Genomic DNA, 57,541 nt, shown 5'->3' on the forward strand with positions numbered 1-57,541 from the left:
CGCCAAGCTGGGATTGGCAAATATTATGGTGCTGACCTGCCTTTATTTTCTGCAGGCGAGGGACGCCTTGATGATGGTATTGCTGAAGACGCTGCTTACCGCCTTTATTTTCGGTACGTTCTCAAGCTTTTTGTTCAGTATTATGGGCGCGCTGTTCAGTTTTGCGGCGATGTGGTTCCTGCTCCTGGTAGGTCGTAAGAGGCTCAGCATGATCGGCATAAGCATCGTAGGGGGGATTGCCCATAATATCGGGCAGCTTACCGCGGCAGCGCTGTATTTCCTGACAACAAAAATATTTTATTACTTACCGATGCTCCTCATTACAGGGGTATTGACAGGGATTGCGGTGGGCATTGCGGTTCGATATCTGATACCAGCCCTTTCCCGGCTATCTTTGTTTGAATCGTTTTTGAAGGACTAAAAAGGAGGTGAGGAGATGGCTGCGGCAGAATTCGCCTATGAATTGAAGCAGGTATCCTTTGCTTATGTGCCGGATAATCCGGTTCTGGATGAAGTGACGCTCCGTATTGCTTCAGGAAGCTGGGTCTCAATCGTCGGCCCCAACGGCTGCGGCAAATCCACGCTTGCCAAGCTGCTCGGCGGACTGCTTGCTGTGAATAGCGGTACGATTACTGTGGAGGGCCGTGAATTGACGCGAGAGTCGGTTTGGGATATTCGCCCTCGGATCGGCATGGTGTTCCAAAACCCGGATAACCAATTTATCGGGGCTACGGTGGAAGAGGACATCGCTTTTGGGCTGGAGGGACGCTGCCTTGCCCGCGGAGAAATGAGGGAACGGGTGCAGCGCTATGCCGAGAAGCTGGAAATCAGCGACCTGTTATCCAAGCATCCATCGGAGCTGTCCGGAGGACAGAAGCAGCGCGTAGCCCTCGCCTCCATCCTGGCAATGGAGCCGGGTATCGTTATTTTCGATGAAGCATCCTCCATGTTGGATGAGAAAGCACGTGGAGAACTGCTCCAAATATGGCAGGATATGCGGAAGAGCGGGGATTACACGCTCATTTCGATCACGCATGATGCGGAAGAGATTATGGCCTCGGACCGGGCAATTATGCTTCGGGGCGGGGCCATTGCAGCCGATAGAGCTCCTTCGGAGCTGTTCGAAGATGAGGAGCTGCTGCAGGCGTGTCGCTTGATTGCGCCTTATCGGGTGAGGCTTCAGCAGGAACTAAGAAAGCGGGGGATGGATGGAGAAGCTATTCTCCATGGCCGGCATCTAAGGAGGCGGTGACATTATGGCTATTACATTCGAAGAAGTAAGCTATGCTTACGATGACCGCACCTTATGGAGGAGCGGAGCGCTGGAGGGCGTCAATATGGATATTCGGCCCGGTACATTTACAGGCATTGCGGGTACGACAGGCTCTGGCAAATCGACGCTTCTTCAGCATTTCAATGGCATCCTGAGGCCGACGGCAGGTCGCGTGCGGATTTTGGACGTGGTCGTGAATTCCCAGGAAAAAGCACCAAAAATGAGCGAGCTGCGCAGGCGTGTAGGTCTGGTCTTTCAATTTCCCGAACAGCAGTTGTTCGAAGACACGGTGGAGAAGGATATTTGCTTTGGCCCGCTTAACTTCGGGATGTCCCTAGCGGAAGCGCGGGAGCGGGCAAAGTGGGCGCTATCCCTGTTGGGGCTGGAAGAGTCGCTTCTTCAAAGGAACCCTTTTCATTTAAGTGGAGGTCAAATGCGCAAGGTGGCCATAGCTTCGGTGTTGGCTATGGATCCAGAGGTGATTGCCTTGGATGAGCCGACGGCAACCCTCGATCCACAGAGCCGGGCGGAGCTTGCCGCACTGTTATCGAAGCTGCACCGCGAGCAGGGTAAAACGGTCATCGTCGTGACGCACCGGCTGGAAGAACTGCTGCCCTATGTCGATGGGTGGATTGTCATGAAGAGAGGCCGGAAGCTATTCCAGGGTACGACCGATGCGCTTGTCCGCGAAGCTGCCTTCCTGGAGCAGGAGGGGCTGGCCCTTCCGGAATGCATCACACTCTGGAATCAGCTTGCCGCCGAGTATGGACTGGAGGCGGAGAAGCCGTGTTTGACGCCGAATTCTTTAGCTGAGCGGCTAGCGCAGATATACGCAGCTGCAGATACATTAAGAGACGGAGAGGAGAGATCGCCATGCGGGGAAAGCTTGTGATCGGTCGGAGCATCGATACCGGATCCTGGATTCATGGCCTCGATCCGCGGGCAAAGCTGACGGCTATGGTGCTGTATCTCATCGCGATCGTTGCGGTGGGCTCATGGCCTGCGCTTGGTGCCGCCGCGCTCTTTTCGCTCGCTTATATGACGGCAACGAAGATTCCGCTCAAGTATTACGTCAAGGCGGCGAAGCCTCTCTGGGTATTGATGGTGTTTATCTTTGCCATACAGTGTTTCACTGTGACCGAGGGAAGTGTGCTTTGGCAAATCGGCTCGTGGACGTTGTATTCCGGAGGCGTGAGTCTTGGACTCATCTCAGCTTCGCGGATGGCATTGCTCGTTTCGTTTACCGCGATTCTTACGTTTACAACGACGCCTGGGCTGTTGAACCAAGGGATGGCCGGCGTGCTGAAGCCGTTGGAGGCAATTGGAATATCGGCGCAGCGCCTGACATTGATGATGAGCATTGCGCTGCGGTTCATTCCGACGATTCTCGACGAGTCACAGAAGATTGTGAAGGCCCAGGCTGCCCGGGGCGCTGATTTGCGGGAGCTGCCGTGGAAAGAGAAGGGGAAGATGCTGGTATCCTTGCTCGTTCCCGTTACGGTAGGAGCTTTTCGCCGGGCCGAAGAATTGGTTCTGTCGATGGAATCGAGAGGTTACCGGATCGGGGCGCCTCGCTCGGAGTATCATTTGCTCGTATGGAAGAGTCGCGATACCTGGTTCATTTTATCATTTGCTCTTCTGGCGGTTGCCGTGCTGATGTACAGATTTTTCATATAGGGATATTGATGCGGCACCGTTTAGGAATCCTATATAAGGAAGCGAAGCCGGGTGAGACTACTGAGCATCATGTGAAAACACCGAATAGAGACAATTCAAAGAGATAGCTCATAGAAACACCAGATGGAGAAACGAAAGAAATGTAAGAAAAATCGTGAAATTATTCACATTAGACAACTTAGTTGCGGGTAGGGAAGGGGAGTAATACTGTGGCACGTTATTTTAATGGGAAAGAAGTCGAACTGCTTGCGCCGACAGGAACGTTTGAAATATTCAAGGAAGTTATCCACGCTAATTGTGATGCTGTTTATTTTGGAGGGCCTAGCCTCAATATGCGCATGATGCGTAAAGGTTATAATTTCAGCCGGCTAGAGATCATCGAGGCAATCAAGCAGGCGCATAAGCTTCATAAAAAAGTGTACGTAACGGTAAACAACTTGCTTAATGAAGGGGAAATCGAAGAGGCGCGCGATTATTTGCGCTTTCTTGAGCAGGCGGGGCCGGATGCTATTATTGTTCAGGACTTCGCTGTTCTGGCTCTGATTCAAGAGATGAATCTAAAGCTTCCCGTGCATTCCTCAGTCATGATGAATGTGCATAATCGCGAGATGATTACGGCGCTAGGTGAGATGGGAGTCACCCGGGTCGTAACGTCTAGGGAAATGGATTTGATGACGACGCGGTACTTGCGTGAAACGACGGGCATGGAGCTGGAATATTTTATTCATGGTGATATGTGTTCCGTGCATGGCGCAAATTGCTATTTCAGCTCGCTCGTATTCGGGATGAGCAGCAACCGGGGCAAATGTCTCAAGCCGTGCCGTTGGGATTACCGGGTGAAGAAGGACGGTTACATGTATCCTTCCGAATTCCCGCTTGCCGTTAAGGATATGTTTATGTATGAGCATATTCCTGAGCTGATCCATGGCGGAGTGACTTCTTTTAAAATCGAAGGGCGCATGCGTGACACAGAATTTGTCCTTATGCTTGTTAATGCCTATGGAGATGCGATCGATCGCTATATTGACGACCCGATCGGCTTCGAACGGAGCCGGGATACCAGGCTGTTGTATGACAACCGGAAGCGTGATTTCTCTACAGGCTATGCCTTTGGCCGCCCAGGATTGTCTTACATTAATAAACGCTATGAGGGAACAGGGAAATTTTACAGCACGGGCAAGGTATTCAGCACTCCGACGGAAGAACGGAAATTAGGGGAGAAACGTCTGGGCGAGATTGAGAGCTATTTGCTCAAAGCTGCGGAACGGATCGGAACAGGGCAGCAAGAGGGCGAAGGAAATCATCGAAACTATCGAGACGGTCTAAACGTCCAAAAACGGATGGGGCTGTCCGTGCATGTGAACAATGCGGCCCAGGCGCGAGCAGCGCTTGAGGGCGGGGCGGATCATATTTATTTGTCAGGCGATGTGTTCGAGCCGGATCGGCCGTTCACGAAGCAGGAGATTGAACAGCTGGCAGAGATCAAAGGAGAGGCCAAGCTGTATTTGGGCTTGCCGAGGATGATGACGGAGCTGCACTTCGAGATGTATGACGGACTATTGTCCGGAGAACGTTTGCCGATCGATGGGCTTCTCGTAACCAATCTTGGCGCGGTTCATAAATTTGCCTCTAAGGGATATCCGCTCGTGGGCGACATCAATTTGAACATCTTCAATCATTTGTCTGCAGAAATGTACTCGAAGCTTGGTGTTGAACGATTTACAGCTTCCCTAGAGCTGCCGCTGCACGACTTTAGCAAGCTGTTGGAGAACGCGGCTGTTCCACTGGAGGCGGTCGTACATGGCTCACCGGCTCTTATGTATATGGAGCATGATTTGTACGAGAACACTGAGGTGTTCGAACCGATCGCCGAGGAAAATAATCATTACGTGGATAACCGTATTTTGGTGCTGATGACCGATAAAGGGGAGAACCCGGTCTACCGTGATGTCCATGGCCGCTGCCATTTGATGCTGGCAAAAGAACTGTGCCTGCTGCCCGTCATCAAGGAGCTTCAGGACGCCGGACTGTCCGTTTGTCGGATTGAAGGGGCGACCTATCAGCCGGAGCAATTAAAATCCATTGTAAGCGTCTATAGAGCCGCTATAGAGCAGCCTGAAACTGCAGGGGATCTATTTGCCGGAATGACCCCAGTCTATGCAGGGTATACGCTTGGGGCGCTGCAATTCGATGGCGGATCAGTAGGGCGTCCTGCCGCTGCCGAAGAAGAGGATTGTGAAGCCAAGCCAGGACAAGAGCAGGTGCTGCAAAGAGCAGGACAATTAACGAGCCAATGAATGAGCAAGAAAATGAACGAATGAAAGAGTGAAAGAATGAAAGAACGAATGAATGAATGAACGAATGAATGAATGAATGAATGAGGTGATAAACGGACGGATGGCAACATAAACGATTGGGCGGAAGACACGTGAATAAAGGAATCTTGCCCCGAAGGTGCTGGAATAACTGGATTTCATGCCGTTACTCATGAGAATTTTAAGCTCTTGAGGGAATTAGCTGGATTCCATGTATATAAATCTGGATATATCTGTTCGCTGTTGCGAGGGGCATAGTTTTAGTTACAAGAAATCCAGTTAAAAGGCTGAGTAGCTGCAAACGTATATTTTTAAATACCTAAAATACAGTTAGACAATCTAAAAATCGCATGAATGTCAAAAAAGAGGCGCCAAAGTCAAACTAAGCACTGAATACTAAACGCTGAACCCAACTACCAACTACCAACTACCAACTACCAAGTGCCAAGTGCCAAGTGCTAAGTGCTAAGTGCTAAGTGTTAAGTGTTAAGTGCTAAACACTAAATAGCAAACACACGAAACACGAAATACGAAACACCAAACAGCAAACGCTAAACGACAAAAATAAAGACTTTAAATCGGGCTTTGTGCCACTGTGGAGTCTAGGTGCTGATTCTAAGTAATATCGACAAGGCCTATGTGCCACATACAGTACAAAGCGCAAGTCTATCGTATTAAGAGCTATTAAGAGCTAATGTGTATCGCCTAGAAAAGGAGCGGGAACGATGGAGCAATACAGCGGATCAGATCACATACTTCAGAAGCGGCAGCGGTATTTTTACCCGTGCACGAGTCATTTCTACCGAACTCCGCCGCAAATCGTCAAAGGAGAGATGCAGTACCTGTATGACCACGATAACAGACGCTACACGGACTTTTTCGCAGGAGTATCCGTCGTTGCTTGTGGTCACTGCAACCCGGAAATCGTCAGACGCACGGAGGAACAGCTGAGAACGCTGCAGCATACCTGTACTGTTTATTTAACTCAGCCGAACGTAGATTTGGCGCAGCGGATGGCAGAGGTGCTTCCAGGTGAGCTGAAGCGCACCTTCTTCGTCAATAGCGGTTCCGAGGCCAACGAAGGAGCTTTGCTGCTGGCTCGTCTGCATACGGGAAAAAAAGGCTTTATCGCGCTGGAGCAAGGACTGCATGGCCGCACGTATTTGACGATGAGCGTGACGGGGCTGCGCATGTGGCGGACGGATCCGCAGTTGGAGGCGGATCGCGACGTGACGTTCATTCCCCGGCCTTATGAACGGGGGATGAACGCGGAAGAGGCGGCACAGCGCTCCCTCGCTGCCCTGAAGAAGGTGCTTGAGGAGAAGAGCGGCGACATTGCCGCCATGATTGCTGAGCCGATTCAGGGCAACGCCGGCATTATCGTGCCAGCTGCGGGGTACTTTGCCGAAGTGAAGGCGCTGCTGGAGCGGCACGGTGTACTCTTTATCGCGGATGAAATCCAGACCGGCTTCGGCCGGACGGGGGAAATGTTCGCGATAGATCATTACGGCGTGCAGCCGGACATCGTCACGATGGCCAAGGCGCTGGGCAATGGCGTGCCGGTTGCCGCGTTTGCCACGACGGACGAGATTGCCGCCAGCTTCAACCGGCCTTCAGCATCCACGTTCGGCGGCAATCCGGTGTCCGCTGTCACCGCTATGGCGGTGCTTGACTACATCGAATCGCATCAATTGGTGCAGCGCTCTAAGCAGCTTGGAGATGTTCTGCAACAAGGCTTGCGCGTTCTTGCCGCCCGCTTTCCGGAAGCTATTACCGAGGTACGCGGGGCCGGCCTGATGATCGGTGTCGAGTTGTTCGGGGAGGATACACCGCGGGGTGCGGCATTAGTGGATGATGTGCTTGAACTTATGAAGGACAAAGGATACATTATCGGCAAGAACGGCGTGGATCGCAACGTGCTGGCCTTCCAGCCGCCGCTCGTCATCACGGAGGAAGATATCGTCGGCATGCTGGCGGCGCTGGAGAAAACGCTGAGCTCCCTAACGTGAAGTATCGCCGCAGCCAGTCATCTCGAACGTTTTAACCGGCATGAAGCTGTTCTCAATATACCTTCAAACTAAAATTTGAACTAACCTTAATCTTGTAAATCTCACGGAAATGCTTCCTAAACAAGCTACCAAAATAAGCTTCTCAAATTAGTTTTACAAATAAGCTCCACAAGAAATTCATCAGCAGCTCAGTAGTGCTCATTAGTACTAATGAGCACTCAACTAGTAAGCTTTGCTAGCGTGCACTGCATCAAGGAGTGTGGATTCTATGGAATACGCCCGAAAAGTCGGGGCTAAAATCAAGCTGTACAGTGAATTAGTCATGTTCTCCCATACTTTGTTTTCGCTGCCCTTTGCCATTATTTCGATGGTCTGGGCAGCGAATGGCTTGCCTTCCGCCTATGTGATGATCTGGGGACTGATCGCCCTTGTAGGCGCTCGCAACGGGGCAAACGCCTTTAATCGTATCGTGGATCGGGTATACGATGCCCAGAATCCGCGTACCGCGCATCGCCATTTGCCGCAAAGGCTGCTGGAGTCGAAGGAAGTGCTGGTGTTCGTGGTCGTCAATTATGGCATCTTTATCGCTGCCTCAGCGATGCTGAACCCGCTGTGCTTTTTGCTGTCGCCCGTGGCGATCTTCTTGATCTCATCGTACTCTTATACGAAGCGATTTACATACTTAAGTCATTTGTATCTAGGGTTTACGATTGCATCCGCGCCGATCGGCGCATGGTTTGCCGTTACGGGGAAATTCGCGTTCACGCCCTTTGTGCTGGGGACGATCGTAATGCTGTGGATCGCTGGCTTTGACATCATCTATGGCTCACAGGACATCGAATTCGATCGCAGCCACGGGCTATGGTCGATTCCAAGCTATTTTGGCTTGAAAAACGGCCTGCGCATTGCCGCTGCCCTTCATTTATCGATGGTTATTCTACTGCTTGCGCTCATTCCCATCCGAGATCTCGGCTGGATCTATGGCATCGGAATCGGGATAGCTGTTCTTCTTCTGCTCGCTGAGCACCGCATTATTAAGCCGGGCAACCGGCAGGTCATGAAGGTCGCATCTTACAATCTGAATCAGGTCATCAGTATGGTTATTTTATTTACTACTTTAATTGATTTCTATATGAAGTAATAATCAGAGCCGTGTGTCCTTATTCAACAATAAAATAGCTCCCGTCCACCGAATGGAATGGGAGCTATTTTTGGATTCAGTTACCGTTAGAATGTGGCGCTATTTCACATGGGTATATACTCCACATACAGAATTAAACCTGTCTACCGATCTCAGTTACTTCTGCACCGTTCTATTATAATTGCCGATTTTATCCGTGATCGCTTTGGCGGCATCGTCCAGCGCCTGCTTGGCAGGCTTGCTGCCGCCGAGCGCTTCTTCGATCGCGCTCTCCACGATTTGGCGAGCTTCTGGGAATACGCCCATTACGGCACCTTGCGTTGCCAGGCTAGGTTTGCTGGCATGAAGCTGATCGACCGCCGTTTGAAACTGCGGGTATTTAGCTAAATTATCCTTCACGATTTGCTCGTCGTAAGCCTTCTTCGTAATAGGGAAATAGCCGGTGGAAATATGCCATTTTGCTTGTGTTTGCGGCTCGGCGAGGAATTTAATGAACTCCCAGGCCGCCTTTTGCTCCGCTTCTGGCTTGTTATTGAGAATCCAGAGGCTTGCTCCGCCGATAATGACACCGCCGTCAGGAGTGCCTTCCGGTTTAGGGAGAAACGCGGTGCCGACCTCAAACTTATCGCCAACACTGTCTACAATACCCCGCAGTCCCGCCGTGGAGTCCAGCGTCATACTGACCTGTCCCGCTACAAAGGCTTTCTTGGTGTCATCGGTTTTACGGCCAAGATTGATGGCAGCTTGGCCCTCGACCAGACTCTTCCACCATTCCAGTGTATTAACGCCAGCCTCGGTGTTCACCAGGGACTGGGTTGCCGGTGCGGTGCGGCCGTTTCCGTTGTCGACATATTCAGCTCCTTGGTTTGCAAAAAACTGCTCCATAAACCAGCCGTAAATGGCGAATGAGGCGGGTGCTCCATTTTTGCTCAGCGTTTCGGCTGCTCTCTTCAGCTCTTCATATGTTGCTGGAGCCTTGTCGGGATCAAGCCCGGCGGCTTTGAACAAGTCCTTGTTGTAATAGAGAATCGGGTTCGACGTATTGAAGGGCATGGAGTACTGCTTGCCCTCGAACGTATAGTAATTCATAATATTCTCTTCCAATTGGCTTAAATCATAGCTCTCTTCATCGATGAACTGCTGTACCGGCGTAATTGCCCCTGAGTCGATCATGAAGCGGGAACCGATTTCGTAGACCTGAATGAGAGACGGGCCGGACTTGGAATCCATGGAAGCTTTCATTTTATTCAAGCTTTCGTCGTAAGTTCCTTGGAAAATCGCTTCTACCTCCACCTTGTCCTGAGAAGCGTTGAAATCGGCTACGAGTTGATCCGCGGCTGTACCCAGCTCTCCGCCCATGGAATGCCACCATACGACTTTTGTTTTGTCTGCTGGTGTGGAATTCTCATTCTTCGCATTGCCTGAGGCCGATGAGCTGCTTGCCGAGGCTTCCCCGTCTGCCGTTGCTCCCGAGCCGCCGCCCGCTGCTCCGCAGGCAGATATGAGCATGGATAGAAGCAAAATCGTAGCGAGCAAAAATGAATGTTTGAGCTTGAACGGTTTCATTTGGTTTCTTCTCTCCCTTTTGATCTAATCATTTATATCATCCGTCGGTGGACGGGAGTTGCTGTTTGCTGCTGTTTCGGTCATTCTGGGGCCAACGGCTGGGGCCTGCAGGGAGATAGCCCATAAAGCTGTTTCGTAGAGGGCTACCCCTTGATTGCTCCCGCAGTTAATCCACGCACAAGCTGTTTAAGACCAAGGACGATGAGCACGAGCGAAGGAAGCAGCACGAGTGCGACCCCGGCAAGAACGATGTTCCAGGCGGTCATTTCCTCGAATTGCAGCATGCTGATTCCAATCTGCACAGTACGCATATTTGCGGTATTTGTAATGAGCAGCGGCCATAAATACATATTCCAGGTGTTAAGGAACACATACACAGCGAGCGTTGCGAGGCCGGGTCTGGCCAGCGGCAGAACGATGCCCGCGAAGTAGCGCATATGCCCGCAGCCGTCCATTCGCGCTGCTTCGAACAGCTCCCGGGGCAATTGCAGAAAGAATTGCCGCAGCAGGAATACGCCAAAGGCGGAGGCGAGGAAGGGGAGGACGAGTCCCGGATAGGAGTCGAGCCAGTTCCATGATTTGATGAGGAGGAAGTTGGGAATCATCGTCACTTCCCATGGAATCATCATCGTTGACAAAAAGACCGCAAACCAGAATGCCTTGCCGCGGAAAGCAATAAAAGCAAAGGCATACGCCGCCAGGCTCGCCGTCACAAGCTGTCCAATCATAACGAGCGTGGAGACGATGAAGCTGTTAGCGATGAAGCGAAACACAGGGATGAGCCGGATAACTGCCTCAAGGCTACCCAAATATAAGCTGGACGGGAGGAGAGCAGGGGGGAACTGGCTCGTCTCTTCCGGCGTCATAAATACGGAAAGGAAGGTATAGAGAAGCGGGTAAAGGATGAATAGGGACAATAAGCACAGGACGAAGTATACAGCGCCGTGGCGAATGGGACGGGATAGCGTCATTGATAGTGCACCTTCTTTTCCAAAATGGTGAATTGAATAAGTGTCAAAGTCAGAATGAGCAGAAATAGGACGATGGCCATGGCGCTGCCCGTGCCAAATTGGTAATTCACGAAGGCTTCCTTATAAATGGAATAGACGAATACTTCAGTTGAGCCCGCAGGACCGCCTTTGGTTAAAATATGCATTTGCCCAAACGCCTGAAATGAGCCGATAACAGATACGATAAGCAGGAAGAACAGCGTAGGCGATAGCAGCGGCAGAATGATACGAATAAACGTACGGAAGGGCCCCGCACCGTCCACTTTGGCACTGTCATACATATCCTCGGGAATTCCTTGCAGGCCGCTCAGCAGCACGATGAAGTTAAATCCGGAGTTCATCCATAGGGTCATGATTGATATCGATATGAGCGCCCAGCGCGAATCGGTCAGCCATTGTACGGCGGGAAGCCCCGCCAAGTCCAGAAAATAATTGAACATGCCCAGCGTTGGATGGAACAGCATCATCCAGATTACCGCTGACGTACTAACAGAAAGAGCGAGGGGAAGGGAGAAAATAAACTGGAACAGGCGTACCCCTTTTAAACGGGAATGAGCGAATGCAGCCATGATCAAGCCGAGAAGGAGCCCGCCAGGAACGGTTAGCAGCACGAATTTTCCAGTCACGGCGAGACTGTTCCAGAACTGGGAGGAGCCTAGAAGCAGCCTGAAATTGTCCAGCCCGACATAAGCCGCGATATTGCCGCGCGGATCGGTCAGAAAGAAGCTGAGATATACCGATTTGACCAGAGGGTAGAGGAGGAATAGGCTGAATAGCGTGATAGATGGGGCGAGGAAAAGATAGGCCAGCATATGCTCCTTGAAGCTTGCGCTCAGCCCTTTTCTGGATAAGGGTTTATATGAGGAAGTCGTCATGGCGGCCGGGGACGGCGCGTTTCTGACCGTAGTGTTCATGGATAAATCCCTCCTTGGCAGATGAACCTGCTGTATCTAGCAGTCCTAGCGGAGCTAGTGAACAAATATCAATCTAAGTTTAGATGGAGGGGATTAACAGGATATCAACGCGGGGTTAATTGACCGTTAAATTTTGCATAATCGAAAAAAACACCTCGTTTGTTGGATGCAGCGAGAGACTGAGGTTCTCGAAGCAATCATGAACAAGAGGTGTTTATTGGAATGGGATGAATTCTCCAATCGACTATTTTTCCCGGCCGCTGAAAAACTTAAGAAGTACCTGCAAGTCGCGATGGGCCGGATAATGGCTTAAGCGATCGATAATTTGCTGAGCCTCGTTTAAATATTGCCGGCTTAATGCTTCGGTTCTTTCCAGCGCATCGCTGCTTTGGATCGCTGCGATAACTTCATTGGTATATTCGGCTGGCGTTTGCTCGTTCACCGCTCTGATCTTAGGAGCGAGCGTGTCATCTTGAAGCGCGAACAAGACGGGAAGCGTTACCTGACCGCTGCGCAAATCGCTGCCGGCAGGCTTGCCCAGCTTCTCCGAGGATTGGGTAAAGTCTAGGATGTCATCGCGAATTTGAAAGGCCATGCCCAATTTCTCCCCGAAGTCGTATAGCTGACTAGCTGTCTCTTCGTCGGCTCCCGCCGACAACGCTCCGATACGCAAGCAGGCCGCTATAAGCTGTGCGGTTTTATTTTTGGATTTCTCCAAATATTGCTCGATCGTCACATCATAATCGAATAGATGGGACAATTGCTGGTATTCGCCCAAACATAATTGCGTTGTCACTAGGGAGGATAGATCGTACACATATCGCTCACGGTCAGCCGAGTAGACAGAGATTAACTCAATAACCCTGGCTGACATGTAATTGCCGACATGGATGGCGCGATTCACGCCCAGCTTAATGTGCATAGCTTTGTCTCCCCGGCGAACCGGAGAATCGTCGATGACGTCATCATGGATTAGGGAAGCGGCGTGAATGAATTCAGCGGCCGCAGCCAAGCGCCATACTTTGCGTTCATCGGGAGAAGGGCCGAAGCGGCTGCCCACGATCACCATTAACGGACGAACCCGTTTCCCTCCTGAGCGGATGAGATCAATGATGCTTCGAGCAAGCTCCGAGGAGCGGGGAACATCCTTGTCGAATTTAACCATGTTCTCAATTTCTTTATCTACTGCTCTTAGTGAGATGCCAAGCTGTTCATTCATCTTCATGATGTTCCCCTCCTCGAAATGATGTACAAGTGTTCATCCAAATTGTCCATCTATTTGATGTACAAGCGATTGCCTAATGTGTTCCGCTAAATCGCCCGGCGGGCGTGATTTCGGCTGTGCTCCAAGCGAAGAAACACTTCAAAGCCTATTGTGAGGCGTTCATCGTCAGGCAGCCCCTCAATTCGCTTGATTTGAATTTGCTTAACCAGCGGAGCCAAATGGGTAAGGAGATCAATTTCTTCAAAGCGCAGGCAGAGCTGCACATAGAAGCTGTATAAGTAATCGCCGTCCAGTATTTTGCGAGTGAGTGCGTCACCCGGCTCCAGAAGGTGACAATCCTGGTGACGCTGGAGGGCGAGCTTGATTGCAATGTAAATGGAGAGCAGACGAATTCGGCGTTCTGCTGTCATATCATATTCTGAGAAAAGGAGGGCTGCAGGCAGTGCATCCTCTTTCCTTAGATCCAAGGTAATGCCGGTTTCGGGCGATATTTCGCCCTGCAAGAAAAGACAAGCATCTTGAATGAGAGCAGTAATCATAAGGAACACTCCTTAACAAGCAAGTAGGTTTGCAGGGGATTTCGCACCGATATCGGCGGTTTAATATCCACTAACGACAGTCTTTGTTAAAAATCAGAGTAATGTGCAGCAGCTGCACATTACTCTGGGTTAAAGGGGGTCAAAAACAATTGTGCAGTTGTTATGCTTAATCCGTATAGAGGTACCATCTGCGAACAAGCGGTATTCTCTTCCATTGCTTCTTAAGCCAAGGCAGTACGTAGTAATCGAGACCAAACATGCTGCCCGATCCGCCGATCAGTGCTACGCCAGCCGTCATATACCAGAGCATTTCGCTCGATGCCATGCTGGAGGACCAGATCATAATGCCAAGTGCAACGGTGACGATCGAGGATACTGCTGTGAACAGGCCGGCAATAAGCAGGATACCGATAATGATTTCTGCAAATACCATCCCGGTCTGGAACACGGAAGCAAGCCCGGTATATCCGCCATCGGAAGTGTAGAAGAAGATATCCATGAACCAGTTCACTGTATTCGTAATGAAGCCAGGCACCGGCAGCGCCGTAACAGCGGTTGATGCACTCTGTACTGCGGATGCAGCCGCTTGAGCGTCGACAGTCGTCGTAACAGCCTCCGCAGCCTCGCTTGCTGCTGATATCGCATCACCAGCATGAGGCGATGCAGGGATCAGGAAGATGTCTGAAGGATTCTTAAGCACCTTAGGCAGCTTATCAATACCTTCCTGCAACCATTTGTAGCCTACGAATACCCGTAACGGTACAAGCCAGAAGTTAGGCGAGCGTTTAGCGAAATGACCGCCAACAAAGCTTCTGTTATTGTTCACGTGGAAGAACTCATGCATCATGTAAGTCCACACTTTGTTGAAGCCTGCCACCGTGAACAGATAATACATATTGATCAAATGCTTACTGAACATCGCGAGAAATCCGCTGATCATGAACATTTTATTCGGCAGTCCCACATTAGCTACGCCATATCGGCTGCCTATGCAAACCATAGTACCGTGGAAGCCTGGTTTATAAGACTTCTTCGGTTTGCCTTTGACATCCGCATGGATGTTATGGGCAATGAGCGGGCCAGCTTGCTCGGCGTTCTCAACCATTTGCGGAACAGGACGGGTCTCACCTTCCGGGATGTAGTAAATATTGTCGCCAACGATGTATACATCCTCGTGATCCACGCTTTGCAGCTTATCGTTGGTAACGATCCGCTTGCGGCCTTCTTGCTGAACGTCCAGCTTGCCTACGAGATCGGAGCCCTCAACACCGGCTGTCCAGACGATCGTAGCAGCTTCGAGCTCTTTCTCCCCAAGCAGAACGCTTGACTTCGTTACCCCGGTAATTTTGGCGTTTGTCACGATTTCGACGTTCATTTTGTTCAGGCGTTTGACCGCCTTATCAATCAGTTTATCAGGCAGGATCGGCAAAATTTTCGGTGCCATATCCGCTACGACGAGGCGAACCTCACTTGGATCGATGTAGAATTCCTTGCACAGCTCGTCGCGGTATTCCGCCAGCTCGCCAATGAGCTCCACGCCGGTAAAGCCTGCTCCGACAACAACGAAGGATAATTTCTGCTTGCGAATGGCTGGATCCGTTTCTTTGGCAGCCTCGCTGAACATACGGCGAACCTGTATCTTCAATTTGACGGCATCTTCGTATGACCATAAGGTCATTGCATGCTCCTCGGCACCTGGAATGCCGAAGAAAGTTGGTTTACAGCCGGTACCGATGACTAGGTAATCGTACTTGTAAGTGTTTTTCTTGGAGCGAAGCTCCTTGGATTTAAAATCAATGTTGTCGATGTAGTCCAGTACAACATCCACTTTTTGTCCTGCAAAAATCTTCTTTAATTCGATTTGAATTGATTCCTCGGGTGCCCGGTTTGCCGCGACTTCATGCAGCTCAGTCAGCAGCGTATGATACGGGTTCTTGTCAATCAGCTGGATTTGAACGTCATTGTCTTTTTTGAACAATTTGGCCAGGTGCTTCGACGTGACGACACCACCGTAACCGCCGCCAAGAACGACTATTTTCTTCAACATATTCACCTTCTTACTTTAGGCTGGTATTCATGGAGATGAGTTACTAGATTAATAATGACTATTATTTAGCTTGTTCCAGTGCTTTTGCAGCGAGATCGTAGTACGATTTCAGACTGATGGATACGCCGGAGATCGCGTCTGTTTTACCTTCATCGTTGAAGCTTACTGCAGCCGGATCCTGCTTCTCGAGCAAATATTGCTCAGCTATAGCAGCTTGCTCATGCCATTCTGCTTGTGCTCCGCCTTTTTCAACCATGCCGTATTTGCCGTCAATGGAGTTGAGTTTCTTGTCTTCGCCAGCTTCGTTTACGCCGCTAAAGTTCACTCTTACGATGTTGCCTGCGGATATAATGACATCAGCTGTTTCTTTCCAGCCGGATCCCTCTGCGAACTTGTCGCCTTCGGCATGGTAGCTGCCGTCTTTGTAAGGACCTGGCTCGATTGGGCCAGCAGCGAGTGCTTGGTCGACAAGGTCGAACAAATCGTTAACATGTATGGATACGCCGGAGATTGCGTCAGTATTGCCTTCTGCATCAAGGGTTACAGCTTTCGTATCTTGTTTCTCAATGAGGAAAGCGATCGCTTTAGCAGCTTGCTCATGCCATTCTGCTTGCGCGTTGCCTTTTTCTTTCATGCCGTATTTGCCTTGCTCGGAATAAGTGACTTTGTCTACCGGTACGGTTGCGTTAGTACCGTTCCATTCCACATCGGCAATTTTGCCGCCTTCAACCTGCAGCTTTACGAAATATTGCCAGCCGCTTTTCGGATCTTCCTTACCTAGGGCAAAGTATAGACCGTCCTGGAAATTGCCTTCTGCAGCAGGAGCATTATTAGCGGAGTTGTTGGCGCTATTCTCGGTAGCTGGAGCGTTATTAGCTGGTTCCGCCGTATTTTTTGCTCCGCACCCTGCGAGAAGTCCTAGCAGCAGTGCGCTGCATAGAATAATGGATGCTTTTTTCATGTTAAATGACCTCCAAATAATAAAATTGTATATATTAAAATGTGAACCATTTTAATAACGTAGGGGATATATATATAGGAAAACTTAGGTGCCCAAAGCCCTTGAAAAAGGAGGGAAATCCTTTGTTTGAGGAAAGTTTAGCATATAAATAAAAGCATATATGTGAAATAAATCACTTGATATGTGACAAAAAACATCTTCCGTAAATACAGGAATAAGGGGAAGCTTGATATAGAGCCAATGGAAGCGATTACTCATATTTTAAAATATTTTTTTTTAAATATATTTTTAAGCTCTTTGTTCAATATATCGCTCACAGACCCAGGATTAAACGGAAAAAGGTGTCAAATCTTCATACTTTTGTGCCGATAAAGATTTAAGGGCAACATCCACTATTTGTGCTACAAGGAAGGGATGAGCATCTCATTGTCAGTGTACAAGACATTTTACTCTCGTCTATTGCTTAATTATTTAGCTGGCTCGCTCGTAGCTGCACTTTCGGTCGCTAGTCTCATCACTTTCACGCTTCAGAATACTGCGAATGATGAGTATGTTTCTATGCTTGCCGTCATGCTCCTGTCCATTGCGATGATGCTCGGGCTCGAATGGGCGGTGTTCAAGAGACAGATCAGACCGATCCGGCTAGCCTTTTATGAAAGCATCGATAGTTTCACTTCCATGCAGACCATTTATTTAAGAACACACCGCTTGCCTACCTTAATTGTAAAAAGAATCCTCGGCCCTCATTTGCTCGGCCTCGCGCTACCCGCAGCGAGCCTGACATTATGGCTTATTTACACGGGCCAATTATCGATTTCTCCGTATTACGTGCTGCTCGCATTACTAGGAGGTGTTCTCCTCGCCGGGATGCATGCACTGATCGAATTCTACCTCACCTCTCATTACATTCGGCCGGTTCTGGAAGAGCTGCGGCTTCGTTCTTTGTATTTATTCGGCAGAGAGCTGACGCTTGGCGGCCGAGTGCTCTTCCCGATTAAACGTAAGCTGCGATGGAGTTTTTTTCTGATAGGGGCTTCACCTCTATTATTATACAGTCTGGCCGTACAGCTTCGGCTTGGGGATTGGAACATCGATCATTATGCCTATTGGAAATGGGCGGGGATCGTCCTGCTCCTTGGGCTTGGCTATTCATTTTTTGCTTCGCGGCTGCTAACCCGGGAGCTTGAGACACCGATTCAGCATCTCTACAGAAGGATGGCAGGGGTGAGAAGAGGATCCCTGCAAACAGAGGCCAGCGATTTGTTCTCGGATGAATTTTCCAAGCTTGTCTCCGGCTTTAATCATATGCTGCTAGGCGTGCGAATCCAGGCAGACAGAAATGATCAACTGGTGGAGAGCTACTTTGCGACGCTGGCTGCCGCGCTTGATGCTCGTGATCCATACACTGCGGGGCATTCATTAAGGGTAGCGGAATATGCCGTCCAAATCGGCACGTTGGCCAAGCTGCCCAAGCCTGTCGTCGACCAGCTCCGCAAAGCGGCACTACTCCATGACATCGGGAAAATCGGCATACGCGATGCCGTGTTGTTGAAGGAAGGTCAGCTTGGTGAGCAGGAATGGGAGCAAATCAAGGCTCATCCTGTATTGGGAGAGGCGATTCTAAGACAAATTGAGCCGGCGGATGAGATGGCCGCATTCCTGCCAGGCGTTCGCTCTCACCATGAGCGCTATGACGGCGGGGGCTATCCGGATGGACTTAAAGGGGAGGAGATCCCGCTGTTCGGCAGAATCATTGCCGTTGCGGATGCCTTTGACGCGATGACCTCGGATCGTCCCTATCGCAAAGGCATGGCTGCCAATACAGCGATTGCTATCCTGGAGAAAGGCAGGGGCACGCAGTGGGATCCTTATTTTGTCGCGCTATTTGTCGAAGCTTACTATGAAAAGCAAACGTCTTGATGATTCCTGGTGTCGCTTCATGTTAAAATGGTATGGAAAGAGAAATGCAAAAAGTTCCAATACCTTTTAACTTTGAATAAAGCAGGTGGGATAGATGGGTCTTGGAAATTCTTTCTTGTTAAATTTAGCAATGCTTGTTACTGTAGCTTATTTGGCAAATGTTCTATATAAGTACTGGTTTACGAAAACTTCACGGAAGATCAATTACATATTGTCGGTGCTGCTCATGATTTTCTCAGGCTGGATTTGTATGATGTTCGGCTTCAAATTGAGCGACAATGTCATCTTTGACCTGAGATTCGTTCCTCTTCTTATCGCGACAGCTGTTTATTCGCAACCGCTTACTATTATGGGAATCGGCTTCGGTATCGGTCTAGCCCGCTTCACTTTTGGCATAACGGAGGCAGCGGCGGTCGGGTTTTTAAATCTAACAATACTCGGTATCGTATGTGCGGCAATTAATATATGGATGAGGCGGAGCGATTATCGTTTTGTTATAAAAGGTTTGATCACGATTTTGATCGTGAATGCGGTAAATACGTTCAACATCGCCGTGTTCGGCGTAATTCCCTTTAAGCAATACATGCAGGAAATTATGCCGGTCGTGCTGCCGCTTAGTGTTGGATTAAGCATTGTGTTCGCAATGATTTTGCGTGATTTCCAATTGGATCGCCGGAGGTCGCTGGAGCTGAAGTATGCTAACGAGCAGCTGCAGAGTCAGACGAAGGAGCTGCAAAAGGCGAAGACTGCATTGGAGGAAAGAGCCAAACAACTGGCGCTGGCCTCTCATCACAAATCAGAATTTCTGGCGAATATGTCCCACGAGTTAAGAACGCCGCTCAACAGCATTATTAACCTGGCGCAAATGATATCCGAGAACTATCCGGAAGAGGAATCGGCATCTGCAGACTATGGGCGGATCATTTACAGGTCGGGGCAGGAGCTGCTGCAGATCATTAATGATATTCTTGATTTATCCAAGGTTGAAGCAGGTCGCCTGGAAATCGTCCAAGAAGAAGTGAATGTGCTGGAGCTTCCGCAAGTGCTCTATTTGCAATTCGAGCAGACAGCGCGGCAGAAGGGCTTGACGTTTGAGATAAGTCCGGCTGCTGATTTGCCGGCAACGATCAGCTCCGATCCGCAGCGCATTGGGCAAATTTTGCGCAATTTGCTCTCCAATGCCTTTAAGTTTACGGATGAAGGTTGCGTCAAACTGGAGATATACAGAGTGAAGCCGGATGGTGAACAGGCCGGGAAAGGGGAATTCATTGTGTTTGCCGTTAAGGATACGGGGATCGGGATCTCCCGAGACAAGCATATGGTAATCTTTGAGGCGTTCCATCAGGCAGATGGCTCGATTAGCCGTAAGTATGGAGGAACCGGGCTGGGTTTGCCGATCAGCAAACATTTGGCTTGCCTCCTTGGCGGTAGAATTGAAGTGGAGAGCGAAGAGGGCCTGGGAAGCAGCTTTATGCTCTACCTGCCGTTATCTACACAAACACCGTCACAGGGCTCTTTTTCCGCAGAGGATCAAACGATGTTTGCCGGATGGGATGTATCCGGTTAAAATTTAAACTATGAAAAATGAGAAGGCAGGGATAGGTTATGGAAAAACAGGTATTATCAACAACAGCAGCACCGGGTGCTATCGGGCCATATTCCCAGGGAGTGGTTATCGGCAATGTGATATATACGTCCGGCCAGCTCGGCCTCGTACCGGAGACGGGCCAATTCGCAGAAGGCGTGGAAGCTCAGACCGCCCAGGCATTGAATAATGTGAAGGCGATTCTCGAAGCAGGCGGAAGCGGTCTGGACAAGGTAGTGAAGACGACAGTATTCCTTAAGGATATGAATGATTTTGCCAAAGTGAATGAAGTATACGGCTCCTTCTTTGCCGAGCCTTACCCGGCACGCAGTGCGGTAGAGGTTGCGCGTCTGCCCAAGGATGGCTTGGTGGAGATTGAAGTCATCGCGCTTAAATAAGCAGATGAGCTGGTTAGCCGAGCCTTATAATTAAGACGAACAAGGGCCACATACATTACCTGGGTTATCGCGAGGGGATGTAGGTGGCTTTTTTAAGAGAAAAAGAGTTCAGTCCCGTTCTCTTGCGCGCATGAGTACAATCCAAAATGCATATAGCAATAAGATGAAGGCCAGAATGCTTGCCGTAAAGCTTAAGGCGGAAACATCCCGTTGTTCAACGGCAATGGCGATATATGCCCACACGAATACCAGTGGCAATACTCCATCTCGGGCACGGAAGGTGATCATGATAGCGGCAACAGCTCCTAAGCATAATAGGATGATGCCTGTTGTCTTCGGATCTAGGTTCATGCCATTATTCGTATGGAATAGGATGACAGCTAGATTGACTAATGCAGCGACGCAAATCCACCCTAAATAAATGCTGAAGGGCAAGCGGATCAGCCAAGTCTCTCCCGTAGTTGGAGCGTGAATATATCGCGTTTTCGTATAAATGACGGTTAACGTAACGAACAGGGCGATCATGACGGCAAAGGATATTCCGATAAATTGATATTGCCATAGGAAAATCCAAGCTATATTGAAAACGCAGGTGATGATGAACCAGAAGGAAATGGCCAGAACAGAGTCTTGCCTGCTTGTAACTTTACGGAATTGATAGACGATATAGCCTGCGAGCAGAAGATAAATGCCTATCCATATCATGAATGCATATCCGGCTGGCGTAATCGGCGTATGATACTTGTCAGACAATTGCCCTGTAGTCATTCCGCCAAGCGGTATCGACATGGCCAAATAATTGACGGCCAGGACAGCGACGTAAAACAGCAGGTTCCACCAGCGATAAATATGGTTACGAAACATGTATTGGCCTCCTACAAAACTTATTTTAGGTGAGGGATGTCAAGTTAGCTGTGTTTACTATATGAATATACCCAATTAAAGCGAATGATATCAGGCAGGCTTGGGCTATGTTATCATATTCATGTGATGCCAGTGGAGCATCAAGGGGATGACAATTGAAATGCCAATCGTTTAACAAGGCGTTTGAGAATGATGGGAAGATGGGCAGAATGATCAGAGATATTATAAATATTTAAACTATGATGCGATTAGAAATGACGGGAGATCACCATGAATCAACGTCTTTATGCTATATGGCTCGGAGAGGTATTGTTCTGCTTCTCAGGGGAAACATCGGAACCAAAGGTTGACGCATGGGCCGCAGCTATGCGGAGACTAGAGTCGGCAGGAGGGCATCGCCCATTCCAGCAAGCTGCGCTACGGCTCGCGGAAGTGCGCTACCCGGCGTCTTCCGGGCGAAGCGCTTTCAAATCCGGTGAGCGCAAAGCGCTTATGGGGCGAACGCTGGAAGGTCTTGCACTGCCGATTCAAGAGGCTTGGCCTCTGCTGCTCTTCTGGAATGAATCTCAGTTGAGGCAGCAGGGGATCATACCCGGGCAAGAGCTCGGTTATTGGAGCACAGCTGCCCGGTTGGCGCTGGAGCTCATGTTAAGAGGCCGGATCGCTCCAGGCATGATGGAGGTTCCCCTGATCGGGAACCGTCGTCCGAAAGGGATTGCATCCGGCCGTTCGCACTGGGCGCCAGAGCTTAGCGATCCGGAGGATGAGGAGAGGTTTCGGCAATTAGCTGGCAGCATGCCTCCGCTTTGCTTGTCCGCGGTTCAATATGGAGGCGGGCAGGAGGATGACATCGAGTTGAGGCAATTGTCTGTCCTTTACTCTTTTATAAGCGCAATACTGGATGATGAGGTTCGAAAAGTCATAAGCGGATTAGGAAGAAAGTTGAATCCGAGCAGGGCCGATTATCGCCGAGGGACTTCCCCATTGGCCGAATTATGGTGGAATGGATTGCTTGCCGGGGTACCGCACGGCGATTTTCAGGGCACTGTCACGGAGCTGTCGGAGCTTGCGGAGGGCATCGCGGGCGCTGGGGGAGGACAGCCGGAAACTCAGCGTGAGGAGGATAAGGGGCTCGGTACGGGAACCTTCCGCTTATGCCTGAGGCTGGAGCCGGCTGAAGCTGAGCCAGTTGAGCCCTTATGGCGTTTGTCATTGTGGGCTGAAGGCGTTGAGGAGCCCGACGTCCTGCTTCCTTATGGACTCCTATGGAGTTATCCGCAGCAAGACATCAAAATACGCGGCAGAGTATACCATGATGCAAGGGAGAATCTGCTCCATCGGTTGAGCAAAGCCGCCCAGCTGTCCGGCGGGGTGCGGCAGGCGATGGAGGGTGCCCGCCCGGAGGAGGCCCTTCTTCAGCCTGAAGAAGTATACGCTTTTCTAAGCAAAGAGGTGGCTCGGCTGCGTAAGCATGGAGTCACGGTGCAAATGCCCTCCCGCTGGACCAAGGAGGGCCGCCGCTCTCCCGGAATCCGGCTGCGGACGGGGAAGTGGGGAGAAGCTTCGGAGGCTGGGTCAGGGAATTCGCTCCAGTTAGGGGTAGAGCAGCTTGTTAATTATGAAGCGGAGGTAGTGCTGAACGGAATCCCGCTAACCGCGGATGAACTTAGCGAATTGGCTGCTTCCAAGTCGCCGCTCGTTTTTTTTCGGGGCGAATGGGTTGAAATCGATGTGAAGGAAATCCGCCAGGTGCTGAAGTTTATGAAGCGTCACGGGGCAGGGGAGATGAGCTTCCGTGAATTGATGCATCTGACCGCGCTGGAAGACAGCGAAGGCGAGATCCGCTGGGATGGGCTGCGGGTAGAGCAGGTGGAGACGGCGGGCCTGTTGTCGCTGCTTATGGAAGGCCGTTCTGTGGGAGGAATGGATTTCAAGCCGATTCCCCGCTCGCTTCATGGCACGTTGCGCCCATATCAGGAGCGAGGCTACCAGTGGCTGGTCATGATGCGGCAGCTCGGTTTCGGTGCTTTACTCGCTGACGATATGGGGCTTGGGAAAACAGTGCAGGTTATTACAGCGCTGCTGGACGGAATTACGGCTGGCACGGTGCTGATCATTTGTCCAACATCGCTGCTGGGCAATTGGCAGAAGGAGCTCTCCAGGTTCGCGCCGGGGTTGAAGCTGCATATTCACCATGGCAGCAACCGGCTTCATGGGGAACCATTCCGGCAGGAATGCGCCAGGCAGCAGGTTGTGTTGACGACGTATCCGCTGGCCGGGCGAGACATGAAGGAGCTGCAATCCGTCGAATGGGCCACGATTGTTCTTGATGAAGCGCAGTATATTAAAAATTACGGTACGAAGCAGGCGCAAAGCGTCATGAAGCTTAACGCCCCGCACCGGATTGCGATGACAGGTACGCCGGTCGAGAACCGGCTCAGCGAGCTGTGGTCTATTTTTCAATTTCTGAATCCTGGATATTTGGGGACTCATTCCGCCTTCAAGGCGAAATATACCGGGAGCGGGGAACAGCACACAGTGGAGCTCAAGAAGCTCCGCAAACTGATTGCGCCGTTTCTGCTGCGCCGTCTGAAGAGTGATCCCGATATTCGCAAGGATTTGCCGGATAAAATAGAGTTGAAGTCGTATTGCTCGCTCATGCCGATCCAAGCGGAGCTGTATCGGGAAGTGACGGAGGATTTGATGGAACGGATTGCTGAAAGCTCGGGAATAGCTCGTAAAGGGATCGTGCTGTCTACGCTAACTCGGCTGAAGCAGGTTTGTGATCATCCCCTGCTGCTGCAAGCAGCGAGGGGATCGAGGCTGAAAGCGGAGGATTCCGGTAAAATGGAGCGTCTGCTGGAATTGCTGGATTTAATTAACGATAATCAGGAGGCTGCGCTCATTTTTACGCAGTATGTGCAGATGGGCGAATTGCTGGTCTCCGCGCTGGAGCATAGATACGGCAGGGCTCCGGCCTTTCTTCACGGCGGGGTCAGCAAGGCGGAGCGGGATCGGATGGTGGAAGCCTTTCAGCAGGGAGAGGGCTCTCCGTTTTTTGTATTGTCGCTCAAAGCAGGTGGGGTCGGACTGAATCTGACCAGGGCCAATCATGTCATTCATTATGACCGCTGGTGGAATCCTGCCGTAGAGAATCAGGCGACGGATCGGGTGTTCCGTATCGGCCAGAAGCGGAATGTGGAGGTTCACAAGCTGATCTGCCAAGGAACGCTGGAGGAGCGGATCGATGAGCTGATTGATCGCAAGAGATCGCTGTCAGAGCAGGTGGTCGGCTCCGGGGAGCAATGGTTAACGGAGATGTCGAACGAAGAGCTGCAGCAGTTGATTACGCTGCAAGCCGATTCGTGAGAAAAGGAGGGGGGCACGATGGAGCAGGCTTGGGATCATCTAGATGGAAAAGTATCGGAAGCGATGGCAGGAATCCGGCTGGAGCCCGGCTCCGGGGGCTGGAGAATTGATGTTCCAGCCCCCGCGGAGCACACAGAACAGCCTGCATGTTCTGTGCTCTTGCTGGAAGCAGACGAGCCTGGCGCAGGCCAGCGTCTGCTCCAGGCTTTGGCGCAGCAGCCGCTGCAGCTGGCTGCGCTGCAGGAGGGCGGCGCGCCAGCGATTGCCGGCCTCCTGCCCAAGACTCCGCCGTGGCAACCGGCGGAGGGGGCGCCGCGCAGCCGNCGCGCGGCTACCCCCGAGCAGCGGCTGAAGCTGCTCGGATGGACGCGCGAGACGCTGCTCGCGGCGGTGTTTGCGGCATGGGCAGAGGCGAAGCCGCTGCCCGATGCCGAAGAGGCCCTGCGCGCGGCGCTGGGGCCTCTGAAGGAGGAGGCCCGCGCCCGTTCGGGCGGGCCGAGCATCGCGGAGTGGCTTGCGGAGATGGCGGAGCAGGGCAGCATGCATGCGCCTGGCCCGCAGGTTCACGACGTCCAGATCCGACTGGACACCGTGGAGCCTCCGCCTTCGCCGCCCAGCACTCCAGCGTCCTCCCGCTCAAAGAAACAAGCGGGCCCAGCCGTCAGCGCCACGGAGCCTCCGCCTTCAACGAAAGCTGCCTCCGCTGCGGCAGGTGCTCCGAGTACCGAGGCTTTGGCCAGGCTGCTCCCTGGGGTACGGGGAGCAGCCAAGGGACTAGGCCTCGTGCGCGAAGGCGCGATGAAACGGGCAGAGGAGCTGGCTCGCACCTTGCGGAGCAAGCTGCGCTAAGCGCGGACACAAGCTTTTAGGCTGCTCGTGGGCTGCCTGTCGCAACCTGCGTATCATCGCTTTTTAAAGCTGTGGCTTTGGCTCTGCTGCGAACAACTCGATACTGCGTCCGCCTCTATACGATGCTTCACCGCCTAACCCGGGCCACCGTTATGCCGCTTGTGCTTCAAGCAGACTGCATGATGATGCCCGATAATAAAAACAGGACAGCCGACCGAGGTGTAAATCCCTCTATGGCTGTCCTGTTTGCTCCCGGCTAGGGTAATGACGCACCGGGCTCGGGAAGGGCGGCTTCGGCAGCGCCCATAATTTCCTTGCGCAGGCCATGCATCTTCTTATCGAGCGCATCGGCAGCCTTGGCTGCCTCCGTCAATTCCCGAACGACATGAGCGGGTACCTGCTTGTCATATTTGTAGAACAGAATATGCTCCATGCTGGCCCAGAAATCCATGGCCAGCGTCCGCATTTGAATCTCCACCTTCATCCAGCGCTGCCCTTCGAATAGCGTCAGTGGAACCGCTACGATCACATGCAGGCTTTGGTATCCGTTGGGCTTCGGCTGCGCGATATAATCTTTAATCTCAATGATAGTAATATCTTCTCTATGACGCAGATGATCCAGCAGCTTGTAGATGTCCTTCACGAACGAGAAAACGATCCGCATGCCGGCGATATCATGAATTTTATTCACCATATTATCAACGGTCATATCCAGACCTTTGCGTTCGAGCTTATCGAGTATGCTTTTCGGTTCCTTGATTCGAGTCTTGATATGCTCAATGGGGCTGTATCCATTATGAATTTTCCACTCGGTTTGAATCAGCTTAATCTTATTCTTCAGTTCATCCAGCGCGAGTTGGTATAGCGTAGGGAGCTTCTTCCATTCTTCCAGCTTACGCAGTTCATCATCTCCGACTTCCCACTGATATAATTCCCGCAAATCCAACTGATTTAACAGCGAGCTTTTATCATTTGCATCTACTCTGTCCAGGTTAATCTACTCCTAAATTTAAAAATTGTTCCGTGCCGCCCCTTTATTGTACCTTGAATAGCCTGACAAAATCAAAAAATGGGTTTATTTGTTTAGGGGGCTTTTTCCATTATAGCCGGGATCGTTATAATCGTGGTTTTGCAGTTTGCCGAGCACGCCCAAGCGGATAATCGTCCTTCGCGCATGCTCGTCGCCATACTGGTATAACAACGTGTATAGCTCGATCATTCGATCGTTGAATTGCTCTGTTGCTGCATCATGATCTGCGGATTTATAAGGTACGGGAGCGCGTCTGAATGTGTAAATATCTTCCTCTGACAGCTCGGCCATTTTATCGTTTAATTTGACGAGATCCTCCTCATCCAAAAGAACTCTGAATTCCGCAGAATCTTGGTTCGGCGCTTCCTGGATGATGCGGTGAGCGACAGATACATAATAGGGCTTCTTTCCTGTTTTCATCCGGATTTCCCCTCCAACCTGAATTTCTTATTATTATTGTCTTTATACACAGCGGCTTCGCGGCTGAATCAAGGGGGATGATCAGGGATTTTCACTAGCCTGTTAAATCTGTTATGATAATTACGATTTCATAGGCAGCAAGTTTGTTTAATACTGAAAAGATACAGGCAAGTATTCCCGATTGGCGGGACAATATAATTCTAATTACATCAGGAAGTTTATGAACACGGGAGGAGTATGTCATGAAATTTTTGCAGCGGATTAAGGATGGTGCGGGCAAAGTGACCGATAAGGCGCAAAATGCCGTCGAGATCGGACGATTGAACACACAGATTAATAATATTGAGCGTGAAATGGACTTATATTTTCAAAGAATGGGTGAAGTGTTCTACGAAGGATACCGAAATAAAGATATGTCGCAGGCCGAAAAGGAAATGGTCGATTTAGCCAAAACCTGCGATCTGCTCGCCGAGGAGCGGGATGAGATTCGGGGGAAAATTGCCGAGCTCAAAAATGAGCGCCTGTGCGGCGCCTGCAGCAAAGCGGTTACGGAAGAGGCATTATTCTGCCAGTATTGTGGACATAAGCTGAAGAAGGAAGCTAAGCCTGCCCCTACGCACTTCGATGAGGAAGAGTCTGAGGCCGCGCAAGAGCCGGTAAGCGATCCGCTGGTGCTGCTGGAAGAAAGTGCGCTCTTTGCTTCTTTGGGACAGGAAGAACCGGTCGTGGCCGAGACTAGCGAGCGAGTTGATCCCGAGGAGGAAGAACGGCGGCTGCGCGAGCTTGAACGGGAGCGGGAACGCCAGGAGGAGCTGGATCGGCGCATTCGAACCTGGAAGGAGAACGTGAAGATAACGGATCATGTGGCTGCGGCGAAGGAATCTCTGCGAGGTGAATCGACCTGTCAAATTTGTTCGGCGGTGCTGGTGAAAGGAACGAAATGGTGCCCGCACTGCGGCTCCGAGCAAATTTAAAGAGCGGAGCGTATGGGAGTAAACGGAATGGCTGTAAGTGAAAGTTCACGGAGTTGTTATAAATGGTGCCTTCCGAATGGGCATTTGAACCGTAGTAAATAGTAGGCGCCACGAAAAATGCCGGCACGGAGGTATACGGAAAGCTAGACCCGGTACCGCCGTGCCTGAACTATTTTGGCCGAATGCGGACGGTGACTGTAGGGAAAACTATAATAGCGCCTCTGCTTACTATGACTATTTTTTAGGAGTGTGGACATCGTGGAATGCATCGTTCATTTTGAAGTGCAATATAAGCAGGAGACAAAGGAGCTTCGCGGACTGATATTTTTGGATGAGGGGAAGACGCCGACGGAGAAGGATTTTCTGCTGATGTTTGAAGATATGGGGTACAAGCTGAGGCTTACCGATCAAGAGAATTTGGTGTTTACGCCGATCGTGCCGAGCTCTGAATACCAGAAAATCCGGATACGCCGTCTTGATACGGGAGAAGAGAGCTATCAGGAAGATGGGGAGCTGAAGTCGCTCATCTCGAATCTGCTCCCGAAGGATTCTAGACCGATCTAGAAGTTTGTCTTATCTGCGTCGGATCGATTAATTTGCAAAATATTTATGCAATCCACGAAATACCTCTTTATTTCTATGGATTGTTTGAGTTATACTACTAATCATTGCATAGACAGTTTTCGACAATAATCTTCATCAATTTCTCGTATATGTGCAGGAATCGGCCTGCATGTCTCTACCTGATCACCGGAAATGATCGGACTACGGGGAGAATTCGAATTGTCGTACTGGCGACGGTTAGTTGGTGTTATTGTTTTTGACCGGAGCTTGGTATGCCAATGCCCTGAATGGGTGAATTCTGCCATGAAGTCCTTTTCTCAGCCTTGGGAACTGGGCTTTTTTTTATTCTCGAATGGAATAATGAAGATACCATGCTAAGAACAATGAAGGAGGAAGAGGGATGAAGCTGCTCAAAGACAAGGTGATGGCGGAAGGAATCGTCCTGAGCGATCAGGTGCTGAAGGTGGACTCGTTTCTAAATCACCAAATGGATCCGGTGCTCATGAAAGAGGTTGGCGCTGAATTTACACGGAGATTTGCAGGCGAGCAAATTACGAAGGTGCTGACGATCGAATCCTCAGGCATTGCCCCGGCGATCATGACCGCGCTTGAACTCGGGGTGCCGATGATTTTTGCCCGCAAACACAAATCACTGACGCTAAGGGACAATATCCTCGTCGAGAAGGTATATTCCTTTACGAAAAAAGAAAGCAACGAAATTACGGTATCCAAGAAATTTTTGAGTTCGGACGATCGCGTGCTCATTATTGACGATTTTCTTGCCAATGGAGAGGCGGCATTTGGACTTGCCCGGATCGTTGAACAGGTTGGCGCCAGCGTTGTCGGAATCGGTATCGTCATTGAGAAATCATTCCAGCCTGGAGCCGGCCTGCTGAATGAGGCGGGATATCGCGTTGAATCTTTAGTGCGTATCGCTTCATTGGAGAACGGGGCGGTGTCCTTTGTAGACGAAGTAATGACAGATCAATAATTATATCCAGAGCTATAGATTGGTAACCATAGATTAGCAGAACAGATACTACCTGGGGAGGAACTAGATTTATATGGAGCGGGAAGCCATCTTTCAAAAAAATAGACATCCAATCAAAACGTTATCACTAGGAATTCAGCATGTTCTGGCGATGTATGCAGGAGCGATTATCGTACCGCTGATTGTCGGAAATGCATTAAATCTTACTCATGAGCAGCTCACTTATTTGATCGCTATCGATCTTCTGGCCTGCGGCGTAGCGACGCTGCTGCAGGTGTGGGGCAACCGCTTCTTCGGAATCGGCCTGCCGGTTATGCTCGGCTGTGCATTTCAGGCAGTTTCGCCGATGATCGCGATCGGTCTGACCGATGGCATGGGCGTATCGGCGATTTACGGCGCGATTATTGCATCGGGACTATTTGTATTCCTGTTCTCGGGCTTGTTCGGTAAATTGATTGCTTTGTTTCCGCCGGTCGTAACAGGTTCTGTGGTGACGATTATCGGGGTGACCCTGATTCCGGTAGCTTTGACCGATCTCGGGGGCGGAAATCCAGGAACCAATCCAGACTTTGGAAGCCCCTTGAACTTGTCGCTGGGCTTTGGAGTTTTGCTGTTCATTATACTGATGAATCGCTATGCCAAAGGATTTCTACGCTCCATATCCGTATTGATTGGACTAGTTGTCGGAACGCTTGTCGCCGGATTTGTTGGCGGCGTCAACTTGCAGCCGCTCCAGGAAGCGAGCTGGTTCCACACGCCTCAGCTGTTCTACTTCGGGCCGCCCACTTTCCATGTGTCGGCCATCCTGACGATGATTTTGGTTGCGATCGTTAGTGTCGCTGAATCGACAGGCGTATTTATGGCGCTCGGTAAAATTGTGGATAAAGACATTACGTCGAAGGATTTGGCTCGCGGTTACCGGGCTGAGGGATTGGCGATTGTTCTGGGTGGCCTATTCAACTCGTTCCCTTACACGACATATTCCCAAAATGTAGGACTGATCCAAATGAGCCGGGTGAAAACCCGGGATGTTATTGCGGTAGCCGGCGGCCTGCTGGTTTTAATCGGATTTGTGCCGAAAATCGCTGCATTGACTCAGCTCGTCCCGCCGTCCGTTCTAGGCGGCGCTATGATTGCGCTATTTGGGCTGGTGCTGTCCTCGGGGATTCGCATGCTTGGGGATCAGGTGGATCTCAACCGTCATGAGAACCTGCTGATTATCGCCTGCTCTGTAGGCATGGGGCTGGGCGTTACGGTTGTGCCAGATATTTTCCACCGTGTGCCGGAGTGGCTTCGTATTCTCGTCGACAATGGCATTGTCGCAGGCAGCTTTACCGCCATCGTGATGAATCTATTGTTCAACGGACTTAAAGGTCATAAAGCGAAAGAAGCATCCGAATAATAGGGGCTCCTGTGCTTTTTTGGAGTGAGATCAAACGGTGATCAGGCCTGGAGCAGGCTTGATCACCGTTTTATTGTCGATCTGGAGTATGGGATTTAACGCTTAAGGAGGCAATGTAGAAGGACAGCTGCATATGTGCAGGATTATAAACGATAGTGGCCATTGGGATAGGGAGGAACTGCTTATATATGAAATCATCTTTGTTACATATGGGATGGCTGAGCAAGTCTAAATCTACATTCGGTTCAGCTGCCGTTCGGCGAGTTCGCCGATCCAGGGCAGCTTGAGCCATTTGCCTTGCAGCGACGCGAGCATAAGAATAAGCCACAGCGCGATGCCCAGCGCGTTCAGCAGCATACCCACCACAATGCCGATCAATGGAAGAAATCCGGCGGCAGCATGGGCGATCATTAATCCGGCAAATAATATTACGGATTGCAGCGCATGAAAGAGGACAAAGCGGCTTCTTTTCTCCGCCACAAGAAAAATGACACCGCCAACAAAAGCGAACAGATAACATAAAAATGCGGCTACATTCTCATAAAGACCCGTAGAAGATTTGAAGGGGGACATCGGTACCTACCTACTTTCCGTCAACAGATGAAGGGAAGGGGCTTGTTCCCTGTCTCAATAGTCAGTGTATGACGAGCCTCTTCTGTACAGAACATATTGACTTTGAAAATCGCCTTAAAGTATACTATGTTACAATGCAAGGTAGTTAAAGAAACGTATTTATTCCTTGTACCGATATCTATATATCCAAGGAGAGCGTTACCCAACTAGCTTGCATAGCAATATAGAATGGAGAAATGCAGGATGACAACCTACAGCCAGATGTTGAAGGGTATTTTGGAGGGCTGTATATTGGCCTTGATGGAGGATAAGGAGATTTATGGCTATGAGTTATCGACGCTGCTGGAGCAGTCGGGCTTAACGTTTGTCAGCGAAGGAAGCATTTATCCGCTGCTTCTGCGGATGCAGAAGGAGGAAATGATTCACGGCGAATTGCGCCAAGACGGTGTGTCAGGTGGGCCGCCCCGCAAATATTACAGACTCACGGACAAGGGTGCTGAGACTCTGCGGCAATTCCGTAAATCTTGGCATGGGCTGCGGCAAAGCGTGGATCACGTACTATCGAAGGGAGAGAATGGCCATGAAGATGAAGATCAAGGAATTCGCTGAAGAGACCAATCGGCTAAGAGCGCAAATGACCCCAGAAAATGAGGAGTATTTCGGTAATTTGGTCGTTTATTTACGCTCTAGCCGAATCGCTCAAGACAAAGTGGAGGAGCTGCTGCTGGAAACGGCTCAACATCTAATGGAAGCTCAGCGCGATGGGAAGACAGCTAGAGAAGTTTTTGGAGAGAATCCAGAGAAGTATTTTCAAGAGCTGATTGAACATTTGCCTAAGCAAAGCATTGGTGAGAAAATCTCAAACTACGTAATGATTCCTTGGATTGCTCTGACTTGGATGTTTGCGGTGCACGCCTTGTTTGGCTTTATTTCCATCGTGTTCGGCGCCAAGCCGGGACTATTTAATCGCATAAGCCTATTCTCCATATTGATGCTTGCATTTGCCTCGATTGCCGTCATTGAGATCGTGCTTAGAATCCTGAAGCGGGAAAGCGTCAAAAAAGGCGAAAAGGGCTCCGTATTCAATATGAAAATTATCGCGGTATATTTGGGCTTCATGCTTGCGGTCATATTATCTGCGATTTATTTGCATGATAAGCTGCCCACGTTCGAGGTGGCGCCCTGGCTCAGTCTGTTGTTGTTCGCTGTAGGGCTGGCCGGTCAGAAATTTATTTTCCTGCGAGACCATTAATGCCATTCCTCTTATCGCTACAGTACGAGTGAATGGCTGCTGCTGAGCATGGAAGCTGGCGTGAACCATTGTTCAATAATGTCCTTGACAATAATTTCTGCAGCCTCAGGTTTACGGATATTATCAATTTCTTGATATATGCGAGCGAGCCGTTCCTCATCTCTTAATAGAGCATCGATTTGCTCGATCAGTGCTCCTGGATCGCTAGCAATGCTGGCGATTCCTTTACGCTCTAAATACAGGGCGTTATTCAACTCTTGGCCCGGTACAGGGCGATACAAGAAAATGGGGAGTCTGCAGACGAGCGATTCGGATAGCGTAATGCCCCCTGGCTTAGTGATAATGCAATTGCTTAGCCGCATAAGCTGGGCAACTTCATTTATATATCCGAACAAATGGAAATGCGGATGCCGCCCCAGCTCCTGCTTAAGCTTACAGTGCAGCTCCTTGTTCCTTCCGCAGACGGCGATGACTTGGTAGTTCTCGTTGGATAGCAGTTCCTCGCAGATGTCCCAAATGCCCTGCATGACCCCAAAGGCTCCTGCCATGATCAGTATAGTTTTCTTAGAGGGCTCCAGTTCGCAGATTTGTTCCGTTTCCGCAAGGCTGACGTGGCCAAAATCAGGCTTGAGCGGAATGCCGCTCGCCAACACCCGCTCCGCAGGAATGCCGCGTCTTACAACCTCCGTCTTCAAATCCTCCGTTGCCACATAATATCGATCCACATCTGGATGAACCCAGCGTCCATGTAAGTCAAAATCGGTTACGATATTGACGAGTGGCAGTGTCAGACCGGTTTTTTTAAGCAGCTTCGGCATGGCTAATTGAGGAAATGTATGGATGATGAGATCAGGTTCTATACTGGAAATGGCCTGCTGCATTTTCCTCATGCCTAGTGAATTAAGCACGCTTAACAAAGATGTATCCGGCTGCATGTCCTTTGTGGCATTGTAAACCCACCCATAGATTAGCGGTATAGTTTTGAAGCTTTGCATGTAGACGAACTTGGTCATCTCATTTAGAAAAGGATGCGCTTCGGCCATTAAATCCAGCAGCACGACATCCGTTATTCCCGAATGATGAAAGCTCGCTTCAAGAGCTTTGGAAGCCTGATAATGCCCATCGCCATAGCTGGCATACATAATCAACACTTTGGGCGAGTTTGAAGACATCGCTAATCCCTCCGATTAACTTCAGAATAAAGTACTCCAAAAAAAAGTGTTTTAATAAGGTGGTTAGCTGTTCTTCAATGCAGGAATGATAAATTTCTCCAGCAGCGGTCTAGGGTTCTTCCAGCGATTTATATCGCTCGCCGCCGTAAATATGACAACCGAATCCAGGGCAGGGATCACATTGATCTGCTGGCCGCCATGACCATGTGCATAGGCATAAGAAATCCCGTGGGTCTTGGTCGTCCACCAATGGCAGCCATAGCGTCCATAACCAGGGCTCTCCGCGGATAGAGGAGCCATGGATTCGCGCAGCCAGTCGGCAGAAAGAATCTGTTCCCCTTCCCACGCGCCGCCCTGCAGACAGAGCTGGCCGATCTTCGTCATATCCCTCGTGGTTAAATGAAGCCCGATATGACCCGTCGAATGGCCTTCGGGACTCGCATTCCAAACCGATTCCTCAATGCCGAGCGGGTCAAATAGATATTGCCTTGCATAGTCTGCAGCGCTTAGCCCTGTCCATTCCGTCAATAATATGGAGAGCAAATGACTATCCACACTACAGTATTGAAATGTACCGATTTTATGCTCCTCGATGGGCAGATGCAGGATATATTTTGTCCAACTAGGGCTTTGATGAAAACGGTGAATGAGTGCTTCTCCCATTTTAGCACCAGTTTTCCAGTAAAATCCGGATGTCATTGTAAGCAAATGACGCAAGGTTAGCTGCTCCCAGAGCGGGCCTGGGTTGCGGACGGCATACTTTCGCACGGTATCCAGAATAGGTTCGTGCAGCGGCGGAAGTTCTCCGCGATAGCTAGCGATTCCAAACAAAATAGAAAGGATCGACTTGGTTGCCGACCTTAGATCATGAAGATCAGTCATATTAAACTCGTTGTAATAACGTTCAATAAGCAATTGTCCTTGTCGGACAACGGCAAAGCTATGCATTTTAGGGAACTGTTGAATGATCTCTTCATCTGCTGCGCGGAGCAGTTTCAGCCCCTCCTCACTCTGAGCAAGGGGACGGCGGGATGAGGATGAAGTGTAAGAATTGTCAGAAGAAGCGAGAATACTGCTAATAGGCTGCATGTCAAATCTTCCCTTTCTCAGCTTTATATATTTATTGTAACCAGAAATCGGACAATGCAATAATTTTGCTTGATTCACTGGCTGTTTACCGTCTTTTTTTATTTCAAAAAAAGTGTGCGGATGGAAGAAAGCTGTAACGATGAACTGAATATGTTACAATATAAGAGATAGGAGGTTATTCCATCAAGTTTGCGACAGTCCTAAGCACATGGACAACACATGGCTAGCACGCTTGATTAAGCGGGAATTTCTATGGGTATGTAATAGTGTCAGGTGCCTGCCGAGAAGGCGTGGCTTGCAGCCTACAACTTCATGAAACAACATCACTTTTCGGCGTTCTCGAAATCGGAGCATTAATTACAAGCGTTCTGGGAGGGAATATGTATGGCAACGAAAGGTCACAATGAAGTAAAGGAAAGTCTGCGGGAAATGACCCGGATATTTAAACCGAAAGACCCGAAAAAATTCGTAAAGGAATACGTCCGCAAATATCGCATCATGGGTGGCTACGAAGAAGAATTGACGGATCTGGTTGAGCACGAAATGGGCAAGCTGAATTCAGTCAACTCGTCCGTTTCTTAACGCATTCTCATGAGCGCAAATGATTTGTAATGATTATTTGCGAGTTAGGAACATTTGATACCCGTCTTGCGCGCAATGCCGCAGGACGGTTTTTTTCTGTTTGTTCTTACATATATTATATTAACAGTTATTAACGCGGTGTTAACGTTCTTGAGAGGAGACAGAAATATTGAAGATTATTTTGAAAACGCAGGATGAAATTTCAAAAATCCGCGAAGCCGGAAAGATTCTTGCCGAGTGTCATCAGGAATTGGCCAGTCGAATCGGCCCCGGAATGACGACATTAGAAATCGATCAATGGGTAGAGAGGTATTTGACCAGCCGAAAGGCGACGCCGGAGCAAAAGGGTTATCGGGGTTATCCGTTTGCGACCTGTGCTTCGGTGAATGATGTCGTATGCCATGGCTTCCCGAATCATCGCCAGCTTCATAACGGAGATATTATTACGATCGATATCGTCGTAAACAAAAATGGCTGGTTAGCCGATTCAGCCTGGTCATACCGGATTGGCGAGGTTAGCGAAGAAGCAGGCGATCTGCTCTCCACCACTCACAGAGCGTTGGAAAAAGGCATCGCTCAGGCTGTTCCGGGGAACCGTGTCGGGGACATCAGTTCTGCCGTCCAGAGCGTAGCGAGAAAAGCGGGGGTCGGCATCGTGAAGCCGCTGATCGGGCATGGTATCGGCCGATCCATGCATGAGCCGCCGGATGTCCCGAATTTTGGGCGCGCTCGTACCGGAACGCTTTTAAGGGAAGGGATGGTTCTCACCATTGAGCCGATCTTTACTTCCGAGGATACGGGCGCGGTATTATGGGAGGACGACGGCTGGACGATCCGGACGGCCGATGGCAGCTTAGGCGCGCATTATGAGCATACGCTTGCGATTACTAAAGAGGGGCCCGTTGTGCTGACTTCCTTATGAAGAGGACAACGGCTCCTCTTTTTTCGTGTAATTGTGACAAGAAATTCGCTGAAATGTCGAAAATGGTTCAAAATGATTTGGTCGAGGGCAAATCGGGAAACAGCTCTCACAGTCTAGCGATTAAGAAACGCGATGCCAGGGTAATTAGAAGAGTGCAAACGCTCGCAAAGCCTGTTGCAGCGGGCTTTTTTAGACATTTGAACAATTTGTGAACTCCCTTGATCTCATTGACAAAAGAGGGGTTCGCTCTTATATTTAATAAGTGATTGTTTTAATTGACAGGATTGCAGTTTCCGTGCTAGGGCAGGTAAATTTTTCCCGGGGCAAGGGAGAAGGCCTGTAATCATCGGAAGAATACTTAAAAGTGGGGTAGATCAATGATGAAACGGTGGAAGGCTGGGAAGAGGCTTGTTCCTTTGTTTGTCGGGCTAATGCTCTTGCTGTCCGCTTGCGGTCGCGAAGACTTGTCTGCACTCAGACCACAAGGCCCGGTAGCACAAGGACAGTTTGATTTGATGAAACTTTCAATTACGATCATGTTCTCGGTGCTCGTAATTGTATTCGGCATTGCGGCCTATGTAATTATTAAATTCCGTCGCAAGCCAGGGGATAAGGGGATGCCGAAGCAAGTGGAGGGCAACCACATGCTGGAGATCATCTGGACAGGAATTCCGCTCATTCTGGTTCTCATTCTTGCCGTAGCGACGGTTCAGAAAGTGTTTGCTTATGGGGAGAACTATTGGGAGGATAAGGACGCTATTCGCGTAAAGGTAACTTCGCATCTGTTCTGGTGGGAGTTCAATTATCCAGATTATGACATCACCACGGCTCAGGATTTGATTATTCCTACAAATAAGAAAATTGCTTTTCAATTGAAGACGGCGGACGTCATTCACTCTTTCTGGGTGCCGTCGCTTGGAGGTAAGACTGACACAAATACCGAGGGAACAATCAACACGGCCTGGCTGGAGGCCGAGAAAGAAGGCGTTTACCTCGGGAAGTGCGCGGAGCTGTGCGGACCGTCCCACGCTTTGATGGAATTCAAGGTGAAGGCGGTAAGTGAGGAAGCGTTTGAGAACTGGATCACTGCGATTAAACAGCCGGTCGAGCCGATTCAAGACCCTGCTCTGGCCGAAGTGTTCAAGACGCAATGTCTAAGCTGTCATGCGGTAGGCGATCAAGGCGGGCCAATGGGGCCGAACCTGACGGGGATCGGCAACCGCGAGACTGTCGCTGGTATTCTGATTAACGAAGAGGGCTCGAACAAGCCGTTCCCAGGCAAGCCGGTCAAAGATAATTTGATCGAATGGCTGAATGATCCGCAAGCAGTTAAACCTGGCAACCATATGCCTTCGCCGAAGGAAGACCTGGGACTGACAGATGAAGAAATTGAAGGAATCGCTGAGTATTTGGCTAACGTCAAGCTGCAGTATTAATCACCAGCTTATCAGACGGCATTGATGCACAGGAATTTAAAGGGGGTACAAACCTTGGCTCACGCTCACAGTGTCAAGCGGCACAAGGGTTTGATGGATTGGTTGACAACGGTCGACCACAAGAAAATAGGCATACTGTATTTGGTTGCAGGCGGCTTCTTCTTTGGCATAGGCGGAATTGAAGCACTCTTGATTCGCGTCCAGCTATGGAAGCCAATGAATACGTTTGTGAATGCTCAGCAGTTTAATGAGCTGATCACGATGCACGGAACGACAATGATTTTCCTCGGGGTCATGCCGATCATTTTCGCGATAATGAATGCGGTTATACCGCTGCAAATCGGAGCTCGCGACGTAGCATTCCCATTCCTGAACTCACTGGGCTTTTGGACGTTTTTGTTCGGGGGATTGCTGCTTAACCTCAGCTGGTTTATGGGAGGCGCTCCGGACGGAGGCTGGACAGCCTACGCGCCATTGTCCTCGACGACTTATAGTACGACGCACGGGGTTGACTTCTATACGATCGGTCTGCAGATTGCCGGTCTCGGTACGCTCATCGGGGGAATTAACTTCCTGGCTACCATTATTACGATGCGCGCGCCAGGCATGTCCTTCATGCGCATGCCGATGTTTACCTGGACGACTTTTGTTACATCAGCCATGATTTTGTTTGCTTTCCCGGCTATCACGGTTGGCCTGGTACTTCTCAGCTTCGATCGGATTTTGGGAGCTAACTTCTTTAACGTAGCAGGCGGGGGTAACCCGGTTCTGTGGCAACATATATTTTGGATCTTCGGGCACCCTGAAGTTTATATCCTGATCTTGCCGGCATTCGGAATTATTTCCGAGGTCGTGAGTACTTTCTCGCGGAAGCGCTTGTTCGGATATAGCTCCATGGTATTCGCGACCATCCTGATTGCCTTCCTCGGCTTCATGGTTTGGGCGCACCATATGTTTACGACAGGTATGGGGCCGGTGGCCAACGCATTGTTCGCAATTGCGACGATGCTGATCGCCGTTCCGACCGGGATTAAGATTTTTAACTGGCTATTCACCATGTGGGGCGGACAAATTACGTTCAACACCGCAAATTTGTTCGCAGTTGGATTCATCCCTACTTTCGTTATGGGCGGGGTAACCGGGGTTATGCTCGGTTCTGCGCCAGCGGACTATCAGTTCCACGATACTTATTTTGTTGTAGCGCATTTCCACTATGTTATCGTAGGGGGACTTGTTCTAGGATTGTTCTCCGGTCTGCATTACTGGTGGCCGAAGATGTTTGGTCGAGTATTGAACGAAACGCTTGGAAAGATCGAGTTCTGGACGTTTATTATCGGTTTCCACCTGACATTCTTCCTGCAGCATTTCCTTGGCTTGATCGGAATGCAGCGCCGCGTATATACATATCTGCCGAACCAGGGCTTTGATATGATGAACGTACTCAGTACGATTGGCGCATTCTTAATGGGTGTAGGGGTTATTGTATTCTTGATTAATATTTTCATTACAGCAAGAAAGCCTGTTGGTGTAGAGAACGATCCATGGGAAGATGGCCGTACATTGGAATGGGCAATTCCGTCTCCGCCGCCAGAGTATAACTTCAAGCAGCTTCCGCTTGTGCGTGGACTTGACGCCTACTGGAAGGAGAAGATGGCTGGACATAAGGAAATGACGCCAGCTGAACCGGTAGGGCCGATTCATATGCCTTCGCCGACAATTATTCCGTTTATCATGTCTGTTGGTTTGTTCATTGCCGGTCTTGGCTTCATGTTCACAACAGATGATTTTGGAAACAGCTTCCTTAACTTTATGTTTAATAACTACATCGTCGTTATTATCGGTTTGGGTATTACATTTGGCTCCATGATTGTTCATTCCTTGAATGACGATCCGGGCTGGCATATTGAGCCAGAAGAACAAGATGGGAAGGGGGTAGAAGCATGACCACTCTTCAAGCAGAGCAGGCTACAGATAAGCTACCCCATGAACCGGAGAAGGCAACACTGGAAGGCCGTAATAAAATTATGGGCTTCTGGCTCTTCCTTGCAGGGGAAGCGGTTCTGTTTGGTACTTTGTTTGCAACTTTCTTAACGCTTCGTAATCAAGTGGCTGATGGGCCGTCAGCCTCCGAGCTGTTCAGCTTGCCGATCACGGCTGTAGCTACATTAATCCTCTTGGTAAGTAGCTTGACGAGCGTGTTTGCTATTCAGGCCATGCACAGGGCGGATAAGAAGTCGCTGTTAACTTGGCTGACGGTTACGGTAGTGTTAGGTTTCGGCTTCTTATGTTTAGAAATCTATGAGTTCTATGAGTATGTTGTTCATTATGGATACGGCATGACAACGAGTGCTTTCAGTTCGTCGTTCTACACGCTCGTTGGATTCCATGGTGCACACGTTATTTTCGGAATTTGCTGGATATCACTTCTGATCTTCCAAGTCGCGAAAAAGGGACTGACGGTAGTGACTGCGCCAAAGGTGTATGTCTCCGCCATGTACTGGCACTTTGTCGACGTTGTATGGGTGTTTGTTTTCACAGTAGTTTACCTGCTTGGAAAGGTGGTAGGCTAAACGATGGTAGATCAACATAACGATAACGGTTCAGTCGTGAAGCATCGACACCGGCATGAGGGGCCGCAGAAGCATGTTGTCGCTTTTATATTCTCTATCGTTCTGACTGCGATTGCATTTGCTACTGTAGCAGCCGGAGGCGTGAACACTGCTTTCACGGTTATGCTGCTGCTCGCTATGGCGGTTCTCCAAGTGCTCGTGCAACTGGGCTATTGGATGCATTTGAAGGATAAGGGTCATATGATCCCGATTATATTCATGGCTGGAGGATTTTTTGTCGCCGGGCTATGTATCATTGCGGCACTTTACTGGATGTGGTGGTAAAATAAAAGAGGCGGGCTTGCCTATAAGCCCCCTCTTTTGTATATTATGGGGTCAGTTCACAATTTGGACAGATTTCAAAAGCGGCGGAGGGAGTTTTCAAATTGCTGGGATTACAATATTTTAGCTTTAGCGATGTTTGGAGTCCCGTACTATTGTCATTCATGCTGTTAATTACAGCCGGTTATTTTTTACTCGTTGGTCCGCTAAGCGAGAGGTTTCCTCAAAGTGAACCGACGGCTGTTGGCCGAAAAATCATGTTCGTTACGGGAATGTTTTTTTTGCACTTGGCTCAGGGTGGACCCGTCAATTTGCTGGGCCATACGATGTTCAGCTTCCATATGCTGAGTATGGCTTTGTCTTATATTGTTGCTCCGCCGCTTATCATGTTGGGGATACCGCCATGGATTTGGCGCTCTATCGTAAATTACTTGGAACGAACTCCGGTAAAGAAGCTGAAGTTTATGGTTCATCCCGTCGTTTCTGCGGTCTTATTTAACGGATTGTTCTCAATCTACCATCTACCTGTGGTTCATGATTATGTTATGCTTAATTTTGGAGTTCACCGCCTATATTATTTGGCCTTGTTCATCGCGGCGGTATTCATGTGGTGGACGTTTGTCAGCCCGGTACCTGAGCGCGCGACGCCTCAGGGCCTCAAGAAACTCGGTTTCATTTATTTGAATATGGTGCTGCTGACGCCAGCCTGCGGCCTGATCATCTTTGCCAGCGAGCCGCTTTACGCGACGTACAGCGATCCGAACGTATGGGCGAAAGCGATGGGCTATTGCGTGCCGGGTGGAGATCCGGCAGCTCTGTTGAGCCAATTTGGCGGCCCTGAATTTTTTGGATTCCTGGAGACTCAAGTTGATCAGCAGGTAGGCGGCATATTGATGAAATTTATACAGGAGATCATTTTCGCGTCGATGCTGGCTTATGTATTCTTTCAGTGGTATCGGCAAGAGAATAAAGAGGATGAGGAGGATGAGCTCATCGCAGATGTGCCACCACAAGAACTCAATCAGGCGTAAAATGATCAGAAGATCGAACGGCCTCTATAAGACAATTGTTGAAGCAGGAGGATGGAAATGGACATATTCACCCTATTCCCCACACTAAGCACTACATTTATCGTCATCAGTGCAATTTTGGTGGCTATTGGCTGGGGACAGATCATTAAGGGCAAGAGAGAAGCCCACAAGAAAACGATGATCGCAGCAGCGATTGCCGCAATTATCTTCTTTATTATCTATACGTCACGCACTGCGTTTATCGGAAACACCGCCTGGGGTGGACCGGAGGATCTTAAAGTATATTACCAGACGTTCCTTATTTTCCATATTATTTTGGCGACGGTCGCAGCTGTCTTTGGTATAACGACTTTGACGCTAGGCTTCAAAGAAAAGTATGCGAAGCATCGTAAATGGGGAAAAGTGACGTCGATCATCTGGTTCTTTACAGCGATTACGGGCGTAGCTGTATATGTGCTGTTATACGTGCTTTACCCAGGTGGTCATACCAAGCCGGTATGGGATATTCTATTAGGCACGTAAAGCAAATGTAAGGCCTCTATCATTGAGCGAAGCCGCTCTGGATAGGGCCTTTTTTTTGTTCCCTAAAAAAGGTTGACGCTTAAAAAACAGCCGTGTATACTGTGTATAAGGATATATACAGTAAGCACACATATAACCACTATATTCTCAGAACATAAAGAGTTGCACAGTACATTATCGACGAAGGAAGGTTGGACGGGTTGAATAACACCTGGAAAGACGGATGGATCTTATTCAAGAGAGATTTAAGACAGGATCGGCTGTACTTAATATGGAACGTGATCTTTATGATTTATACAGCTATCGCGATTAGCATGTTCGCCAGCCCCTCAAGCAGGGCTGGATGGCTAATAAATCCAATCGGTGATTTCATGATGTTAGTAATGATTCCATTTACAGGCTTCTACTTCTCTAAACGATCATTCAATTATATTAAGGAAGATTCGTATACGCGCATGCTCCATTACTACCGGACGCTTCCGATTCCGGCGATTACGGTGATAAAAGGGCGAGTCATTCAATTGCTTTCGGCTTTGTTGTTAAATGGCGTATTTTTTTATCCGGTATTTTACTTGGTTACGGGACTCTCGGATGGGCCGATTACGCATATCGGTGGACTGCTCGCTTTCGCCTTGACCTGGACGGGGTACGGATTGCTCATTAATGGTGTATACATTTTTTTAGAACTTTTGAATCGAGGGCAGAAGTATTTCTGGATAAGTATAGTGGGGATGGCTTCGATGTCCATATTAACATTTCTAATTTATGGGCTAGGCGGGAACATACTCGTATTCACTCTAGAGCAGTCTGGGCGATATTCATTATTATCACCTCTCATGTGGGGCTCGTTGATCATCGGCGGGGTGGGCCTTGCTGTATGTTGCAAAATAACCTTAAGCAAGCTGGGGAAGAGAGACTTGATATGATCCTAGACATAAATTCATTGCGCAAAACCCGGAGGTGAAAGAGAAAGGTGTGGATTCCCATTCAGATCAATGAGAATAGCGCAGAACCCTTATATTTTCAAATAGAGACACAGTTGCGTTCTTTAATTGTCAGCGGACAGATTGAGGAAGGGACACTGCTTCCTTCTATCCGGGAATTTGCAAGCAGCTTAAAATGCAGTGTAATTACGGTTCGCAGGGTATATCAGGATTTGGAGAATGAGGGGCTGCTGCTTACAAAGCAAGGAACCGGTACTTTCGTAGCCCGGGTTGGACAAAGCGAGAGGAGTGAATACCGCAGGATGGTCGTGCAGGAAGCCGTAGAAGCCGCAGTCGATGCGGGCTTATCCGTTCAATATAGCGAGGAAGAGCTGAAGGAGCTTTTTCTGAAAATCATAAAAGACAAATACCGATCAGAGGCTGGGGAGGAGAGATAGAGATGACAGAATCATTAGCGCTGGAGATAAAGAATGTCATAAAAAAACGTCGACGGAGAACCGTTGGTCCGATCAATCTCCAAATCCCTCAAGGGTTTATCGTTGCGCTAGTCGGCTCTAACGGCTCAGGCAAAAGTACAATACTCCATTTGATGACACAGAGCCTTATACCGGATGAGGGAGAAATAAAGTGGTTTGGGGAAGAGGGAGTCGGAGAGCTGCCGCTGGAGATCAAAAGTAAAATAGCTTATGTGGCGGAGAATCCATTGGTTGAGGAAAACTTTCAGACAGCAGAGCAGGCCGCTAGCTTTCGGGCTCACTGGTATCCGACCTGGGATCAGAAGCGATTTGACCGCTTGATGACTCGATTCGATGTACCTAGGAAAGAACGGCTAAATCGAATGTCCAAAGGGGAACGCCGCAAATTCGAGGTTGCTGCCGCCCTTGCTACGAATCCTAAGCTGCTCATTCTCGATGAGCTGTCATCTGGGCTTGACCCCTTTGCTTGGAAGGACATGATCGATGAGCTTCAGGAATGCATGAACGGCGAGGATGTAACCATTATTATGGCAACTCATATCGTTGAGGAAGTAAAACGGCTCGCCGACTACATCGTATTGGTACACCGTGGTGAAGTGCTGGGAATGGTGGAGAAGGATTTGCTTTATGGAAGCTGCTATGAGGTTTGGGTACGCGGCACTCTGGCCGAGCTGATGACGAGAACTGACATTATCCAGCACGAGGAAGAGGAATCGTCCATTCATAAATTGATTGTACGGGATGAAGGTATTATTACAGATTTGCAGCAGTCCAAAGAGCTTCAAGTATTGCGAAGCCGGGCTCTAGAATTGGAAGAGATTCTCGAATTATGGATTCAGGGGCATCCCCCGAAACATTAATTTAAAATGTAGAAAAGGAGTGGAATGATGGCTAAACCATTAGTATTGGAGCAGGTAACGAAGCAGTTTGGAGATAAAACGGCAGTGAACCGAATTTCCCTTCAGGTGGACGAAGGAGAAATTTACGGTCTGCTGGGGGGCAACGGGGCCGGCAAAACAACGACGATGCGTATGGTGCTCGGCCTGATTTATCCCGACGAGGGGCAGATTCTGTATCACGGACAAAGGTACAGCAGCGGAATGCAGCATAGCATGGGCTATTTGCCTGAAGAACGGGGATTATATCCCAAAGTGAAGGTTAGCGACCAAATTATTTATTTGGCCCGTCTGAAGGGGATGTCCGCCAAGGAGGCAGATAAGAGTCTGCGTTACTGGCTTGAGCGTTTCGAGGTGCCGGATTATTACAATAAGAAAATTGAAGAACTGTCCAAAGGGAATCAGCAAAAAATGGGCTTTATTGCGGCTGTCGTGCACAGACCGAAAATATTGATCCTGGATGAGGCCTTTAGCGGACTAGATCCAGTTAATGTTGAACTGCTCAAAGCTACGGTCAAGGAGCTGCGGGACGAAGGAACGAGCATTCTGTTCTCCACTCACCGCATGGAGCATGTGGAGGAGTTGTGCAGCAATATTACGCTTCTTCAGCGTTCAAATACGGTGCTGCAAGGAAGTATACGTGAGATTAAGAAGCGGTATCCGCGTGAAGAGGTTCTGCTTCATACGACCGGGGCAGTTTCCGACTTGGAGGCTATTCCTGGAGTAGAGCGTGTGGAACGCCGTGAGCGTGGATATTCCATCCGGATTTCCAATGTTTCGGCAGCGCAGGATATTTTGCGGCAAGCCATGAGCGAAAGCACGGTAGAGCATTTTGAAATCAAAGAACCGACATTGAACCAAATCTTCATTAAAGAGGTAGGTGAGTCTCATGAATAAGCTGCTGCCGATTATAAATTTTACATTTTTCAATAAGGTCAAAACGAAATCATTCGTAGTTACTACCCTTATTTTCGCTGTGCTATTATCTATCGGTATTCATGTGCCGTACCTAATACAACTGTTCTCCGGTAATGACAGTAATAGCTCGCAAATCGGCCTTGTCTATGGCAACCAGGCTGAAATTGCGGAGTCCTTGGAGGCATTCATCGACCAACAGCCGGACGCTAAAATCTCTATCATCAAATACGAGCAGGCTAATGAACAGGCTTTGAAAAATGATTTTGAGAGCGGAATTATCAAAGGTTATCTAGAGTTCGGTGAACCTGTCGGCTCCCAATTTCCGAAGGTCATTTACACCTCTAAGAAGGACAGCATGGATTGGACGCTCCAGTCGCTGCTCCAGCCTGCCTTGGAAAACGTCAAAATGCTGTATGTGACGCAAGGAAGCTCTTTAACGGATGAGCAAATTGCAGCGATTAGCGCGCCTGTTGTCATTGAAGAACAGAAGGCTGAAAAGGCTGCTGCGAGTGGCAGCGCTGCAGCAGCAGAGGATAGCGCAAAACCTGCAGCTATCAACTATGTGATTGTATATGCACTCATCATTCTATTCTTCATGACGAATATGATGACGGGCAACATGATCGCCGCTGAGGTAACGTCAGAGAAAAGCTCGCGAATCATGGAAATTTTAGTGACGAGCGTATCGCCGCTGGCGCAAATGTTCGGTAAAATTCTAGGCATGTTCCTGATCGGAATGCTGCAAATCGTAATTTTTATCGCAGTGGTCGCCGCTAACCTGGCGTTGCCGTATAATCAGGCATCCTTGACAAGCTTCAATTTGGATTTATCGCAAATCAATTTGCAAATTCTTATCGTCGGGCTTGTCTTCTACATTTTGGGTTACTTCCTATATGCCACTTTATATGCGGCAGTCGGCTCTATCGTCAGCCGGACAGAGGATCTGGGCCAGGCGGTCATGCCGATTACAATGTTATCTTTAGCAGCGTTCTATGTGGCCATGTTTAGCTTGTCAACGCCGAACTCCCTGCTGCTTAAAGTATGCTCCTACATTCCATTTGTATCCCCGGTGACGATTCTGCTTCGCTTTGGCATAGGGGATGCAAACTATCCGGAAATTGGTTTGTCCTTGCTGGTTCTGCTTGCGGCCATTTTCTTCTTTAGCTGGCTTGCGGCCAAAATTTATCGTACCGGTGTTCTGCTGTATGGCAAGCGCCCTACGCTGAAAGAGCTTCGTAAAGCTATGAGGGCATACAAGATTTAGTTCAAAGGATAGTGAATATAACTTTTAAGAAAGTTTAAAACAAAGGAGATATGAACAATATGAAAAATTGGAGACGATCGTTTTTATCGCTCTTGATATCTGTAGGTTTACTCTCAGCCGTAGCTCCGGCTATGGCTGCCCCGCAGCAAGCTGCAGTCAAAATCAATAACCAGAGCATTGAATTTGCAATGAATGCGCCTATTGTCGATCAGGGAACAACGATGGTGCCGCTAGAAACCACACTTCAGGCGATGAATGTTCAACTTGGCGATGTGCAGGATGATACTATTCATGTCGTTATTGACGGCAAGGAGAGCACGCTGAGCAGCAAGACCCAAATGATTAACGGTGTGACATATGCTCCTATTCGGATCGTTGGGGAAGCCGCAGGCTACGCTGTTCATTGGGATCAGCAGTCCCGCACCGTGTTCCTCATCTCCAAAGCAACGGGAGAGGCTGCTCGCGGCTTCATGTGGGAGGTCAAGAATAACGAAAATACCGTGTATCTGATAGGTTCGATGCATTTTGCGGACGACAGTTTCTATCCACTGCGTTCGGAGTTCGAGGAGGCTTTTGCTGACGCCGATTATCTGGGAGTGGAAATCGATCTTAGTAAAGCTGCTGATGAGGCTAATCAGAAGCTGACCATGGATTTGGGAACGTATCAAGACGGCACGACGCTAAAGGATCATGTGTCCGAGGATACGTATGCGAAGCTTGGGGAAATTCTGCAGCAAAACGGGATGGAGTCAAACGCCTTTGATGTCTTTAAGCCTTGGGTTGTAGAGATGACCATGACTAGTCTAAAAACAATGGATGCAGGATATGAAGCTGCTGCAGGTATCGATCTGTATTTCACCCAGAAAGCCATGGAGCGTAAACTGCCGGTCATCGAGCTGGAATCCTATGAGTCCCAGTTGAGCATGTTCAACGATTTCTCCAAGGAACTGCAGGAGAAGAACCTGAGCGCTGTATTAGATAATTTTGATGTGCTGGGTGAGGAAATGGATCAGATGGGGGAGATTTGGAAAACAGGCAATGACGAGCAGCTGCTGGAGCTGACGAACAGCTTTTCCGAAGATGAGGAATACAACAAAGCGATGCTGATCGACCGCAACATGCTCATGGCTGACAAAATCGATGGATACTTGAAAAACGGTAAAAACGAAGAGTATTTCATCGTGGTGGGCGCGGCTCACTACTTAGGGGAGCACGGGATCATCAAGCTGCTTGAGGATAAAGGATACACTATCGTTCGCAAATAATCGTTATATAATTATATAATCTCTACAATAGCCCTTTCGCTTCGGAGGTTGAAGCTGAAAGGGCTTGCTTCATTTATAAAAAAGGCTAAAAGACAACTGTAAAAAAGTGGGGAAAATATAATTTAGCTAAAATATTTCAAGAAAATATATACCAATTATTATAATTTATGTTAATATAAAACTGTTCATATTTGTAAGCGCTTAATAATTTGAAGAGGAGGATGACGATGTTAAAGAAATGGTTTTCTCTGCTCGTAATTTTTACTTTGGTGTTATCAATGACTCCAATGACAGAAAGGACAAATGCAGCATCGGTTACCAACCATGGACTCTACAAAATTATTAATCGGCATAGTGGGCAGGCTTTAGAGGTGTACAATTGGGCGCATGAAAACGGAGCGAATGTATCGCAATGGCAGGATCTCGGCGGTGATAATCAGTTGTGGCGCTTTGTCAGTGTCGGCGGCGGCTATTATCAAATCATCAATGCGAATAGTGGAAGGGCGCTTGAAGTGTATGAATGGTCAACAGCAGACGGCGGCAATATTGTACAATACCAGAATATGAATAACGCAAACCAGCATTGGCTGTTAGAAGACAGCGGCGGCTACGTCCAGCTCAAGAATCGGCATAGCGGTAAAGTCGCGGAAGTTTATACCTATTCGAAGGAGCTTGGTGCAAATATTAATCAATGGACAGACCTTGAGGGAGCGAATCAGCAGTGGACGCTTGTGAAGATATCTCCGAGCAGCACAACCGTCAATTCGACGATCATCGTTAAATCAGGCGAAGTCTTCGATGGCAAGGGCAGAACATATATTGCCGGCTCTGCGCTAGGGGATGGAAGCCAAAGTGAGAGCCAGAAGCCGGTCTTCCGTTTGGAAGACGGCGCGACGCTTAAAAATGTTGTCCTAGGCTCGCCTGCTGCTGATGGGATTCATACCTACGGCAATGTTTATCTGGCCAACATTGTATGGCTGGATATTGGCGAGGACGCATTAACGATTAAGCAATCGGGGACAGTGACTCTAAATGGCGGCGCGGCTTACGACGGCAGCGATAAGGTGTTTCAAATTAATGCGGCAAGCACTTTTAATGTATATAATTTTGTCGCAAATAACGCAGGGAAATTCATCCGCCAAAATGGAGGGACGACGTTCACTGTAAATGTGTTCATCGACAGCTGTAATATTTCGAATATGAAGGAAGCCATCTTCCGCACCGACAGCAGCTCAAGCAAGGTTACAATGACGAATACCTTATACTCCAAAGTGGGGCAGAAATGGTACGGCGTCAATCATGTGACTGAGTTGAATAATACGGAATATTAATCACATCTTCCCTTTAGCGATAGAGGGGGATGTGATGCCCGGAATGAGAATAGTATTGTGAATAGAGACGATAATCTTGCCAAGCTTACTATGGTAAGTTATAGTGGGAATAACTGAATATGGGGTGCGGGTGCTGGATGAAGTCCGGCTGAGATTGGAACCTGATGTTCCTGACCGTTAATCTGATCCAGGTAATGCTGGCGTAGAGAACATATCGAATTGAAGCCATTCGTGTATTCTCGGATGGCTTTTTTTGCGTGGTATGAGCCGGCAAATACAAAACGGAGGTAGAGTTAGCAGATGAGAGATTTTCGTTTGTACGCTATTACCGATGAAAGAAGCCATCCCGGTAGAGACCTTGCCGAAGTCATGGAGGAAGCCATTCTTGGGGGCGCCGATATCGTGCAGCTCCGAGACAAGCACAACGACCGCGCTGCAGTACTGGAGAGGGCAAAGATGCTTCGCAAATTGACCCGCAAGTATAATGTCCCTTTTATCGTTAATGATTATATCGACATTGCGTTGGAAGTGGACGCCGATGGGATTCATTTAGGCCAAGGAGATACGCCGCTTTCCGTCGCCAGAAAGCTCGTAGGCCGGAAAATTATCGGGATTTCCACGCATGCGATCGAAGAGGCGCTGCTAGCCGAACAGCAGGGAGCGGACTATATCGGCGTTGGCCCGGTATACCCGACAGCGACGAAGGCGGATGCGGCGCCAGTAACGCTCTCCTACGTCCGAGAGGCTGCTGCAAAAATTCGTATACCCTTTGTGGCGATTGGCGGAATCAAGTTGCATAATGCAGAAGAAGTTATTGCTGCCGGAGCGAAGCGGATATGTGCTGTTACCGAAATCGTAGGCAGTCCGGATGTTAGAGGGATATGCGAAGCTTTTATTCGCAAACTGGAACAAGGAGGAGCTATTCATGGAGTATCGTGAGTCTGTTGACCTGAAGGTGAATGGGGTTCTTCATACTTTGGAGGCAGGAACTATTCAAGATGTGATCGCCTATTTCGGATTGACGGGCAAGCCGGTAATCGTGGAAGCTGATGGAATGATCCTGACGCCGGAGCAATGGGTTCACACACGTACGGCCACGGGAATGGTCATTGAACTAGTTCATTTTGTAGGAGGGGGTTAAACGGATGCAAAACGATGCATTACGTATCGGCAATCTATTACTATCCTCGCGCTTTTTTATAGGTACGGGGTTATTTCCAAATCCATTCGTCCAGCAGGAAGCCATTAAAGCTTCGGGGGCCGAAGTGCTTACTTTCGCGATTCGGAGAATCAATTTGGATGCCGTAGAGGATGACTCTATCCTGCAGCATTTACAAAATGAAACCTATCAATATTTACCGAATACATCCGGTGCAAGAACGGCAGAGGAGGCGATTCGCATCGCTCGTCTCGCAAGAGCCTCCGGCCTTAGCGACTGGATTAAGGTCGAAATTAGTGTGAATGCAAGAACGCTTCTGCCTGATCCGATCGAAACCCTAAAGGCAACGGAGGCGCTTGTCAAGGAGGGATTCACCGTCCTTCCCTACATTTCTGACGACCCCGTCATTTGCCGCCGTCTTGAAGAGGCGGGAGCCGCCGCGATTATGCCGGGAGCCGCACCGATTGGCACGGGATTAGGTATTTTAAACCCCTATAATCTTGGTCTCATCGTAGAGGAAGCGGGAGTGCCTGTCATCGTTGATGCGGGACTTGGGACGGCCAGCGATGTAACGAAGGCTATGGAGCTCGGTGTAGACGGGGTGCTCATGAATACGCCGGTAGCCAAGGCGAAGGATCCCGTGATGATGGCTGCAGCGATGAGGCATGCGATTGAAGCCGGGCGGCTTGCTTATCTATCCGGGCGAATTGTCCGGAAGAAATACGCTTCCGCCAGCAGCGGCTTGGAAGAATTTATTTTGAAATGATTCAATGAGGCTATGAATACGGGAGCGATAGCATGAACCAAAATGTAGTTATTATGGGGGGCGGCATCATCGGCTTATCCTGCGCCTTTGAATTGCAAAAGCGCGGACATAGGGTAACTCTGCTGGAGATCGGCAGTTGCGGGGGGCAAGCCTCTGGGGCAGCCGCGGGCATGCTTGCTCCTTTCTCGGAAAATCTGGAGGAGCCAGACCCATATTTCCATTTGTGTCTGGATAGTTTGCGGCTGTATCCAACGTGGCAAGCGGAAGTTAGACAAATTTCTGGACAATCCTTTGAATATAGCCAATCCGGCAGTCTCTATGCGGTTTATCATGAGGCGGACATACTTGCTCTGGAGGGGCGGCTGATGTGGCAGAGGGAATACGGTTCTACAGGCGGTATTGTTGAGGGGGATGCGCTTAGGCGCATTGAGCCTCACCTATCGAACGAAGTAAAGGCAGCGTTATATACTCCAGAGGAGAGCCATATATACGCACCGCATTATGTACAGGCTCTAGAGCAGGCCTGCCGGAATTTAGGCGTACGTATTATTGAGCATTTGGAGAGCGTCCAGATTATCGATGGGCACCAAGGACAGCGCGGAGAGTTGCAGGAGGAAATTACTGTGAAGTCTAAAGATGGGCGTAAATTTCCAGCCGAGCGCTTAGTTATCTGTTCTGGTGCTTGGGCTCAGGAACTATCAGAGACATTGAATATCAACTTACCGATTTATCCCATTCGCGGGCAAATATGCGCTTATCGCACTGCTCAGCATACGGTCAAGGGTATGGTGTTCAACAACCAGGGGTATGTAGTAGCTAAGGATAACGGCACCGTCGTATGCGGGGCATCCGAGGATATTGCCGGATTTGATACCTCGGTAACGGAAAAAGGCATAGAACGGCTGCGGAAATGGAACAAGCGGCTATTTCCTTTTCTGGAGAGAAAAGTCCCATTTCATAGATGGGCAGGATTACGCCCATCCACGCAGGATGGCCGTCCGCTGCTGGGGGCGCTCGAAGCTGCTGAACAGATCGTTTTTGCGGCGGGACATTATCGTAACGGGATTTTGCTTAGTCCGATGACGGCCAAAATTGTTGCCGATACCATCGAACGCTTCGATTTGCCAAGCTATTATTCGGCATTCGCGCCGGAAAGATTCAATCACATAATGATGCGGTAACTCGTAGCAATAAAGCATACCGTTCATATTAACCTCTTCTTGCGGGCGCATCGCCTCGTTCGTAGGAAGAGGTTTTTCGCTTTTGGAAATCTTTGCTACTCGGGATTTTTAATATTCATTGTTGACAACGACAACATTCTGACTTATGATTTATACCCATAGGGGTATACGTATTATGTATTATTGCTGTGCCGGCTTGGAAAGATAGGAATGATTAAGAAACGGAGGAATCGAAATGTCCGCACCCACTGACCTTCAAGTAGATAAAAGACTGGACTGCAAAGGACTTTCGTGTCCTTTGCCCATAGTTAGAACCAAGAAAGCAATGGATGAAATGAATCCCGGCCAAGTGATCGAGGTTCAAGCTACAGATCGAGGTTCGCTGGCTGATATTCAAGGTTGGGCGAAAAATACAGGCCATCAATATTTGGGAACGATTGAAGAGAAGCAAGTGCTAAAGCATTATCTTCGCAAATCAAGACCAGAAGAAGTAAAGAATGAACAGAAATACTCCTATATTGCTTCCAACGAAGAATTACAAACCAGAATCGCAGACCAAGACGCTATAACGATTCTTGATGTTCGTGAGCCGGCAGAATATGCCTTCGGACGCATTCCCGGAGCTCAATCCATTCCACTGGGGGAACTAGAGCAGCGAATGGGCGAATTGAATCCAGACAAGGAAATATATGTGGTATGCCGTACCGGCAGCCGCAGCGATCTGGCTTGTCAGCTGCTTGCCGACAAAGGGTTCAAGCAGGTGAAGAATGTGACACCGGGGATGGCTGCCTGGAATGGGCCTGTTGAACCGGCGCTGGAGAAGTGAGAGCAAATCATTTTATTTAAAATCAAAAATAACAAATTCATGGAGGTATTATGATGTCAACAAGAGTAGCAATTATTGCAAGCAACGGCGGTTTATTCGACGCATACAAGGTGTTCAATATCGCCACTGCCTCAGCGGCAACGGAGGCTGAAGTAGCCATCTTCTTCACATTTGAAGGCTTGAACATGATTCATAAGCAAGGGCACCAACAATTGCCGCTTCCGGCCGGAAAAGAACATTTTGCAGAAGGCTTCAAGAACGCGAATGTTCCTTCTATTCCGGAATTGGTTAGCATGGCACAGGAACTGGGTGTGAAACTGATTGCCTGCCAGATGACGATGGACGTCATGAATCTTTCAAAAGAGGATTTCGTGGACGGCATTGAAGTTGGCGGAGCTGTGACATTCCTTGATTTTGCGAAGGATGCTAACGTATCGTTGTCGTTCTAAGCAAGATTATAAATTTAAAACAAATTATTGAGGGGGATAACTCGAATGTCTGTAACAACTTCACCATTACAAGCGATGTCGGCCGCCGAGTTGACCCGGCGGGTTCTGAACAAGGAGCCTTTATTCATTCTCGATGTCCGCAACGGCAGCGATGCAGCGGATTGGCAGATTGAAGGAGAGAGCATTGAACTGGTTAATATCCCTTATTTCGATTTGTTGGAGGGGGTAGATGCTGCGCTGGAGCAAATGCCAGTTGGCAAGGATATTCTCGTCGTATGCGCCAAGGAAGGTTCCTCTAAATTCATTGCTGAGCAGCTTGCCGAAGCAGGGAGGAGCCGTGTCTATTATTTGGAAGGCGGCATGAAAGCATGGAGCGAGCATTTGGAGCCTGTTCTCATTGGTCAGCTGCACGATGGCGGTTCATTATTTCAATTCGTACGAATCGGTAAAGGATGTCTGTCCTATATGGTCATTTCGCAAGGTGAAGCGGCGGTAATAGATGCGGTAAGAATGACGGATGTATTCAAGGATTTTGCCGCGGATAAAGGGGCAACAATCAAGCACACGCTCGATACGCACCTTCATGCCGACCATATATCCGGAGGGCGCAAGCTTGCTGAGCAAGCGGGAGCGACATATTGGCTTCCTCCGAAGGATGCGGAAGAAGTCACCTTCGATTATGCGAAGCTGGAAGAAGGAAAAGTCATCACCGTTGGGAATAGCAAGATTGAAATTCAGCCGGTATATTCCCCAGGCCATACGATCGGCAGCACTTCTTTTATTATTGATAACCGTTATTTGCTGACCGGCGATATTCTGTTTGTCGAATCCATCGGTCGTCCCGATTTGGCCGGAAAAGCAGAGGACTGGGTTGAAGACCTGCATACGACCTTGTACAGCCGATATAAAGACCTGTCGGAAGAATTAATAGTACTTCCTGCGCATTTTGGAAAAGTAACTGAGCTAGGAACAGGCGGGGAAGTTTCCGCACGGCTGGGGGATCTTTTCAAGAATAATCCTGGCCTGCAAATTACCGCCGAAACTGATTTTAGAAGGATGGTCAGCGATAATTTACCGCAGCATCCGAACTCCTATCAGGAAATTCGCCAAACGAATATGGGCAAAATACAACCTGATGACGAGCAGCAACGAGAGATGGAGATCGGACCAAACCGCTGTGCTGTGCATGATAAATAATTCATTGATTATAGGAGGAAATGAACAAGTGGAAAGCCATAAAAAAGTCGATACAACTGGATTAATGTGCCCGATGCCCATTGTGAAGGCAAAGAAGGCGTTAGACGAACTGCAGCCTGGCGAAATTATGGAGGTCGTCTCCACGGATAAAGGCTCTCTGAATGATTTTCAAGCATGGGTCAAACAGACGAATCATGAACTGCTTGAGCACTCAGAGCAAGACGGTGTCTACACTTTTCTAGTGAAGAAAAATTAAAAATTAAATAAGCGAACACGGGCTGAACCGCTGTTCGCTTATTTCAAATCATAGATGATACGCACGCCGAGGCTTGCATAGGTCTCCTCCTTGTAATGGCCTTGGGGACAGGATTTCAATACGTGCAGATTGTTGCGCTGAGCTTGCATAGGCTCTTTGCATTGTGGGCAGCAATCGATAAACAAGGTGCGAAACGCATTTAGCATAAATGATCACCCATTTCTTATAAGTTTACTTGGTATTGATTATAGCTTTATATTTTCGATTCGTACAGATATAAAAGTTGGAATAATACCAGTTTGCGTAAAAACGGTGGAGAAGGAGGGAGCCATGGATATTCTGTTAATTATCGTCATGTTGGTGCTCGGATTGGTCGGTTCCTTCTTTTCGGGACTGCTGGGAATCGGCGGAGCGATCGTATCTTTTCCCTTATTGCTCTTCGTCCCATCTGCACTTGGTGTAGCTCATTTCACCGGGCAGGAAGTCTCATCGATTAGCATGTTCCAAGTGTTCTTTGCCTCACTTGCCGGTGTAATGGCCTATCTCAAAAATGGCAAGAATCAACCGGCTGTGATTCATAAGAAGCTTGTTGTATACATGGGCTCCGGGATTTTGTTCGGCAGCCTTGCCGGAGGCCTTGTTTCCGGGTACCTTGACGGTAATGTCATTAACATTATTTATGGGGTTTTGGCCATTATCGCGGTTGTCCTGATGCTTATTCCGAGTAAAGCCAAAGAGGATGGGCTGGCGGGTCAGGAAATCACCTTTAATCGAACCTTTGCCGTTGTCATCTCGTTTTTGGTTGGTATCGTATCGGGGATCGTCGGTGCTGGAGGCGCATTTATTCTTATTCCTGTAATGCTTACGGTCTTGAAAATCCCCACTCGAATTACGATTGCAACTTCTTTGGCCATTGTGTTCATCTCCGCGATCGGCGGAGTAGCCGGTAAATTAACTACAGCGGATATCCCTTGGGAAGCGACGCTGTTCACAGTAATCGGCAGCCTGATCGGAGCACCGCTCGGCTCATGGCTAAGCGCGAAAATGAATGTTAAATATTTGCGTTATGCCCTTATTATTCTGATCGCTTTGACCGCTGTTAAGGTTTGGATGTCGATATTATAAATAAACGGAATAAGCCTATTATTTCATTTCATGAACGTTTTATGGGGTAAAGGTCATAGTGGAGCTGCATTCGAAGATTGCGTCAGTCCATATTTTTTTATAATATACCCTTAGGAGTATAGGTTAAGTGAAGTGAAATGAAATGGAGTGATTTCAAGTGGAATACAATTATAACGATGATTTAAAAAGACGTTTAAGAAGGATAGAAGGACAAGTCCGGGGAGTTCTCCGCTTAATGGATGAAGGTAAATCCTGCAAGGAAGTGGTAAGCCAATTGTCGGCTGTCCGCAATGCTTCCGACCGGGCTATTGCCCAGATCGTCGCTGAGAATTTGCAGCAGTGCATTCTGGAGGAACAGTCTGCAGGCGGAGATACCAGTAAAGTCGTAAAGGAAGCGATCGAGCTGCTGGTCAAGAGCCGCTAAACTGGACATCGCTAGGAAAACAGATCATTGATAAGGGAGAGAGTTAATAATGGCAGGAAAAGTAGACAAAGAAATTACACCGCAAATGCTATCTGAACGTCTTAAAAAAGGCGAACAGGTCAAGATGCTGGACGTCCGTGAGCCGGACGAATGGGCAGAAGGGCATGTGCGCGGAGCTAAGCATATTCCGCTTGGACAAGTCTTGGAGAGATTGAATGAATTGAATGCCGATGAGGAACTGATCGTTATATGCCGCAGCGGCAACCGTAGCGGCCTAGCCTGTGAACTGCTGCAGGAAAAAGGCTTCAATGTTGTAAATATGACAGGCGGACTGTTGGCCTGGGAAGACGAATTGGTCTAACTGGAGGAAAGGAATCATGTGGCTCATTGTTCTAATATTAGCGGGCATAGGATATTTGTCGATCCGCAATTTTCTGCCTGTCAAAGGGCTAGCCTATGTCGATGCGAGCATTTTGAACGACACCTCAGAGCTGCCGGAAGAGACGAAGATGCTCGATGTCCGGGACGAGGTGTTCTATCGGGAGTGCCAT

General features: G+C 49.1%; 57 protein-coding genes and 1 riboswitch (2 of these 58 cut by a window edge). Of the genes, 44 read left to right on the plus strand and 13 right to left on the minus strand.

What is annotated here, in order from left to right; all coding sequences use genetic code 11:
• From CZ379_RS03265 to CZ379_RS03295, 7 genes are all read left to right on the plus strand, one after another.
• Nucleotides 1–421, plus strand: partial view of a Gx transporter family protein gene (locus tag CZ379_RS03265; protein WP_234404793.1) — the 3' portion only. The gene continues 158 nt to the left of window position 1, outside the view; the window shows 421 of its 579 coding nt (coding positions 159–579); its start codon lies beyond the left edge, outside the window; the stop codon is at nucleotides 419–421.
• Nucleotides 422–436: 15 nt separating this feature from the next.
• Nucleotides 437–1,252, plus strand: a complete 816-nt coding sequence (locus CZ379_RS03270; protein WP_110930296.1) for an ATP-binding cassette domain-containing protein — start codon at nucleotides 437–439, stop codon at nucleotides 1,250–1,252.
• Between the two features lie 4 nt (nucleotides 1,253–1,256).
• Entirely contained in the window at nucleotides 1,257–2,165 is a 909-nt protein-coding gene (locus CZ379_RS03275; RefSeq protein ID WP_110930297.1) for an energy-coupling factor transporter ATPase, read from the plus strand.
• Nucleotides 2,147–2,950, plus strand: coding sequence for an energy-coupling factor transporter transmembrane component T family protein (locus tag CZ379_RS03280; protein WP_110930298.1), 804 nt, complete (start codon nucleotides 2,147–2,149; stop codon nucleotides 2,948–2,950). Before CZ379_RS03275 ends, CZ379_RS03280 begins: the two co-directional genes overlap by 19 nt.
• Nucleotides 2,951–3,159: 209 nt before the next feature.
• On the plus strand, nucleotides 3,160–5,247 hold the full coding sequence (locus CZ379_RS03285; protein WP_110930299.1) for a peptidase U32 family protein: 2,088 nt from the start codon (nucleotides 3,160–3,162) through the stop codon (nucleotides 5,245–5,247).
• Nucleotides 5,248–5,990: 743 nt separating this feature from the next.
• The gene (locus tag CZ379_RS03290) at nucleotides 5,991–7,274 is read left to right on the plus strand and encodes an aspartate aminotransferase family protein (protein WP_110930300.1); all 1,284 of its coding nucleotides are present in this window, start codon (nucleotides 5,991–5,993) and stop codon (nucleotides 7,272–7,274) included.
• 268 nt (nucleotides 7,275–7,542) lie between these two features.
• A complete protein-coding gene (locus CZ379_RS03295; protein ID WP_110930301.1) occupies nucleotides 7,543–8,415 on the plus strand; it encodes a UbiA-like polyprenyltransferase in 873 nt (290 codons plus the stop codon).
• Nucleotides 8,416–8,571: 156 nt separating this feature from the next.
• Here CZ379_RS03295 and CZ379_RS03300 read toward each other — a convergent pair whose 3' ends face one another.
• The 7 genes from CZ379_RS03300 to CZ379_RS03330 all read right to left on the minus strand — a co-directional run bounded on the left by CZ379_RS03300 (nucleotide 8,572) and on the right by CZ379_RS03330 (nucleotide 16,677).
• Nucleotides 8,572–9,981, minus strand: coding sequence for an ABC transporter substrate-binding protein (locus CZ379_RS03300; protein ID WP_110930302.1), 1,410 nt, complete (start codon nucleotides 9,979–9,981; stop codon nucleotides 8,572–8,574).
• Nucleotides 9,982–10,124: 143 nt separating this feature from the next.
• Nucleotides 10,125–10,952: a carbohydrate ABC transporter permease gene (locus CZ379_RS03305; RefSeq protein ID WP_110930303.1), complete on the minus strand. Its 828-nt coding sequence runs from the start codon at nucleotides 10,950–10,952 to the stop codon at nucleotides 10,125–10,127.
• On the minus strand, nucleotides 10,949–11,866 hold the full coding sequence (locus tag CZ379_RS03310; RefSeq protein ID WP_110930476.1) for a carbohydrate ABC transporter permease: 918 nt from the start codon (nucleotides 11,864–11,866) through the stop codon (nucleotides 10,949–10,951). The genes CZ379_RS03305 and CZ379_RS03310 overlap by 4 nt, the downstream gene beginning before the upstream one ends.
• A gap of 283 nt (nucleotides 11,867–12,149) precedes the next feature.
• Nucleotides 12,150–13,130, minus strand: a complete 981-nt coding sequence (locus CZ379_RS03315; protein WP_110930304.1) for a polyprenyl synthetase family protein — start codon at nucleotides 13,128–13,130, stop codon at nucleotides 12,150–12,152.
• Nucleotides 13,131–13,216: 86 nt separating this feature from the next.
• A complete protein-coding gene (locus CZ379_RS03320) occupies nucleotides 13,217–13,669 on the minus strand; it encodes a hypothetical protein (protein WP_110930305.1) in 453 nt (150 codons plus the stop codon).
• Between the two features lie 166 nt (nucleotides 13,670–13,835).
• Nucleotides 13,836–15,713 carry an NAD(P)/FAD-dependent oxidoreductase gene (locus CZ379_RS03325; RefSeq protein WP_110930477.1) on the minus strand — a complete coding sequence of 626 codons (1,878 nt, stop codon included), beginning with the start codon at nucleotides 15,711–15,713 and terminating at the stop codon, nucleotides 13,836–13,838.
• A gap of 64 nt (nucleotides 15,714–15,777) precedes the next feature.
• Nucleotides 15,778–16,677: an FMN-binding protein gene (locus CZ379_RS03330; RefSeq protein WP_110930306.1), complete on the minus strand. Its 900-nt coding sequence runs from the start codon at nucleotides 16,675–16,677 to the stop codon at nucleotides 15,778–15,780.
• Between the two features lie 432 nt (nucleotides 16,678–17,109).
• On the opposite strand from CZ379_RS03330, the gene CZ379_RS03335 reads away from it, so the two are divergent.
• The 3 genes from CZ379_RS03335 (at nucleotide 17,110) to CZ379_RS03345 (ending at nucleotide 20,580) form a co-directional block, all read left to right on the plus strand.
• Nucleotides 17,110–18,597, plus strand: a complete 1,488-nt coding sequence (locus tag CZ379_RS03335) for an HD domain-containing phosphohydrolase (RefSeq protein ID WP_324616347.1) — start codon at nucleotides 17,110–17,112, stop codon at nucleotides 18,595–18,597.
• Nucleotides 18,598–18,691: 94 nt separating this feature from the next.
• A complete protein-coding gene (locus CZ379_RS03340) occupies nucleotides 18,692–20,164 on the plus strand; it encodes an ATP-binding protein (protein WP_110930307.1) in 1,473 nt (490 codons plus the stop codon).
• Between the two features lie 38 nt (nucleotides 20,165–20,202).
• Entirely contained in the window at nucleotides 20,203–20,580 is a 378-nt protein-coding gene (locus CZ379_RS03345) for a RidA family protein (RefSeq protein ID WP_110930308.1), read from the plus strand.
• Between the two features lie 108 nt (nucleotides 20,581–20,688).
• Here the strand turns inward: CZ379_RS03345 and CZ379_RS03350 are convergent, their stop codons facing one another.
• Nucleotides 20,689–21,444, minus strand: a complete 756-nt coding sequence (locus tag CZ379_RS03350; protein ID WP_110930309.1) for a TspO/MBR family protein — start codon at nucleotides 21,442–21,444, stop codon at nucleotides 20,689–20,691.
• A 270-nt stretch (nucleotides 21,445–21,714) separates the two neighbouring features.
• Between CZ379_RS03350 and CZ379_RS03355 the strand changes: the two genes are divergently transcribed.
• A complete protein-coding gene (locus CZ379_RS03355) occupies nucleotides 21,715–24,813 on the plus strand; it encodes a DEAD/DEAH box helicase (protein WP_110930310.1) in 3,099 nt (1,032 codons plus the stop codon).
• A gap of 1,105 nt (nucleotides 24,814–25,918) precedes the next feature.
• On the opposite strand, the gene CZ379_RS03365 is transcribed toward CZ379_RS03355, so the two are convergent.
• Both CZ379_RS03365 and CZ379_RS03370 read right to left on the minus strand, forming a co-directional pair.
• Nucleotides 25,919–26,602, minus strand: a complete 684-nt coding sequence (locus CZ379_RS03365; RefSeq protein ID WP_407668596.1) for a GTP pyrophosphokinase — start codon at nucleotides 26,600–26,602, stop codon at nucleotides 25,919–25,921.
• A gap of 135 nt (nucleotides 26,603–26,737) precedes the next feature.
• Complete coding sequence (locus CZ379_RS03370; RefSeq protein WP_110930313.1) at nucleotides 26,738–27,112, minus strand: hypothetical protein; 375 nt, start codon at nucleotides 27,110–27,112, stop codon at nucleotides 26,738–26,740.
• 242 nt (nucleotides 27,113–27,354) lie between these two features.
• Here CZ379_RS03370 and CZ379_RS03375 point away from each other — a divergent pair, with 242 nt between their 5' ends.
• The 4 genes from CZ379_RS03375 to CZ379_RS03390 all read left to right on the plus strand — a co-directional run bounded on the left by CZ379_RS03375 (nucleotide 27,355) and on the right by CZ379_RS03390 (nucleotide 31,043).
• Complete coding sequence (locus CZ379_RS03375; protein WP_110930314.1) at nucleotides 27,355–28,086, plus strand: zinc ribbon domain-containing protein; 732 nt, start codon at nucleotides 27,355–27,357, stop codon at nucleotides 28,084–28,086.
• A 258-nt stretch (nucleotides 28,087–28,344) separates the two neighbouring features.
• Complete coding sequence (locus CZ379_RS03380; protein ID WP_110930315.1) at nucleotides 28,345–28,650, plus strand: hypothetical protein; 306 nt, start codon at nucleotides 28,345–28,347, stop codon at nucleotides 28,648–28,650.
• Nucleotides 28,651–28,773: 123 nt separating this feature from the next.
• Nucleotides 28,774–28,874: riboswitch (purine riboswitch) on the plus strand.
• A 176-nt stretch (nucleotides 28,875–29,050) separates the two neighbouring features.
• Entirely contained in the window at nucleotides 29,051–29,641 is a 591-nt protein-coding gene (locus CZ379_RS03385) for a xanthine phosphoribosyltransferase (protein ID WP_110930316.1), read from the plus strand.
• A 73-nt stretch (nucleotides 29,642–29,714) separates the two neighbouring features.
• Nucleotides 29,715–31,043, plus strand: a complete 1,329-nt coding sequence (locus CZ379_RS03390; RefSeq protein WP_110930317.1) for a nucleobase:cation symporter-2 family protein — start codon at nucleotides 29,715–29,717, stop codon at nucleotides 31,041–31,043.
• A gap of 234 nt (nucleotides 31,044–31,277) precedes the next feature.
• Here CZ379_RS03390 and CZ379_RS03395 read toward each other — a convergent pair whose 3' ends face one another.
• On the minus strand, nucleotides 31,278–31,616 hold the full coding sequence (locus CZ379_RS03395; protein ID WP_110930318.1) for a DUF4870 domain-containing protein: 339 nt from the start codon (nucleotides 31,614–31,616) through the stop codon (nucleotides 31,278–31,280).
• Nucleotides 31,617–31,859: 243 nt separating this feature from the next.
• On the opposite strand from CZ379_RS03395, the gene CZ379_RS03400 reads away from it, so the two are divergent.
• Together CZ379_RS03400 and CZ379_RS03405 are read left to right on the plus strand one after the other, a co-directional pair.
• Entirely contained in the window at nucleotides 31,860–32,225 is a 366-nt protein-coding gene (locus CZ379_RS03400) for a PadR family transcriptional regulator (protein ID WP_110930319.1), read from the plus strand.
• The gene (locus tag CZ379_RS03405) at nucleotides 32,197–32,868 is read left to right on the plus strand and encodes a DUF1129 family protein (RefSeq protein WP_199925431.1); all 672 of its coding nucleotides are present in this window, start codon (nucleotides 32,197–32,199) and stop codon (nucleotides 32,866–32,868) included. The genes CZ379_RS03400 and CZ379_RS03405 overlap by 29 nt, the downstream gene beginning before the upstream one ends.
• Before the next feature lie 17 nt (nucleotides 32,869–32,885).
• On the opposite strand, the gene CZ379_RS03410 is transcribed toward CZ379_RS03405, so the two are convergent.
• Both CZ379_RS03410 and CZ379_RS03415 read right to left on the minus strand, forming a co-directional pair.
• A complete protein-coding gene (locus CZ379_RS03410) occupies nucleotides 32,886–34,040 on the minus strand; it encodes an MGDG synthase family glycosyltransferase (RefSeq protein ID WP_110930321.1) in 1,155 nt (384 codons plus the stop codon).
• Nucleotides 34,041–34,103: 63 nt separating this feature from the next.
• Nucleotides 34,104–35,129, minus strand: a complete 1,026-nt coding sequence (locus CZ379_RS03415) for a serine hydrolase domain-containing protein (RefSeq protein ID WP_110930322.1) — start codon at nucleotides 35,127–35,129, stop codon at nucleotides 34,104–34,106.
• A gap of 384 nt (nucleotides 35,130–35,513) precedes the next feature.
• On the opposite strand from CZ379_RS03415, the gene CZ379_RS03420 reads away from it, so the two are divergent.
• The 27 genes from CZ379_RS03420 to CZ379_RS03555 form a co-directional block, all read left to right on the plus strand.
• Complete coding sequence (locus CZ379_RS03420; RefSeq protein WP_019635239.1) at nucleotides 35,514–35,711, plus strand: hypothetical protein; 198 nt, start codon at nucleotides 35,514–35,516, stop codon at nucleotides 35,709–35,711.
• Nucleotides 35,712–35,880: 169 nt separating this feature from the next.
• Complete coding sequence (gene map / locus CZ379_RS03425) at nucleotides 35,881–36,633, plus strand: type I methionyl aminopeptidase (protein WP_110930323.1); 753 nt, start codon at nucleotides 35,881–35,883, stop codon at nucleotides 36,631–36,633.
• Nucleotides 36,634–37,010: 377 nt separating this feature from the next.
• Entirely contained in the window at nucleotides 37,011–38,069 is a 1,059-nt protein-coding gene (gene coxB / locus CZ379_RS03435; protein ID WP_110930325.1) for a cytochrome c oxidase subunit II, read from the plus strand.
• Between the two features lie 93 nt (nucleotides 38,070–38,162).
• Nucleotides 38,163–40,013, plus strand: a complete 1,851-nt coding sequence (gene ctaD, locus CZ379_RS03440) for a cytochrome c oxidase subunit I (protein WP_199925462.1) — start codon at nucleotides 38,163–38,165, stop codon at nucleotides 40,011–40,013.
• Nucleotides 40,010–40,639, plus strand: a complete 630-nt coding sequence (locus CZ379_RS03445) for a cytochrome c oxidase subunit 3 (RefSeq protein ID WP_110930327.1) — start codon at nucleotides 40,010–40,012, stop codon at nucleotides 40,637–40,639. The genes ctaD and CZ379_RS03445 overlap by 4 nt, the downstream gene beginning before the upstream one ends.
• A gap of 3 nt (nucleotides 40,640–40,642) precedes the next feature.
• Nucleotides 40,643–40,963, plus strand: a complete 321-nt coding sequence (locus CZ379_RS03450) for a cytochrome C oxidase subunit IV family protein (RefSeq protein ID WP_110930328.1) — start codon at nucleotides 40,643–40,645, stop codon at nucleotides 40,961–40,963.
• Nucleotides 40,964–41,064: 101 nt separating this feature from the next.
• Nucleotides 41,065–41,991: a cytochrome c oxidase assembly factor CtaG gene (gene ctaG / locus CZ379_RS03455; RefSeq protein ID WP_110930329.1), complete on the plus strand. Its 927-nt coding sequence runs from the start codon at nucleotides 41,065–41,067 to the stop codon at nucleotides 41,989–41,991.
• A gap of 57 nt (nucleotides 41,992–42,048) precedes the next feature.
• Complete coding sequence (locus CZ379_RS03460) at nucleotides 42,049–42,513, plus strand: DUF420 domain-containing protein (RefSeq protein WP_110930330.1); 465 nt, start codon at nucleotides 42,049–42,051, stop codon at nucleotides 42,511–42,513.
• A gap of 200 nt (nucleotides 42,514–42,713) precedes the next feature.
• Nucleotides 42,714–43,439: a hypothetical protein gene (locus CZ379_RS03465; RefSeq protein WP_110930331.1), complete on the plus strand. Its 726-nt coding sequence runs from the start codon at nucleotides 42,714–42,716 to the stop codon at nucleotides 43,437–43,439.
• A 47-nt stretch (nucleotides 43,440–43,486) separates the two neighbouring features.
• Nucleotides 43,487–43,894, plus strand: a complete 408-nt coding sequence (locus tag CZ379_RS03470) for a GntR family transcriptional regulator (protein ID WP_110930332.1) — start codon at nucleotides 43,487–43,489, stop codon at nucleotides 43,892–43,894.
• A gap of 2 nt (nucleotides 43,895–43,896) precedes the next feature.
• Nucleotides 43,897–44,793: an ABC transporter ATP-binding protein gene (locus CZ379_RS03475; protein WP_110930333.1), complete on the plus strand. Its 897-nt coding sequence runs from the start codon at nucleotides 43,897–43,899 to the stop codon at nucleotides 44,791–44,793.
• Nucleotides 44,794–44,820: 27 nt separating this feature from the next.
• Nucleotides 44,821–45,726 carry an ABC transporter ATP-binding protein gene (locus CZ379_RS03480; protein ID WP_110930334.1) on the plus strand — a complete coding sequence of 302 codons (906 nt, stop codon included), beginning with the start codon at nucleotides 44,821–44,823 and terminating at the stop codon, nucleotides 45,724–45,726.
• Nucleotides 45,719–47,011, plus strand: a complete 1,293-nt coding sequence (locus CZ379_RS03485; protein ID WP_110930335.1) for an ABC transporter permease — start codon at nucleotides 45,719–45,721, stop codon at nucleotides 47,009–47,011. Before CZ379_RS03480 ends, CZ379_RS03485 begins: the two co-directional genes overlap by 8 nt.
• 59 nt (nucleotides 47,012–47,070) lie before the next feature.
• The gene (locus CZ379_RS03490) at nucleotides 47,071–48,276 is read left to right on the plus strand and encodes a TraB/GumN family protein (protein WP_110930336.1); all 1,206 of its coding nucleotides are present in this window, start codon (nucleotides 47,071–47,073) and stop codon (nucleotides 48,274–48,276) included.
• 287 nt (nucleotides 48,277–48,563) lie between these two features.
• Entirely contained in the window at nucleotides 48,564–49,607 is a 1,044-nt protein-coding gene (locus CZ379_RS26910; protein WP_110930479.1) for a pectate lyase, read from the plus strand.
• A 300-nt stretch (nucleotides 49,608–49,907) separates the two neighbouring features.
• Nucleotides 49,908–50,546, plus strand: a complete 639-nt coding sequence (thiE, locus tag CZ379_RS03500; RefSeq protein ID WP_110930337.1) for a thiamine phosphate synthase — start codon at nucleotides 49,908–49,910, stop codon at nucleotides 50,544–50,546.
• On the plus strand, nucleotides 50,533–50,748 hold the full coding sequence (thiS, locus tag CZ379_RS03505) for a sulfur carrier protein ThiS (protein WP_110930338.1): 216 nt from the start codon (nucleotides 50,533–50,535) through the stop codon (nucleotides 50,746–50,748). Before thiE ends, thiS begins: the two co-directional genes overlap by 14 nt.
• Nucleotides 50,749–50,752: 4 nt before the next feature.
• Nucleotides 50,753–51,532, plus strand: a complete 780-nt coding sequence (locus CZ379_RS03510; RefSeq protein ID WP_110930339.1) for a thiazole synthase — start codon at nucleotides 50,753–50,755, stop codon at nucleotides 51,530–51,532.
• Nucleotides 51,533–51,564: 32 nt separating this feature from the next.
• A complete protein-coding gene (gene thiO, locus CZ379_RS03515; protein WP_110930340.1) occupies nucleotides 51,565–52,713 on the plus strand; it encodes a glycine oxidase ThiO in 1,149 nt (382 codons plus the stop codon).
• A 235-nt stretch (nucleotides 52,714–52,948) separates the two neighbouring features.
• Entirely contained in the window at nucleotides 52,949–53,539 is a 591-nt protein-coding gene (locus tag CZ379_RS03520; RefSeq protein ID WP_110930341.1) for a sulfurtransferase TusA family protein, read from the plus strand.
• Nucleotides 53,540–53,592: 53 nt separating this feature from the next.
• Nucleotides 53,593–53,988, plus strand: coding sequence for a DsrE/DsrF/DrsH-like family protein (locus tag CZ379_RS03525; RefSeq protein WP_110930342.1), 396 nt, complete (start codon nucleotides 53,593–53,595; stop codon nucleotides 53,986–53,988).
• A 45-nt stretch (nucleotides 53,989–54,033) separates the two neighbouring features.
• Nucleotides 54,034–55,185, plus strand: coding sequence for an MBL fold metallo-hydrolase (locus tag CZ379_RS03530; RefSeq protein ID WP_110930343.1), 1,152 nt, complete (start codon nucleotides 54,034–54,036; stop codon nucleotides 55,183–55,185).
• Nucleotides 55,186–55,213: 28 nt separating this feature from the next.
• On the plus strand, nucleotides 55,214–55,441 hold the full coding sequence (locus tag CZ379_RS03535) for a sulfurtransferase TusA family protein (RefSeq protein WP_267890464.1): 228 nt from the start codon (nucleotides 55,214–55,216) through the stop codon (nucleotides 55,439–55,441).
• A 330-nt stretch (nucleotides 55,442–55,771) separates the two neighbouring features.
• Nucleotides 55,772–56,566 (plus strand): sulfite exporter TauE/SafE family protein, encoded by a 795-nt coding sequence (locus CZ379_RS03540; RefSeq protein ID WP_110930345.1) that lies wholly within the window; start codon nucleotides 55,772–55,774, stop codon nucleotides 56,564–56,566.
• 157 nt (nucleotides 56,567–56,723) lie between these two features.
• A complete protein-coding gene (locus CZ379_RS03545; protein WP_110930346.1) occupies nucleotides 56,724–56,990 on the plus strand; it encodes a metal-sensitive transcriptional regulator in 267 nt (88 codons plus the stop codon).
• Nucleotides 56,991–57,039: 49 nt separating this feature from the next.
• Complete coding sequence (locus CZ379_RS03550) at nucleotides 57,040–57,351, plus strand: rhodanese-like domain-containing protein (RefSeq protein WP_110930347.1); 312 nt, start codon at nucleotides 57,040–57,042, stop codon at nucleotides 57,349–57,351.
• 16 nt (nucleotides 57,352–57,367) lie between these two features.
• Nucleotides 57,368–57,541, plus strand: the 5' portion of a protein-coding gene (locus CZ379_RS03555; RefSeq protein ID WP_110930348.1) for a rhodanese-like domain-containing protein. Its footprint extends 183 nt past the window's final position; only the first 174 of its 357 coding nucleotides appear in the window; its start codon is at nucleotides 57,368–57,370; its stop codon lies beyond the right edge, outside the window.

The sequence above is a fragment of the Paenibacillus bouchesdurhonensis genome (genome assembly GCF_900155685.1).
Taxonomy (GTDB): domain Bacteria; phylum Bacillota; class Bacilli; order Paenibacillales; family Paenibacillaceae; genus Fontibacillus; species Fontibacillus bouchesdurhonensis.

What these genes read in the sequence shown, in the direction of transcription:
- CZ379_RS03270 (WP_110930296.1), top strand. Translation starts at nt 437, where the DNA reads ATGGCTGCGGCAGAATTCGCCTATGAATTGAAGCAGGTATCCTTTGCT.
- CZ379_RS03275 (WP_110930297.1), top strand. Translation starts at nt 1,257, where the DNA reads ATGGCTATTACATTCGAAGAAGTAAGCTATGCTTACGATGACCGCACC.
- CZ379_RS03280 (WP_110930298.1), top strand. Translation starts at nt 2,147, where the DNA reads ATGCGGGGAAAGCTTGTGATCGGTCGGAGCATCGATACCGGATCCTGG.
- CZ379_RS03290 (WP_110930300.1), top strand. Translation starts at nt 5,991, where the DNA reads ATGGAGCAATACAGCGGATCAGATCACATACTTCAGAAGCGGCAGCGG.
- CZ379_RS03295 (WP_110930301.1), top strand. Translation starts at nt 7,543, where the DNA reads ATGGAATACGCCCGAAAAGTCGGGGCTAAAATCAAGCTGTACAGTGAA.
- CZ379_RS03300 (WP_110930302.1), bottom strand. Translation starts at nt 9,981, where the DNA reads ATGAAACCGTTCAAGCTCAAACATTCATTTTTGCTCGCTACGATTTTG.
- CZ379_RS03305 (WP_110930303.1), bottom strand. Translation starts at nt 10,952, where the DNA reads ATGACGCTATCCCGTCCCATTCGCCACGGCGCTGTATACTTCGTCCTG.
- CZ379_RS03310 (WP_110930476.1), bottom strand. Translation starts at nt 11,866, where the DNA reads ATGACGACTTCCTCATATAAACCCTTATCCAGAAAAGGGCTGAGCGCA.
- CZ379_RS03315 (WP_110930304.1), bottom strand. Translation starts at nt 13,130, where the DNA reads ATGAAGATGAATGAACAGCTTGGCATCTCACTAAGAGCAGTAGATAAA.
- CZ379_RS03320 (WP_110930305.1), bottom strand. Translation starts at nt 13,669, where the DNA reads ATGATTACTGCTCTCATTCAAGATGCTTGTCTTTTCTTGCAGGGCGAA.
- CZ379_RS03330 (WP_110930306.1), bottom strand. Translation starts at nt 16,677, where the DNA reads ATGAAAAAAGCATCCATTATTCTATGCAGCGCACTGCTGCTAGGACTT.
- CZ379_RS03340 (WP_110930307.1), top strand. Translation starts at nt 18,692, where the DNA reads ATGGGTCTTGGAAATTCTTTCTTGTTAAATTTAGCAATGCTTGTTACT.
- CZ379_RS03345 (WP_110930308.1), top strand. Translation starts at nt 20,203, where the DNA reads ATGGAAAAACAGGTATTATCAACAACAGCAGCACCGGGTGCTATCGGG.
- CZ379_RS03350 (WP_110930309.1), bottom strand. Translation starts at nt 21,444, where the DNA reads ATGTTTCGTAACCATATTTATCGCTGGTGGAACCTGCTGTTTTACGTC.
- CZ379_RS03355 (WP_110930310.1), top strand. Translation starts at nt 21,715, where the DNA reads ATGAATCAACGTCTTTATGCTATATGGCTCGGAGAGGTATTGTTCTGC.
- CZ379_RS03370 (WP_110930313.1), bottom strand. Translation starts at nt 27,112, where the DNA reads ATGAAAACAGGAAAGAAGCCCTATTATGTATCTGTCGCTCACCGCATC.
- CZ379_RS03375 (WP_110930314.1), top strand. Translation starts at nt 27,355, where the DNA reads ATGAAATTTTTGCAGCGGATTAAGGATGGTGCGGGCAAAGTGACCGAT.
- CZ379_RS03385 (WP_110930316.1), top strand. Translation starts at nt 29,051, where the DNA reads ATGAAGCTGCTCAAAGACAAGGTGATGGCGGAAGGAATCGTCCTGAGC.
- CZ379_RS03390 (WP_110930317.1), top strand. Translation starts at nt 29,715, where the DNA reads ATGGAGCGGGAAGCCATCTTTCAAAAAAATAGACATCCAATCAAAACG.
- CZ379_RS03395 (WP_110930318.1), bottom strand. Translation starts at nt 31,616, where the DNA reads ATGTCCCCCTTCAAATCTTCTACGGGTCTTTATGAGAATGTAGCCGCA.
- CZ379_RS03400 (WP_110930319.1), top strand. Translation starts at nt 31,860, where the DNA reads ATGACAACCTACAGCCAGATGTTGAAGGGTATTTTGGAGGGCTGTATA.
- CZ379_RS03405 (WP_199925431.1), top strand. Translation starts at nt 32,197, where the DNA reads ATGAAGATGAAGATCAAGGAATTCGCTGAAGAGACCAATCGGCTAAGA.
- CZ379_RS03410 (WP_110930321.1), bottom strand. Translation starts at nt 34,040, where the DNA reads ATGTCTTCAAACTCGCCCAAAGTGTTGATTATGTATGCCAGCTATGGC.
- CZ379_RS03415 (WP_110930322.1), bottom strand. Translation starts at nt 35,129, where the DNA reads ATGCAGCCTATTAGCAGTATTCTCGCTTCTTCTGACAATTCTTACACT.
- CZ379_RS03420 (WP_019635239.1), top strand. Translation starts at nt 35,514, where the DNA reads ATGGCAACGAAAGGTCACAATGAAGTAAAGGAAAGTCTGCGGGAAATG.
- coxB (WP_110930325.1), top strand. Translation starts at nt 37,011, where the DNA reads ATGATGAAACGGTGGAAGGCTGGGAAGAGGCTTGTTCCTTTGTTTGTC.
- ctaD (WP_199925462.1), top strand. Translation starts at nt 38,163, where the DNA reads ATGGATTGGTTGACAACGGTCGACCACAAGAAAATAGGCATACTGTAT.
- CZ379_RS03445 (WP_110930327.1), top strand. Translation starts at nt 40,010, where the DNA reads ATGACCACTCTTCAAGCAGAGCAGGCTACAGATAAGCTACCCCATGAA.
- CZ379_RS03450 (WP_110930328.1), top strand. Translation starts at nt 40,643, where the DNA reads ATGGTAGATCAACATAACGATAACGGTTCAGTCGTGAAGCATCGACAC.
- CZ379_RS03460 (WP_110930330.1), top strand. Translation starts at nt 42,049, where the DNA reads ATGGACATATTCACCCTATTCCCCACACTAAGCACTACATTTATCGTC.
- CZ379_RS03475 (WP_110930333.1), top strand. Translation starts at nt 43,897, where the DNA reads ATGACAGAATCATTAGCGCTGGAGATAAAGAATGTCATAAAAAAACGT.
- CZ379_RS03480 (WP_110930334.1), top strand. Translation starts at nt 44,821, where the DNA reads ATGGCTAAACCATTAGTATTGGAGCAGGTAACGAAGCAGTTTGGAGAT.
- CZ379_RS03485 (WP_110930335.1), top strand. Translation starts at nt 45,719, where the DNA reads ATGAATAAGCTGCTGCCGATTATAAATTTTACATTTTTCAATAAGGTC.
- CZ379_RS03490 (WP_110930336.1), top strand. Translation starts at nt 47,071, where the DNA reads ATGAAAAATTGGAGACGATCGTTTTTATCGCTCTTGATATCTGTAGGT.
- CZ379_RS26910 (WP_110930479.1), top strand. Translation starts at nt 48,564, where the DNA reads ATGACAGAAAGGACAAATGCAGCATCGGTTACCAACCATGGACTCTAC.
- thiE (WP_110930337.1), top strand. Translation starts at nt 49,908, where the DNA reads ATGAGAGATTTTCGTTTGTACGCTATTACCGATGAAAGAAGCCATCCC.
- thiS (WP_110930338.1), top strand. Translation starts at nt 50,533, where the DNA reads ATGGAGTATCGTGAGTCTGTTGACCTGAAGGTGAATGGGGTTCTTCAT.
- CZ379_RS03510 (WP_110930339.1), top strand. Translation starts at nt 50,753, where the DNA reads ATGCAAAACGATGCATTACGTATCGGCAATCTATTACTATCCTCGCGC.
- thiO (WP_110930340.1), top strand. Translation starts at nt 51,565, where the DNA reads ATGAACCAAAATGTAGTTATTATGGGGGGCGGCATCATCGGCTTATCC.
- CZ379_RS03520 (WP_110930341.1), top strand. Translation starts at nt 52,949, where the DNA reads ATGTCCGCACCCACTGACCTTCAAGTAGATAAAAGACTGGACTGCAAA.
- CZ379_RS03525 (WP_110930342.1), top strand. Translation starts at nt 53,593, where the DNA reads ATGTCAACAAGAGTAGCAATTATTGCAAGCAACGGCGGTTTATTCGAC.
- CZ379_RS03530 (WP_110930343.1), top strand. Translation starts at nt 54,034, where the DNA reads ATGTCTGTAACAACTTCACCATTACAAGCGATGTCGGCCGCCGAGTTG.
- CZ379_RS03540 (WP_110930345.1), top strand. Translation starts at nt 55,772, where the DNA reads ATGGATATTCTGTTAATTATCGTCATGTTGGTGCTCGGATTGGTCGGT.
- CZ379_RS03550 (WP_110930347.1), top strand. Translation starts at nt 57,040, where the DNA reads ATGGCAGGAAAAGTAGACAAAGAAATTACACCGCAAATGCTATCTGAA.